The sequence below is a fragment of the Mesorhizobium sp. M0106 genome, from assembly GCF_040322715.1.
Taxonomy (GTDB): Bacteria; Pseudomonadota; Alphaproteobacteria; order Rhizobiales; family Rhizobiaceae; genus Mesorhizobium.
The window spans coordinates 1-53,645 of the sequence record NZ_JAMYUA010000041.1; the positions used below are offsets into that span (position 1 = coordinate 1).

Here is a 53,645-nt window from a genome sequence, read left to right on the forward strand (position 1 = left end):
GGCCGCCGATGCTGCCAAAGTTCCCATCAGCCATCGCATCAAGAAATGCGCCTGGAACGACGACTATCTCATCAATGCCATCACTGATATGCGATAGCCCTGCCCTCGAGGGGGAGATGTCGCCGAAGGCGACAGAGGGGGTCGGTTCGTCCTGACGCGGCCTCCTATCGCCTCCATCGCGGGGGAAGAACGCCGGCGCTCCACGCGAGACGACCCCCTCTGGCCTACCCTCTTTGCCACAGCTCGGCATCTCCCCCTCGAGGGGGGAGATCACCCGCTCCGTCTTCCATCGCTTTCCCAACCAAGGAACCCACCCGTGACCCCAACCCATGCCGAGCAACTCGGCAGGGCGCGGACGGCTGCCGATTTCGCTGCCATCCGCGCCTTGCTCCACACCGACCTCAACGATGCGATCGCCCGCAAGGGCGAGCTGGAAACGGAAAAGTTTCACGCGATCTTCGGCGCCGGAAATTTGACGGCGGCGCGTGCCGCATTGGACGACTGCAACGCTGCAATCGCGCTGATCGAGAAAACCATCGAGGACGCGGACGAGCGCCGCATTGGCGCCCCCCTGGACGAACCCCCCGCCGAAGCCGTCGCCGCCACGCCGGCGCCGGGCGACGAGGTCAGGACAAAGGCCGAGGCGCTCGGCGAGAACTGGCGCACGGTCCACTGGCTGATCGAGCAGCTGCGCCAGGAGCTGTTCGCGGCCGATGCCTTGAGCCGCGCCATCATCGCTGCCAACGGCCTGTTCAATGCCGACGGCGCCGTCGGCCTGAAGGTCAACCTGACCACCATCCGGCGCACCGCCATGGCCGGCCCGCGGGCCGCCGCGCCATCGCGTCTCAGCCGCCCGGCGATCCAGGCCGACCGACTGCTTTTGTCCTTCCTCAGCCCCGGCGGCGTGCTCGACCGGCGGCCTTCGATCGGCGCGCCGGTCGACGGCATCAAAAGCAAATTCATTCCCGCCGGCGAACGAGGCTGACCATGTGCACACTAGCTCTTATCGGTACGGCGCTTTCGGTCGGCGGCGCGCTGGCGGAAGGCCAGCAGTCCAAGCAGATGGCCGACTACCAGGCCAAAGCCTATGAACAGCAGGCGCGGGCCGACGCCCAAAGCTCGGCCTTCGAGCAGGGCCAGGAGCGCCATAAGCAGGATCTGCTGCAGGCCCAGGCGCGTGCCCAGGCCGGCGCTTCGGGCGTCGCCATCGCAGGTTCGCCGACCGAGGTGCTGGCAGCCAATGCCAGGCAGGGCCAGCTCGACCTCAAGGCGATCCAATACGGCTCGCAGCTGCGCCAGAACGGTCTCGCCACGCAGGCGGCGATCGCGCGCTTTTCCGGCAGGCAGGCGGTCGGCGCCTCGATCTTCAAGGCCGGCGGCAACCTCGTGTCGGGCATCTCCGGCCTCTACGACCCGGCCAAGACGGTGACGTTCGGCAGAAGCGCCTTCCCGCCGGCGCCGGGCGGAGGCCTCTACTGATGGCCACCATCCCGCTCCAGCTTGCCCAGCGCCGGCTCGATATCGGCAATGTGGCCTCATATCCCAACGGCTCGCCAGTGGGCGCCGCTATGCAAGGCTTTGGCGACGAGCTGTCGGCGATAGCCGAACGCTTCCGGCAGCAGAAGCAGCAGCAGGATGCGTTCGACGCCGACATTATCGGCCGCGAGCTGAACGCACGCATAGCGCACGCCGAGGCCGTGGCGGTGCAGACCGCGCCGGCCGACGGCGGCGGCCTGCACGACTTCATGTATGGCCAGCTCGATCCGCGCAGCGACGGCGTCGTCAGGCCCGGCCTGTTCGACCAGATCTTCGACGACACCGTAGCGAAAGTGCCGGAGGGCGAACGCGCCAATTTCCTCGCCCAAAAGCAGGCATTGCGGCTGGCCGGCTCGGCGCGCATGGCCGCGCAGCAGCACGCGCGGCGCCAGAACTATGAGCAGGCCGAGTGGAGCAAGGTCGAGGACGGCTACACAAGCGCCATCGCGCAGGGCGACCCGGACGACACAGGAACATTCGAGGCGATCCGGCAGAGCGGGCTCGAGCTGATCGGCAAGATGGGCAACCCGGTGGCCCGGCAGGCCGCCGAGGCCGCCTGGCGCAGCAACACGGCAAAGGCGCTCGCCCAGGCGATGATCGCCAAGGACCCGAAGCGCGCTGCGGAGGTGCTGGGGACTGGGCCGGTCTCAACGGACGGCAGGACTAAGGACGATACCATCGAAGCTGTGGGCGGACCTCGGGCGAGTGGGTCCAGCGTGCTGGCGACGCGCGAAGCGCCCGTAGGTGGCCTTCCGTCCGACGAAACACCTATCCGCACGGGTTCCGTGGGGCCCGTCGGAAATACGGCTTGGGCTGCCGCAGGACCCTGGATTGCCGACTTGTCGCCGGACACGGTTCAGGATCTCGGCCAGAAGGCGCAGGTAGCGACTGTGGCAAGCCTGGTCGATGCGCGCACGAACATCGACATCGCCTTGCAGAACGCGCCGGCTGCCATTGCCAATACCGGCAGCTATTCTGGCAAGACACCGGGTGCCGAAGACTTCACTGCCGTGTACGGCGCCGAAGATGGCGGCAAGCGTCTCCAAGCCTTCGACATAACGGCTGATATCGGCCGCGCGGTTTTCGACATGCGACCCGTCCCGAACCAGGCGATACACGCCCAGATTCGGGATTTTGAACCCGGCCCCTACGGCTCGCCGGAAGAGCGGGAGCAATATGAGATAAGGGCCGGCGCCGCGCAATTGGTGCTGGGTGCCAGGCGCGCCGATCCCGCCGGTTACGTCGGCCAACTGTTCCCGAACCATGCTCCGGACTGGGATAAGATCACAGCTCCTGAGGATTATAAGGCTGCCGTCACCTGGGCCGTCGCTGCTCAGCAGGAGTTGGGCTTCGACCGAATACTGCCAATGCCCTGGGCCGTAGCTGGCCAGCAGGCGGCGAAATACATCGACCAAGGTGTGCCGTTCGAAAAGCGCCTTGCCAAATTGAGTTCGATCGTCCTGGCGGTTCGCGATCCTGATGCCCGCAAGGCGACAACCCAACAGATTTCTGTGGCGGCGGAAGCCCAGTGGCGAGCCGAGGCCGCCCAAGATCCGAACGTCGCGCCAGAGTCGTTGGAAGCCCAGGTTGCGGTGCTCAAGAACGGGCTGGCGTGGATCGGGGAACATCCGGCCCAAGCCCAGTACAGCACCATGCCGTGGCTACAGCAATTCGGCTTGGCGTTCTCGGATGTCGGCCGCCTCACGGCTAAGGGCGCGGCCGCCGGCGGTGCGGATGCGATCTCCGCCGGGCTGGACTCCGCTTGGTCGGGAGGAAACTACCAGCACCTCCTCGAAGATGAACAGGCCAAGACCGAGGACGCCGAGGACCGGGCCGGTTCGGCCGGTTGGGCGGCGGAAGCCCTCGGCACCGGCTTAAGCGGATATGGCCTGGCGGAGAGTTTGTTCGGTTTGCTGGGCCGGGCAAGCGTTGGCGCGGCGGCAGAGAACGGCTTGATCGGTCTTGCTGCCCGAACTGGCGTCGGGGGTGTGGCGGGTGGCACTTATGGCGGGGCATACGCCTTCAACACAGGACAGAGCGTCCCCTGGGGAATTGCCAACGGCGCGCTTTGGGGGGCGGGCGGCAATGTCCTTGCCGAAGGGCTCAGTGCCGTTGGCAGCCAGGTGTTGGCAAGGCTTGCCGGGCGTTCTGCGAATGCTAAACCTGATATCGTACTGGATAGTGGGGCTCCCCCGGTTTCTGTCAATGCAGAAGAGATTCCGATCTCGACCGGCAAGGCCCGAGAAATAAGGAGGCCCTATACGCATTTGGAAGATCCTCCCAACGTTGCGTCCGGCAAGGATCCAACAAAGAAGCAGAGGATAGCTATTTTCGAGGAAAATAAAAGGGTGAATGATGGAATTTTGAGATCGGATGAGAGTGGTATAGAAATAATTCCAGCAAAGAAAAGCAAAAGAGGCGTAACTCCTCCAAAAAATGAAGCTCATATCGATCACATAGATCCGGTTAATCCCGTTGACAAGACAAAATCGTCAGGATCAAATAGCTATAAAAATCTTTCGTCTTACGGCTGGGTTTGAGAATATAGAAAAATCGAACAAATAGGTGACATATGACCGAATGGAAGTTCGAAAACCCAAAAAACACAGCCGTTATTTCGACTCGGAAGATATTTAGGGGGGGCGGCTGGATTGCGTATGTGTCACATGATGATGACGGCGACGATAATGAGTCGTGGCAATTCTACGGAAATGAAGCTGAAGTTGATCAAGATGACCTAATTTTAGTGGCCTTGGTCGAGGTGGTCGAGCTTGATGGAACTGTTGCACAGTTGGCGGATTTGCCGTTAGGCTGGCGTGCGTGGCGCGATACAAAGTCTTCGCCATGGAAGCGCGAGAAAATCACCTAAACACATTCTGAATGGTAGCGGAGTTTACTCTGCTTTGACCGGGTGAAAGTAAAAAAAGGCGTTACTCCTCCGCCAACGAATCACAGTTTGATCACATCGATCCGCTTATTCCAGTTGATCCGACAAAGACTCCCGGATCGAATAGTTACACCAATGCAAGGATGGTTGCAAGAATTCGAAACAGAGAAAGTGGAACAAATAGGCGCTGTGATGACTAAATGGAAGTTTGAAGACCCCCAGAACGTAGCTGTTTTTGTAAACAGGAAAGCTATACGCAATGGTGGGTGGGTTGCTCGCGTCGTGCATGATGATGATGACGGATCATGGCAGTTTCACGCGGATGAATCCGAAGATTTCGATGAAAGCGATATTATGATCATAAGCCTGAAAAATATGGTTGAAAAAGACAAGACTATTATGCAGTTGGCTGATTTACCTTACGGCTGGTATGCTTGGCGCGAGACAAAAACCTCGCCATGGAGGCGAGGCAAAACCCTCGACGAACACCCAGAATCGGAGCGGAGTTAGTTTCGACTTCCAATTGTAACGGTTGACATGGGTGATTGCGACGCTGAGTGGCGGAGCCGACAGCGGTGCAAGAAACCGGGGCGTCACTTCGCACGGAGCGTTCTGGCAAGGACCAATCAGCCCACGGGCCGGAATATGGATGTGTCTCACGAGAAAGCGCTGGCCGACGAGGGGCAGATCACCTCTCAAACATCACGCATCGTGCGAGAGCAGATCATATTAAACACCATGGCGATGCAAGAGACTATGCTCGCTGGGCAAGAAGAAGATGGCTCAAGCAAGAAATGAAAGGGAACACAAGTGGTCGAGAGAAATTATAGCGACGTCAAACCCGACTTGACTAGCGTCACCCGCTTGCCGTCGGCTGACAAAAGCACAGGCGATGAAGAGCTTGATGCTGCACGTCTGGAAGCCCGAAAATATCTTGATTTCTATGATTGGGTTTCAGACATCACGGGGGAGTACCTTGGATACGGTGCCGATGGCATAATCTATATTTTCCTCTTCGAGATTGTTCCGGGCAGGCCAGAAGTTGACCCATGGATATGGGTAATCGTCGGCGATGTGCCCCCGACATATCTGCCGGCTGTGGACGCCAAGACTCCATACGAGGCGCTGGATGGATATATCGGCGCCATGGAAGAGTGGGTCGAAGCTGCGCGACGGGGGGACTCGGTGGCAGATCTAATCCCGGTCAATGTGCCGGCTAGCCCAGCCAACGCCGAAATGTTGGATAGCCGTCTCAAATTTCTCGACGAAAGGGTATTGCCGGAACTTCGAGAGTGATCGGCTGCCGCTTGTCGGCAAGTGCCGTCAGTTCCTTGACGAGAACGTGCTTCCGTTGCTCCCAAAGTGATGTACAGCCACGTTCCGTCGCTCGTCGCTGATGCAGGCCCGGCAGCCGGCTCGACCGGATCAGCGCTGGCGCGATCACCGGTGAGTACGCCACTCCGGCGATGGCAACCACTCCGGGGTTTGGTGCCGCCATCGGGACAGCAGTCTGATTGTGGTCACGATGCTGGCTTATGGCCTGCTAACCGCCGGGCGGTCAGTTGGCGGTGCCTTCTGGATCGCCTCCCGTTTAAGATGAAGGATTGACCTGTTGCGCACAGACACTTTTCCGACCATGGCAAGGATCGTTTTTCTGCTCACCTTGGCCGGCGTTCTCCTGCTCGCGCTTTCGCCGGTGCGCTTCCTGCAGGAGTTGGACATGGGCTTCACCTTCCAGCACGACAAGCTCAACCACGCCGCGGCGTTCGCTGTGCTGGCGGCGCTCGGAAGCCTCGGCTGGCCGGAACACAAGACGAGGCTGGTCGTGCTCCTCGCCATCACCGGCGCGGCGATCGAGCTGCTTCAGGGCGCGCAGCTGATCGCGCGCGATATGGATATCCTCGACTGGGTCGCCGACTGCGCCGGCATGGCCTGCGGGCTGGCGGCAATGGGCGGCACAAGAAGGCTGATTGGCGGATTGCTGTAGCCCTGGAGCGCGCTGCTCACTATCCGCAAAATCGTCCGTGAATACACCGGCTGCGCCGAATAGCGCGGTGTCCGGCCGCGTAGCTTAGCTTTCCCACACCAGCACCGAACCCCTTCCAGCCTCGCTTAGCGGGGCTTTTTTTATGGTGCAAGCCCTCATGTCCCGACCTGCAACTGCCGCCGTTCGTCTCCTGACCGGCGAACGCGAACCCGTGCGCCTCGCAACTACGGGCGGCATCCTCCTGCACGGCCTGCAGGCCATCGACGGCGTGCCGGCCGAAATCGGCGACCGCGTGCTGGTCAAGGACCAGGCCGACCCGACGCAGAACGGCATCTACACGGCGAGCGAAGGCGACTGGTTTCGCGCCGCCGACGCCCGTTCTACGCGCACCCTGCAGAAGGGCACGACCGTTCACACCCAGATCGGGTCGGTCAACGCCGGCCGCGTGTTCGAGTTCACGGCCGACGAGCCGGCCGTCGGCGCCGATGCCATAACCATCGCCGCATCCGTTTCGCCCGACATCGCCGATGTGGTCGAAGAGGTCGAAGCGCTGCGCGATGAAACCCAGGCGCTGAAGGATGCTGCCGAAGCCAGCGCCGGCCAGGCAACCGCCAGTGCCGCCGCTTCCGCCGCGAATGCCGGACAAACCACAGCCGACCGGGCTGCCACCAATTCCGATGCCGTCGCGGCCGCGGCCGCCGTCATCAGCGCTCAGGCTGCACGCGACGCTTCGCTCTACGGCAAGGGCATTTTCCCGACGACTGCGGCGGCAATCGGCTTCGGCGTCGCCGGCAACGGTGCGATCACGCCAGGCTCCGGCGGCGCCAACGGCACGTTCGACCTGGCGTTTACCGGCGGGACCGGTTCGGGCGCTGCCGGCCGCTTCGTCGTGGCGGGCGGCGCGCTGACGCAGATACTGATCACGGCGCCGGGCTCCTACACAGTGGCGCCGACGTTCAGTTTTGCGGCGTCGGCAGGGCTCGCCGGCGCCGCCGCCGCGGCGGTGCTGGGCAGGAATGTCGATGTCGGCGAGTATTTCTGGACCGAAGTTTCGACTGGTGTGCTCGGGCTGTACAATGTCACGGCCGGGCCTGTGGCGGCCGATACGGGCGTTCGCGCGGCAACGGCGGAAATTGCCCTGATCAGCTCAAGGATCGTCGGACCCGTTCCGATCACGGGTTCCGTCGGCGGCACGGTGATTACGAACGACAGCGTCTATTTTTGGCCTGGATCGCTGTCGACGGTCGATGAATATCTGTCGACCTTGGAGCTTGGATTTGGCATCGTGCCGGGGACAGCCCACATCGTTATTGCCCACGTCGAGGGCGACGGGACGCTTAGCCTGGTTTCCGACCAGACAATGTCCGTTCCAGCCGGCCCGTCGTCTGTTGTTTCAGGGCTTTCGATCCTGAAGCCTGCCGGCAGCGTCATGGGCCTCCAGCGCACTGGCGCTGGTAGCTGGTACTACACTGCCGGGGCAATTCCGAACGGCGAAGTCGAGTGGTTCACGGCGGCGGTTCCGGCCTCGCACACTGCCAAGACTATAGGCGCTGTAAATGGTCCGCAGTGGAAGGCGACCTTCACCGGCGAAGTCGCCGTCAAGGCGCGTGCTGCCTATACCACAGCAAACGGTCTCGTTTCCGCTGTCGGCGTTAGCCAGGAAATCGGCTGGCCGACGCTGGTCAACACGGGGTCGGACGTTCCGGGCAGCTACAGCGTCATCATGCAGACGCCAGCGCCGGCCGACGGCCATATTACAGCGGTCGACGTTGGCGCTGGCGCTGCGCTCATTCATGTAGTGGACTATCTCGGCGGGTTGGTGGTCAATGTCCTAAGCACATATGCGGTGACGCTGGTCAACGGGGTCGCTCATATCCCGCTGGGTATCCCAATCCCAGCCGGCAAATATCCGGCGATCAGCGGTGGCGCCTACAAATTTCAAAACAACGTCAACCCGCAAGGCATCCCGGCATGGATCAAATCAGGCGCGCTGTCGAATGGCGCGACCGTAGCATCGTCCGCCCAGCATCGGTACGAGGTCCGCTTTACGATCAAGACCGGTCTGCTCGCCGATGCCGACCGGGCCTTGACCGGCGGCGCCAGCAATACCGGCATGAACCTGCTGGCTGACGCCGATCCGAACGGCGTCGTCGATGCGACCGCGCTGTTTGCGTCCGCGGCGAGCGCTCATCCCAATCCCTATGTGCCGCCTGGAAATTTCACCTTGACGGCCATTCCCGCATCTGGCGACGGTTTTTGGGGACCTGGCAAGCCGGCCGTCAACAGTAAGCGCTTCTTCATTCCGCGCCGGCCGTCGCTGCAAAATCTCTATGACGGCTTTCGCGCGACGATGGCCGAACACATCGCCAACAACGATGTGCTCTGCCTGATCGCCGATAGCATCGGCCATTGGGCGCTTGCCAGCGACGGGCCGAAACACTGGTTCAACCTGGTTACGCGTTTTGCCAATATCGGCATTGCCGACGATGAACCGGGCATGACTGCTTTGCGGCCAAGCTCTACCTATCTTCCGACTTTCTATGGCGTCACCGTCGCCGGGAGCGTGTTGACAGGGTCGCGCGGGCCGATCGGCGAGAGCATCATCCTCGCCGCCGGCGCGTCCTTGGCGTTTACCGGCACCTATGAACAGGTCGACGTCCACTACACTCAGGACGCCGCTCAGGGATCGCTTGCCTTTGTCTTCAACGGCGGCGCGGCGTACAAAACCGTCAACTGCGCCGGCGCCCTGGCGCTTGATCAGTATTCGGGGCCTTCGCTCACCGGGCAAGCGGCAAGCGGCAATTACACTCTTACGGCTGTCGGCGGTCCTGTCGAGATTACCGGGCTCATCAGGCTTGGCGTCAAGGCGGCCGGCTCGCGTCCGCGCCTGCGCACCTTGCGCGCGGCACACGGCAGCTATTCCTTCTCGTCATTCAACACCGCGCGCCTTACATCGGCCGCCGCTCAATGCGGCTACGCCGGCGGCAAGATCGTGCCCATCCTGGCGCTCGGCATCAATGACAGCTTTGGCACGCCGCCGGCCACGATATCGGCAAACATCGCAACAATCATCAACACGTTGGAAGCGGCCGCTGCACCGCGTATCCTTGTGATGCCGCCGACGCGGCCGTCAGCCGCATGGGATGCAAGCTACACGGGCGGTCGGACCTATGATGCCGCCCTTGGCGCAATCCGTCAGACCTATCGATCGCGCAATGTGCTGACCATCCCGATCGACGGCTTCGACTACATCAATTCGGGAAACTATCAAGAGGGCTTGCATTTCAACGATGCCGGCCATGACGGCAATGCGCTGCGCTTCATCGAACAAGTCGCGGAAAGGGGATAAGCAATGGCATTCGCTATCCAGCATAAGGGCGAAATCATCACCGAGCTCGAGGAGGGCGAGGAATGGCTGGTGGTGGGCGCAATGATCATGGTCGCAAAGCCGAAGGATCCGGCACACAGCCGCGAAATCCCGGTTCCTGACGGCGACATTGAGGGTCTCATTGAGGTCTGGGTAGGCGGCGCCGTAGTCGACGCTGGACGCCATTCGCAGGCAATGGCAGGATGAGGTCGGCGGGGGCTATCCTTGGAGGATTGTCCCATGGCGCATGCCGGCAGCATCATCGACATCTATGACGACTATTACGCCGATGGAAAAGTAGCCGCAAAACGGGACATAGCTTCAAACCAGTCGGTCGGGCACATCGAAGCGGTCATTCAAGGCCAATTCTTCGACAGGATTCTTGACATCGGGGCGGGCGAAGGTGCGGTGCTGGATAAGCTGAACAGGAAGGGGCTCGGTAAGAAGCTTGGCGCCGTCGAGATTTCGAAGAGCGGCGTCGAGGCCATCAAGGCAAGAAAAATCGCCAAACTGGACAGCATCGACGTATTCGACGGCTATCACATCCCTCATCCCGACAAGTCGTTCGATCTTGGGCTTGCCATTCACGTCGTCGAACACGTCGAGCACGAACGGATGTTTCTGAGGGAGGCGGCTCGGGTCTGCGAGAAGCTCTATATTGAAGTGCCTTTGGAGCATACGCGAGATCTCAGCAAGGCCATTCGGATGTCAGGGCCGTATGGGCATATCAACTTCTACACGACCCAAACGTTTGAAAACCTTCTCAAAACGTCTGGGCTAAAGGTCGAACGGCTAAAGGTTTTTGCGCACGACCTCGCTTATGAACAGCACCTGGCTGGCGAAAAAAAAGGATGGGTAAAACACAGACTGCGGACCGAATTTCTAAGGTTTGCACCCAAGACGGCGATGCGCAGCATGGCCTACATGGCCGGAGCTCTGTGCTCAAGTCGCTGATCTAGCAGCAGCGCCGCCGATTTGCTTTGCAGGATTACCGCCGACCATACTAAAGGGCGGCACGTCTTTCGTGACGACAGAGCCCGCACCAACGACCGATCCCTTGCCGATCGTTACGCCCTTGAGAATAATGACGTTGAAGCCGATAAAAACACTGTCTTCAATCTTCACTGGCGCAATGGTGATCTTTGACCAGTCCTTTTTTCCCTGATGCCAGTCGGCGACATCTTCCTTGCGGTCTTGCCAACCCGTCGCGTGTGAGTTGTGATCGACGACTGTGGTACCCCAACTAATGATCACGTCATCCCCGATTTCGATCTTCTCAGCCGCCACGAGGTGGCTCTTGCCGATATAGGATCTTTTTCCAACGGTGATCTTTGCATCGGCGCGATCGAAGGAAAAGACGCTGTTGATGATGCATTCTTCGCCGATCGCATGCTTGCCTCGCCGCAAACTTCGGACGCTCCGCAAACTTAGCTTCGTTGCGGGGCCGGAGTTGATGCCGGCTAGGCGGTAGAGGAATGGTGGAACGAAAGGCATATCAGTTGCGGCCGAAGCGCGACTTTCGCACCCTCTCAGCGAAAAGCTGCGATCGCTCGAAGAAATGCTTGCAATGTTGGTGTTCAGATACCCCTTCGAAGAATGCCCGCGCCGCGTCTTCGAGGTCCGAATCAATAATTGCACGTGGGATCGGTGGCTCGTCGGCTAACTGAGCCGACAACCGAAATCGGCTGTTCGCAATAGACAGGTCAGCCTCCATCATCCATGCGTCTCTTTACGGCCTAGCTATTGCGACAAGCGGCGGCGGTTTGCAAGCTTGCGAGACGACCGCGTCCGCCAATATAGACGCCGTGAAAATCGCCGAAAGACGTCAGAAGAATCGGGAGCCGCGCGAGGTCACACCAACATGGCGCTGCAACTCGACCAGAAATCCTGGGGGGAGAGGTTTCGGCAAGAGTTTATCGCTGACGCCGACGCAGACCCACCGCGGCGGAGCCGCTACCGTCTGCTGTCCTGCGGCTTCTGGTGCGGGTCCTGGCTTTTCGACCACCAGACAAAATACAGCGAGCCCATCTTCATCACAGGCACGCGGCGGTCGCGTTCCCTGGCCCGCAACTCACGATAGGTCTTCATCTTCAGAGTGCCGCCAGGCAACCTGATACGCACTGCCATCGGTCCAACTCCCGTTGTGCAACGCAGCAATTTTCGTGCAATGCGGTAAGTAGAGACCTTCCGTTACGGAAGAGTCAACAGCAGGATCATCAACTTATTTTGCGAGCTGGCCCGCGGAGGCTTCGCGGCGGGCAGACGCATGTCCGGCCGAAGGAGCTTCATCCTGGCGACTGATCATCAATCAGGCGCTGGCGGTTCGACCACCAGGTGAAATAGATCCGGCCGATCTTGACGACGGGTATGCGGCGGTCGCGTTCACGGTCGCGCAATTCGCGGTACACCTTCACCTTCAGTGTGCCGCCAGGCATCCTGATACGCACCGCCATCGATTCCGCCACCCCATTGTGCAATGCAGCATCAGAGACCTTCCGCAGCGGAAGAGTCAATGCCTGCCCGCTGACTATTTCTGGGACTAGTCGAGCGGTCTCGGAGGTTTGGCGCACACAGCGGTTCCTGATCACCGAGGCGGCATGCCCAGTCGGGATCGTCGGGTGCGCGGGCTATTTCCTGGGCGAGGATTTTCTGGGCGAGGACGGGCGATCGGACACGCCGCTCGGCCACCAGATGACGAAGTAATTTCCGAGCTGCCAAACCGGCACCTCGCGATTCTGCTCGCGGCGCCGCAGCTCGTCCCTTTTCTTGATCTTCAAAGTGCCGCCCGGAAGCCTGATTCTTATCGTCACGTGTCCTCCCGTACCCGCTACAGGTACGAACGATAGACGGGAACAGTTTCATCCCGGCTAAGCAATTTCATCCAGGCCGAGCAATTTCGGCGCGGGTAGACGCAGCGCGCCGGACCGCAGCGAGATCGCCGGAACCGGCTTCATTTGAAGAAATCCGCAATGCCGTTGATGGCCAGCACCGCATAGACGATCGGTCCGGCGATAAACGCACAATAGAGGCAGAGGATCGCCGCCAGCACCAGCAGCAGCGGCTTGTCGCGAGCGACGGCGCGGAGCTCGGACTTCACCGACCAGCGCGCCGCAGCGGTTTGTTCATCATCAGACATGTGCACCATCCCGCGGCCATTCACACGGCAGGTCGAAAACATCAACCTTCCTTGCCACGGCAACATCGGCACGGGCTGCCGCCCAATTCTGCTTTGCCGCCACGCATCTGCTTTTTCAACCTCAAAACCTTGCCCGCGAGGGCGGAAAGGACTGCCCATGGACATGACGTTCAGGGGCGCCGCCAGGCGCCTCGATGATATAGACTTGCCGAAACTCGGTGCCCGGATCGGCGTCGGCGAGGACGAGATGCACGCGTTCCTCGATGTTGAAACCAGCGGGCACGGCTTCGACGCCGTTGGCCGGCCGGTCATCCTATTTGAACCGCACGTCTTTTACCGCAACCTGTCGGGTGCCAAGCGGGCACAAGCGGTAGCCGCCGGCCTCGCTTATCCGAAGTGGGGCGAGAAGCCCTATCCCATGGATAGCTACCCACGGCTCAGGGCAGCTTGTGCGATCGACGAAACCGCGGCGCTCAAATCCGCGTCATGGGGGCTGGGTCAGGTCCTCGGCGAGAATTTCAAGGCCGCGGGCTTCCTTACCGTGCAGGCGATGGCCGAGGCAATGATGGCGGACGAGGCGCTGCAGCTCGGCGCGGCAATCGACTTCATCGTCGAGAACCGGCTCGACGGCAATCTGCGCAATCATGACTGGTCGGGATTCGCCAAGGGCTACAACGGCGCCGGCTATCGCAAAAACTCCTACGATACCAGGCTTGCCGAGGCCTATCGCAAATGGTCGCGCATCAAGGACACGCCCTGGCCGTCTGCCGGTCCGGCGTCATCCGCGGTCGTCCCTGCAGCCCCGCCAGAGCCCGCTAAGCCAATTGCCGTTCCACAAGCGACCGCTACGCCCTCTGTGCCTCCTGTGCCTGCCGCCAGGCCCGGCTTCTGGGCAGCGCCGATCGCCGCCATCCTCAAACTATCAGCCATCCTCAAACTGTTTGGAAGGAAATGACATGTGGACCCGGATCAAGAGCTTTTTCCGCGACAGCGAGACAATATTCTGGGCGCGGCTTCAGGCGGCCATCGGCGTCATCGCGGCCATCGTTACCTATGTCGACCCGCAGGTTCTTTCGCCGATCATCCCGGGGGAATGGTTCCCCTGGTTCCTCGTCATCAACGGCGTTTTGACCGAGTTCCTTCGCCGTCGCCGCGCGGAGGATCTGTGATGGCAGCGCTTCTCAGCATTCTCAGCGCCATCCTCGGCAACAAGGTCGTCATGACGGTATTCGCCGCTGTGGCCGGCGGCATCGGCCTTTATGTTGCGGGCGGCATCAACCGGGCGAAGAAGGAGGCGGTCAAACAGGCCGAGGCAAAAGTCGCGGCCGCCGAAGACCGCCTGGAAATGAGGCGCGAGGCCGCCGCCGAAGAGCGCAAGGCCGCCGGCATGGCCGATGCGGCAGCAAGAGCGGAGGCTGCGAAATGGGCAAAGCGCTGATCCTCTGCGTGGTGCTCGCCGGCTGCACGACAACCGCACCGGCCGGCAATCCGCGCCAGGTCTGGTGCGACCACAACCAGCCGCGCCGGCCATCGGCGGCCGTGGTCGCCGCCATGACCCGGCCAGAGCTCGACGAGATGAACGCCTTCAACGGGCAGGGCGCCAGATGGTGCGGTTGGACGCCATGATGCACGAATTGCTCGATGTTCTGGGCATCAAGGCACCGGTGTTGGTCGCCGGCTTGTCCGGCGGCATTTTGCGGGCCTTGTCGCGCCATCGCTACAAAGTCCGCGAAATGGTGGCCTCGCCGATCTGCGGCGCGCTGGCGGCGGCCTATCTGACGCTGCCGGTCGTGCATTATTTCCGCGCCGCCGGCCTGCCCATCCCTTCTCCGGACGACGACACCACGACGCTGGCCGCGGCTTTTCTGATTGGCGTCTCGGCGATGTGGATTTCGGACATCGTCTTCGAGGTTATCGTGCGCCGGTTCGGGCCGGTGAAGGAGGAATAAGCCGCCCAAGCCCGACGAAATAGTGACGTTCGGTTGGAGCCCGCCGCGCCGCAAGGTGCGGCGGGCTTTTTGCATTTTCCCTCGCATTCTGTACGATCTGCCTCTGCGCGACGGCGGCTCGATCCGGCGCTTGCCAAACCAAGATGCGCGTTAGGCTTCACGGGAGGTGGTGTCATGCCGGCCAGAGTCCTGACACAAGCGGCAGTCCTGACAGCCGGGGCGCTTCTGTTTGCCGCGACGGCCCACGCCCGGCCGGACAGCCGCGCGATGACGTGCGAACAGACACAGCTTCTGATCCAGAGGCATCGCTCGGTGGTGCTGACCACCGGCCAGAACACCTACGACCGATACGTCCGCCAATTCGGCAATGAATGCGACTGGCCGCAGGTGCCGCGCGCCGCTTATATCAAGACGCGTGACGGTCAATGTCCGGTCTATCGCTGCCAGGATCCGGTCTTCGACCTCCCGGACTGAAAGCAAGGGTTTTTCATCCGGCCGCCGATGCAGAATGCGGAAGGCGGTGGCTCATTCCTCGTCGAAAGCACCACGTTCCCGTTCGAGATCGCGCGAAATGACGCGTTCATCGGTGTCGTCCGGCAAGGCCTCGTCGCTTTCCTGGTAAGCGTTATCGTCGTCCTCCTCCGGCAGTTCGCCGCTTTTCTCGACGTCATAGCGAATATCGCCGTTTTGCGGCACGCCGTTAGGGAGGATTCTCCCGCTCCGGATGGCATCCCAGTCCTGCTGCTGGATCGTCGGGCTCTCCGTCTCGTCGTCGGTTCGTTCTTTCCTGCGCGGTTCCATCGCCGGTTCTCCATAATGTCAGCGGCCCTGAATTGGCTCAGTGGTTGAACTCATAAGTCTGGCGGCCGGTTCCGTGCCGCTGCGGTCCGGGCGCATTGCCGCACGACGGAACCAATCGCGCCTGCCCGCCTTCACATTCAGAAGATACTGGCGCGAAAGGAGCTCGATATGAGACCGCTCATTTTCTTGCCGTATATGCTAGGTGCGCTGCTGCTGGCGGTGCCGGCGGCCGCGCAGCCGGGCGAACAGGCGCAATCCGACCGCTGCAAAGTCGAGCTGCCGGACCAGAACAGCGAGCAGCAGACGCCGGCCGGCAACAATTTGTCCGATACGCTCGAGCCATGCGGTGGGGTCCTGAAGCCCCCGCCAACGGGCGATCAGGGCATGGCGGCGCCACCGCCGGACAGGGCAGGACCCCGGTGATCAAGCCCGGCGAGGTGCCGCCACAGCCGCCAAAGCAGTAGCAGCGACGAGCGGCAACTTCGCGCCGCTTGCGCCGGCAGGTTTGTTGCGCTCGCTTAGGAACATTAGCTTGTCCTAAATGTTATTTCAGACGCAGTAGATATCACCCCCCTCCGGTATCGCTGCTGATCGGGAAACCGATCGGCCCGCGTCTTGCGACGCGGGCCACCGCAGTTCATTCGCAGTCCATTCGCCGCACCGCACGGGCACTTCACCGCTGTTCGATTAGCCGCGACTTACGGAACAACAAGGTGGCGTGGGCGTTTGCCTAGAGGGTTCGCCGCTTCGACCGGAATGTCGCGTCGCAATTGTAAGGGCGAGGCCCGTAACAACAGGAGTAGACGATGAAAATCCACCTTGTTCCTGCTGCGGCGGGATTGGCGTTGCTTGCCGGCGTCGGCGTGGCCACCGCGGACCAGGTGATTGTCACGCCCGAACAGCAGACGGTCATCCGCGAATACGTCCACAAGCACCCGCTTGCGTCGATCAGTCTTCTGGGGGTGGAGCTCAATATCGGTTCCACGTTGCCCGATACGGTCGAGCTGCAACCGATCGATGTTCCAGACGTGCGGTACAGATACGTCGTCGTCGGCAATCGCACCGTGCTCGTCGACCCAGGCACCCGCAAGATCGTGCAGGTCATCGAGTGATTGGCGTTGCCAAACCGCGAACCGGGTTTGGAAAGGTCACGGTCTAATAACCAAATCAGAGCTCCATCCCGCGCGATCGGGATGGAGCCGCTGTCGTCTCGAAACAAGGAAAGGAGCCATTCCCATGCTGCCGCATGTCGAGCCGGTCAACGTGGCCGCCGCCGTCGACAAACTGCTTGCTGAACGAGGCGATGGCCTGCTGTCGATGAAGGCGGCGATAGCACTGTTGCGCGAACGCACCGGAACCGAGCGCTCGGACGCGGACCTTGAAGGGCTGATCATCAAGAAGGCAGCGCTCCTCGGCGTCGCCGTCCTGTGTGACAGAGAGGTTCAATGACGGTGTTGCCTGCCGCTCAAGACGCCGGTCGAAATTTCAGCTAGAACAAGGTTGCTTTACGCATGAACCGAGCCGACGGAGGCAACAATGACGGACAGGCAGGAACGGATTCGCCAGCGGGCACACGCGATCTGGGAACAGGCAGGCAGGCCCGATGGGGCGCATCAGCAGCATTGGGATCAGGCTACCGCCGAAATCGACGCAGAAACCGCCGCGCCGGGGACCGCCAGCCGACCGAAGCCGAAAGCACGCCAGCCTAAGCCGGCCGCCGCCAAGGAGGAAACCAAATCCAAGGCGCGACCACGCAAAGCGTGAACTCGAGCGGATTTGATTCCATCGCTGGACCTCGCGGTTCGGTTGGACGGACCAGTCCTAACCGGTCCCGCAGCCGTAAGCCCACCCACGATTGTAAACCCGATTGTCGCGGCTAACTACTTACCGCAATTGTTGTCGTTGACAGTCGGTGAAACCGTCCCGGCAGGCTTGTTGGACGCATCGGGTTGAGCTCCCTGCGGGGTTGCAGGGCAGTTTTCATCCGCATTGGAGTTCGTGGCACCCGTCGTACCCATCGTGCTGCTGGTCGTGCCAGGGTCAATACCGTTCGGCTTGGGCTGGACGACGATGCTCTTCTCGCTGCCAGGCGCATTGTTGTCCGAGCCGGCGTTCTGGGCCATCGCCGCCGTCGCCAGACCGGCCGCAAGTATGGAAGCTGTCACGATTTTCGTAAGCATGCTGATCTCCATCGTTCGGTTATCATCATGTGGTGACTACAGAGAAAGCAACCCGGGTGATGGAAGGTTCCGGCAAAAATGACGCAGCACGGTGAAGCAAACCCGCGCAGCGCGGACCTTCTCGGTCCATTGTTCTATTGCCGTAGGTAGGTTTGATGTTGTGGGTTGCAGATTAGGAATTCGCCTTCTTTTGGCCGCCGACCGTCGCGACGTCCGTCTGTTGCGGCGCCATCAGCTGAGTCTCGCATCGCTTCAATCGGTAGAGGCCGTCCCAAAGTAAAACTTTCGGAAAATTTCACTACAAATTTCACGCGGCTGTTATTTGAAAATATACCATGGGGCCAGCGAGTTGACCGGCAAAGAAACCGATTATCTTCTTGCAAATTAGTAGGTATGCAAGCGGCGGCGTCGCGGGCTGTTCAGCGCAACTACAGCAAGGAGAGTGTTATGATCACAATAATCAAAACAATCACCGATGCGGTGGCAGGCAGCGCAGTTATTTTCATGCTCTCGATGCCCGTGAATGCCGCGGACGGAATTGCCGTTGGTGTTGGAACATCCATCGGCGGCATCAAAGCCGGCCTCGGCGCGACGGTTGGCGGTCGCGGCGGCATCAACACCGGTGCCGGCGCGACGGTTGGCGGCAGCGGCGGCATCAAGGCAGGCCTCGGTGCCTCGGTGGGCGGCAGCGGCGGCGTTAACGCCGGTGCCGGCGCAACGGTTGGCGGTTCCAGCGGCATCGCCGCGGGCGTCGGCGCGTCGGTCGGGGGCAGAAGCGGCATCAACGGCGGTGCCGGCGCGACGATCGGCGGTCCCAGTGGCATCGCGGCGGGCGCCGGGGTAGGTATCGGCAGCGGCGTTAATGCAGGTGCCGGGGTCAGGGTGGGCAGTGGCATCAATGTCGGCGCAGGTGTCGGGATCGGTGGTGGAAGCAATCCGTCCAACCCGGGCAGCCCGTCCAATCCCAGCAATCCCAACAATCCCAGCTTGCCCCAGGTCGTTGCCGACATGTCGGGCGACAAGTTGGCCAGGATGAAGAAGCGCTGCGTTGACGTGCTCAGCAGCGCAGGCACTTACGACAGCGATCTGCGCCAATTGTGCCTGCTGATCGCCCGCCGCTAAGGCGAATACATCGGAAGAAATGTCGGACCGGGCCGAGAGGCCTTCGTCCACCAAACCTCCTGCAGTCCAAAGCCCGCCATTGCGGCGGGCTTTTTTGCCGAGCACGTGGCGGCAGCATGGCGGGGGCTCACACGAGCACGCGCCTCAGTGTGTTTGACGGCCAGGATCCGGCGAAGCGGACGCTCCGTCTTCCAAGGCGTCCCAGCCCACGGCGGGGCTGCTTTGCATCAGCTGAGGGCACGCAAACTCCGCCAGATCGGTTTCCGCGAAGCCGTCGAACTCGATAGCCGCCCCGTAGAGCTGGGCTGCTTGCATGACGAGCCATTCGATGTCTTCGCGCGCAACATTCTCGGCGAGGTTCTGCAGTCGCGCGGCTTCGGCGACAGCAGTCAGATTGATGGCAATCCCGGACCGCAATGTAGCCCGAACTCGGGAACTGACGTCTTCGTGCAGGCGAACCGAAAATCCGTAGCGCATGGAAAAACCTTCCCTTCAGGAGCGGCTTGTCCCTCGTGTTCCACGATGCGCCCAGGATTCGCGACTGGCAAGCGAAATTCCTTAAAACTCGTTTTATGTCAAATAGTTAGCGTATTTTGTTGATTGTCCATTTGATGCTTGTTCCGCTTCATCGGACTTCTGCATGACTCGCTGATCTGAAGGCCTTGACGCATTCTGCTCACGTACCTAACTATACAGAAAATTAGGAACATACTAACTCAACTGCATTTAGGCTGGTATGACTGGAGGCCGAGATGTCCGAACTGGAACGCCCGGAACGATTGCAGATCATGCTGACCGCCGATGAACTGGCGGCGTTGGAGAACTGGCGCTTCGACAAGCGCATGCCGAGCCGGTCGGCCGCGGTACGGGAACTTTTGAGGCGAGGCCTCACAGCCGATGGTTTCCTGACGGCGGCGCATGGGACCAAGTCGCGCGACTTCGGCATCCTGCCGCATTCTGCAGATGGTGACGGGGCAGTCGAGGGGTCTTCCAGCAGCGAACAGTGACATCTCCAGCGACCCCGTTTGCCCGCCGCACCTCGTATGGCCTTCATGGCCTCTGGGTACCATCAAGCAGCTTGGTCTATCTGTGTGGCCCTCCGCGGTCGGTTGACAGAGCTGGCGTTGCAGATACATTGCACAGGACTATACAGGTGCAATGAACAGGTATGCCTATGGTCCGCCGCGTGGTCCCATCGTCTCCCGGTACGGGCAAGCCCGAACAGATCGCCACGGTTCTTGAACATGAAATCCGCTCCGGTGTTCTGGGCTTCGGCGACCGGTTGCAAAGCGAGAACGAGCTCGTCCAGCGTTTCTCCGTCAGCCGCAACACCGTTCGCAAGGGCCTCGAGGAACTGTCCAGCCGCGGGCTGATCACCACCAAGGTCGGCATCGGCTCTTTCGTCACCTTCGATGGCAAGCCCGTTGATGACTCAATCGGTTGGTCGCGGGCGCTCGCCAACGCCGGCGCAAATGCCGAGACGCGGACGCTGCGGCTCGAGGTGATCGAGGACCCCGATCTTGCCGCACTGCTTGGTATAGAAAACCCGTTTTTCATCGCTGTCGATCGGGTGCGCACCAATGCCAGCGACGGCCACGCTATCTCCATTGAGCGCAGCCGCCTGCCATTGTCACCCGAACTGGAGGACGTGCCGTTGCGCGGCCTGCGCGAAGGCTCACTCCACCAGACGCTGCGCGGCGCCGGCCTCATTCCCGACCATGGCGAGGAATGGGTCGGCATTGAAATGCTCAACGCCGACGATGCCGCAATCCTCGGCTGCCCGCAAGGCACGCCGTTCCTGCGTGGTCGCCGGTTAACCCGCGCCGCCGATGACCGGCCGATCGAATATGTGACCAGCCTGCTCAACCCGGCGCATTTTGCGCTGCATATGAGGTTCTGAGAGATGCCGGACGACACCGGGAGCATAACCGATCGGGCCATGGGAGCGCTTGTGGGCGGGGCACTGGGAGATGCGCTGGGAATGCCGACGCAGCTTTTGTCGCCGGCGCGGATTGCCGAACTCTACGGTCATGTCGAGGACTTCATTGCTCCTTTCCCCGACCATCCGGTGTCGAAGGGACTCCCGGCCGGGACGATCACCGACGACACAGAACAGGCGCTTCTGCTTGGCCGTATCCTGGTCGAATCCGGTAACCGGTTCGACCATGCGAGGTGGGTCAGCGCGCTGCTCGACTGGGAACGCGATGTCAAGGCGCGCGGCAGCTACGATCTGCTGGGACCATCAACCAAACGCGCCATCGACGCGATCAATAACGGTATGCCAACCGAGGAAGCGGGACGCAGCGGCGACACAAATGGTGCAGCCATGCGCATCGCGCCGGTCGGCATCATGATGCCGCCAGAGCCGCTTGACGCATTGGTCGGCAAAGTGGCCGAAACTTGCAGGGCGACGCACAACACGTCAATCGCAATCGCTTCGGCCGCAGCGGTCGCTGCCGCCATCAGTCGCGGCATCGCTGGCGGTGACTGGCGCGCCGCTTCCGACAGAGCCATCGCCGGGGCGAGGCACGGGGCAACGCTCGGCTATTGGGTGACCGGCGGTGACATCGCCGCGCGCATTGGGTGGGCGCAGAAGCTCGTACGCGGCAAGGAGACGAGTGACGCGATCCGGCTGATCACCGATCTGGTCGGCACCGGCGTCGCCAGTCAGGAGTCCGTTCCGGCTGCATTCGCGGTGCTGGAAGTCGCCGGCGGCGATCCCTGGCAAGCGGCAGTCATCAGCGCCAATCTCGGTGGCGACACCGACACGATCGGCGCCATCGCGGCCGGCATGGCCGGTGCCTGCACCGGCTTTTCCCGATTGCCACAGAAACACATCGCCCGGATCAAAGGCCTAGACATTGGGCGGGTGCGCGCGCTCGCCGCCGACTTGGTCGCCCTGCGGGCGGCGAAGAGCAGGTCCGGCAAGGATGCGGCAGCATGAGCGGGCGTCTCGTCCATATCGGCAGCGCGGTGGTCGACTATGTCTACCGCATCGATTCCTTGCCGGCACCGGGCACGGAGAAGACCGCGTCAAGCTATGCACAAGTCGCCGGCGGCGGCTTCAACATGATGGTCGCGGCCAGCCGCACCGGCATGAAGGTGGTGTTCGGCGGCCAGCTCGGCAGCGGACCCAATGGCGACTTCCTGCGCGCGGCCTTAGCCAGTGAGGGAATCGAGACACTCACGCCGCCATCGGCGGTTATGGACAGTGGCAATTGCGTCGCCATGATCTCGAGCGATGCCGAGCGCACCTTCGTCTCATGGCCTGGTGCGGAGAGTGTGCTCAGCCTTGACATGATGGCGCTCATCTCGGTCGCACCGGGCGACTGGGTGTTCACCTCCGGCTATACGCTTAGCTATCCGGGAAGCCGAGAGGCGCTTGTCGACTGGATCGAGGTGCTGCCGGCGGAAATTCCTTTAGTCTTCGATCCGACGCCGATCATCTCAGACATTCCGCGCACCATTCTCGACCGGGTGCTGGCGCGCACGAGCTGGCTGAGCTGCAACGCCGCCGAAGCGGCTGAGATCGCCGGCACCGGCGATGTAGAGGCTATTGCTGCCCGGCTGCTGGCCAGCCACTGCCCCAACGCGGCAGGCGTTGTCGTCCGCGCTGGCGCAAAAGGCTGCTTCGTGCGGCTGGCCGACGGCACCGCCCAGGATGTGCCCGGGTTCAAGGTCGCGGCGGTAGACACTAACGGCGCCGGCGACACTCATATCGGCGCCTTAGTCAGCGCGCTGTCGCACGGCGTGTCGCCGTTCGAAGCGGCGCGTTACGCCAATGCGGCGGCGGCGCTCTCGGTCACCCGCCATGGCGGGTCGTCGGCGCCGAACGACCAGGAGATCCAGCGATTCCTCAGCCATGACGATCGACCGACGACCGTGCATGGCCGGAAGCAAGAGGCCCATTTGTGACAGCCTAATGGGATAACAAGCCCGCCAACCGGGCAATAATGAGAGGAACGAACATGCGCATGCCCAAACTGACTGCTTTTCTGACGGCAACCGCTGTCTTCGCTTCGGCGCTTACGCTGGCCGCCAGGGCCGACGAGGTGCACGTACTCAACTGGAAGGGCTATGGCGCCGACGAGCCGTGGGCCATAGCCGCCTTCGAAAAGGCAACCGGCAACAAGGTCGTCAACGACTTCTTCAATTCCGAACAGGAAATGCTGACCAAGCTCAGGACCAATCCCGGCCTTTACGATGTCGTCATGATCAATGCCGCCTTCAACGATCAGGCGATGGCGGAAAAGCTCATTCAGCCGATCGACACGTCCAAGCTGCCGAACTATGCCGACATCAGCAAGGACAAGGCCGGATCATCGATGCTTGTCCATGACGGCAAGGTCTATGGGGTGCCGTGGGTTTGGGGGCTGACGGCGCTCGCCATCAACGACAAGTCATTCGACAAGCCGCCGACCAGCATCGCCGAAATGTGGGATCCCGCCCACAAGGGCCGCGTTACCATCCGTGACGATGCCGTCGAGGCCGTGCAGTTCGGCGCCATCGCTACCGGCCAGAACATCAACGACATCAAGGACATGGAGGCGGTCAAGGCGAAGCTGACCTCGCTGATGCCGCAGATCAAGACGTTCTGGAGCTCGGAGAACGACTGGAACCAGATGGTTGCCTCCAACCAGATCGACATCGGCACCTATTGGAGCGGCTCGGCCGACCGCGCCAAGACGCATTTCAAGCTGCCGGTCTCGCTGGTCATTCCCCAGGAGGGTGCCGTCGCCTGGCTTGACGCCTTTTCCATTCCGGTTGGTTCCAAGAACGTCGCCGGGGCGCAAGCCTTCATCAACTACATGATCGACCCGAAGTTCTATGTCGAATGGGTCACCAAGGTCGGAGCCCCGGTATCCGCCAACACCAAGGCTGTAGAAGCACTTCCCGGGGATGCGTTCAACCGCAAGGTGATGGGTGACCCGGCAGTCGCCAAGCGCATTCAGTTCCAGGCGCCGATCACAGACGCCCAGCGCGAAACCTATCTGTCGCTCTGGCAGCAGCTCAAGGTCGACGTGAAGTAACAGCAGAAGCCGGGATCAGCCGACCAAACATGTCGGCTGATGCTTTCCCATCCTGGGAGGAGGATGTCATGGCAGCACAGGTTGCGGCCGCGTCGCGCAGCGGATTGAGATCGGCCTTGCCGCTGCTGGCGCCTGCCTATCTCTGGCTGACGGTTGCGATCTTCCTGCCGCTCTCAGCCATGGTCTTCTTCTCCTTCATGACCGACCTGCCGCTGTCGGGAAAGCCGTGGGCATTCACGCTTGAAAACTATGCCGCCTTCTTTTCACAAAGCCTTTATCTGACATTGCTTTTGGCCTCGCTGCGCCTCGGCCTCGAGGTGACGCTGTGGTGCATCGTCATCGGTTATCCCGCCGCTTATGTGCTGGCCAAGGTGCTGAAAGGCCGCAGCCGAGAGGCGATTTTCCTGCTCGTCATCCTGCCGTTCTGGTCGAACGGGCTGGTGCGCATCTTCTCCTGGGCGATGGTGCTGCGTGAAGGAGGCATTCTCGACACCGCGCTCAACGCCGTGCTGCCGTTCAAGATCAACATCGACCTGATGTATTCTTATCCGGCTGTCATCATCGGGCTGGTGCACTCCTACGTGCCTTACATGGTGCTGACCTGCTACTTGACCCTGCAGGCCATCGATGACTCGCTGATCGAGGCCGGGCGCTCGCTCGGCGCCTCGCGGCTGCAGGTGCTGAAGCGGGTCATCATTCCGCTGTCGATGCCGGGGCTAGTGGCGGGCGCAGCCCTCATCTTCGTCCCGGTCGTTGGCTCGTTCATGGAGCCGCGCATCCTTGGCGGCCGTATCGGCACCTTTTATGGCACTGTCATCGAGGACCAGTTCGTCGCCGTGTTCAACTGGCCGCTGGGTGCTGCGCTCTCCTTCATCCTGCTGGCCGTCGTGCTGGTCATCCTGGCGGTTGCCTCGCCGGTGCTGAGGAGGGCTACGTGATGGCGACGACACGGGTCCTCGAATGGCTCGGCCGCCTCTACATCTGGCTATTGCTTGCCTTCCTCTATGTGCCCATCATCATCATGGCTCTAATGTCTTTCAACGTTTCGCCCTTCTACCAGCTGCCGTTCGAATGGACGACGGAATGGTATGCTTCGCTGTGGCAGAACGACCAGCTCATCTCAGCAACCTGGAACAGCCTCGAGATCGCTGTCATCACCACCATCATTTGCGTGGTGCTTGGCTCGGCGGCGTCACTGGCGCTCTACCGTTATGAGTTTCGCGGCAAGAAATTCCTGCAGGCGCTGCTGTTTCCGCCAATCGCCATTCCGTGGCTGATTACCGGCACGGCGATGCTGATCTTCTTCTTCGGCGTCGGCATTGGGCGCGGCCTGTTCGCCATCCTGCTTGGGCACGTCGCGCTTGCGCTGCCCTACGTCATTGTCGTCGTGTCGGCCCGACTGCAGACCTTCGCGCCCGAGTTGGAAGAGGCGGCGCGCTCGCTCGGCGCCAATCAGTGGCAGGTGACGAACCGCGTCACGCTGCCCTGGATCATGCCGGGCGTCATTGCCGGCGGGCTGTTCGCCTTCGCCGTGTCCTTCGACCAGTTCGTCGTATCCTACTTCCTGTCGACGCCCGGCCAGACGACGCTGCCGGTCGAAATCTACGCCGCGATCCGCAAGGGATTCACACCCGAGATCAATGCGGTCTCGACGATCATCATTGTCGTGTCGATGGCACTGATGCTGCTGACGGCGCGCTTCTTCAAATTCGGCGGAGAGAAGTAATGGCTGGCGTCCAAGTAGCGAACGTGTCGCGCGCTTTCGGTGCCCATAAGGCGCTGGACGATGTCTCCATCGATTTCGCCGATGGCGGCTTCTATGCCCTGCTCGGGCCGTCAGGCAGCGGCAAGACCACGCTGCTGCGACAAATCGCGGGCTTCGACTTTCCCGATTCCGGCCGCATCACCATAGGTGGTGAGAGCGTCGAGCGGGTGCCGGTCGAAAAACGGCGCATCGGCATGGTGTTCCAGAACTACGCCCTGTTTCCCAATATGAGCGTTGCCGGCAATGTCGCCTTCGGCCTGTCGGTGCGCGGCGAGCCCAAGGCGGTGATTGCCAGCGAGGTACAGCGCGCACTCGATCTCGTGCAACTCGGCAGGCTCGGCGGCCGCCGGCCGCACCAGCTGTCCGGCGGCCAGCGCCAACGGGTTGCGCTCGCTCGCGCGATCGTCATCCGGCCGCGCGTGCTGTTGCTTGACGAGCCACTCGGCGCGCTGGACAAGGCGCTGCGCGTCGACATGCAGATCGAGCTCAAGCGCATCCAGCGCGAGATCGGCATCACCACCATCTTCGTCACCCACGACCAGGAAGAAGCGCTGACGATGAGCGACCGCATCGGCATTCTGCGCGATGGCAAGCTGGTGCAGGAAGGCTCGCCCGAGGAGATCTACGATCGGCCGAAGAGCGAGTTTGCCGCCACTTTCCTGGGCGACGCCAACATCCTTCGCGGCGACAGCACGGGCAACGGCATCCGACTGCCTGACGGAACGGGGATTGCCGCAGGCGCGGGGGCTACGCTTGTCGCCGGCATGAAGGCGAGCTGCGCCGTGCGGCCCGAACGAATCCGCATCGCCACCAATGCCGGCGTTCCGGACCGAGCCCATGCCAACATGCTCACGGGGCGGGTCTCCAAGCGTATCTTCGCCGGCAACAACAGCACGTATTTTGTCGATCGCGATGGCCAGACAATCAAGGTCATCGTGCAGAACACCGGCATCGAAAAGCTGGCGGAAGGACAAGAGGTGGTGCTGCGCTGGTCGCTGGAGAGTACGGTGCTGATCGCCGCGAGCTAGCAGATTCAATCCTTCAGTCTTGCCAGACGCCCCGCAGTCGGGGAAAGCATGGTTGGGCAAACTCCGAAGCGGAATACTCGATGCCCCTTGAATTGAATGCCGGCGACCAGTCGATGCTGCATGGCGAGCAAGGCTCGGCAGCCGCTGCCGCCATGAAGATCCTGATTGCCTTTTCGAAGGCGGTCGGGGCGCGCAAGTTGCTGGACATTGCCGGTGCCCATATCGACGGCTGCCTCTATCACGGCCAGGCCAGCCTCGATTTCGTCGAAAGGCTGATCGAGGGCGGCGGCCGCGTTCGGGTGCCGACGACGCTGAATGTCGGTTCGTTCGACCTCATCCATCCCGGGTTGGTGAAGATGCCGGTGTCGCAAGAAACGCCGGCGCGACGCCTGATGAAGGCGCATCTGGAACTCGGCTGCCAGCCGACCTTCACCTGCGCACCCTATCAGACCCGGTTCCGGCCAAGGTTTGGCGAGCAGATCGCCTGGGGTGAATCCAACGCCATCGTATTTGCCAATTCGGTGATCGGCGCGCGGACCAACCGCTATGGCGATTTTATCGATTTGTGCTGCGCAATGACCGGGCTCGCGCCGGCATGGGGGCTGCATCTGATCGAAAACCGGCGTGGCCAGATTCTGTTCGAGCTGACCGACGCTGCCTTAGAGCCTACCGACGCTCTGTTTGTCGGCGTCGGGCTGATCGTCGGGCAAAGGAGTGGCGACCGCATTCCGGTGATATCGGGCCTGCCGCAGCCGCGCGACGAGGACCAATTGAAGGCGCTGGGGGCGGCGGCGGCAACGACGGGTGCCGTGGCGCTGTTTCATGCCGTCGGCATCACGCCGGAGGCGAAGACGCCGGATGAGGCGTTGCACGGCCTGGCGCCGGAGGAAAAAATCCGGATCTCTCGCGCTGACATCCACCGTGCGCTGGCCAGGCTGTCGAGCGTCCCCGACGGCGTGCAGCTTGCAGCCGTGTCGTTAGGCACGCCGCATTTCTCCTATGACGAGTGGATGCGCCTGTTGCCGCTGCTGCGCGAAGTCGGTCCAGGCAAGGGTGTCCCAATCTATGTCAACACAGGGCGCGCGACGCTGACGCGGCTGCAGGAGGAAGGCGCACTGGCCGGCATGGAAGCCTTCGGCCTCGTTCCGGTCACCGACACCTGCACCTATGTCACGTCGATCCTCGAGCGTCTCGATGGCGTGGTGATGACCAATTCGGGCAAATGGGCGCATTACGCACCTGGCAATATCGGTGTCTCGGTGGCCTTCGGTGACATGGAAGACTGCATCCGCTCGGCTGCGGCCGGCCGCGTCGTGCGAGGCGCGCCATGAAGGCGCCGGCCAGAACCGGTACATTCCACCTTTCCGGCTCGGCACAAGGCCCAGCGCTGGTGCTTTCGCAGGCGCTCAGCTTCTGGGGCGGGATCGACGTCGAAACGGGCGACATCATCGACCATTCGCATCCGGACCTGGGCGGCAATATCGCCGGCAAGATCCTGGTGATGCCGAGCGGGCGAGGGTCGTCGTCCTCGTCTTCGGTTCTGGCCGAAGCGATCCGCAGAGGCACGGCGCCGGCCGGCATTATCCTGGAGCGGCCGGACCCGATCCTTGCCGTCGGCGCCATCGTTGCCGAATTCCTCTACGAAATCAGCATGCCGCTGGTTGTCTGCGACATGTCAGGCATTGTCTCCGGCGACCGGATCGCAATCGGTCTGGGCGAAGATGCGCAAGCGACGGTGAGCACGATCTAAGCCGGCCATCAGTCCTGCCGCGCCCCGCCGCCAATAGACTGCGGCCAGTGTTTCGTTGCGGCCGAGCGCCATCGTGCCGCGCCAGTGTTCGCGCACCGTCCTGGCGGCAGTCGCTTCCGCCGCGAACCGGCCGAATGCCGAACCGGCCGGCCATGCGACCAACCTTACCCACAGGAGCGAAATGGCATGGTCGGCCGTGATAGCGGGCAGATGCGCTGGTTTCGATCGGGCAGCATGGCGGTTATGCTGCCGCTGGCGCTGTCTGTCCTTGCGCCGTCTTGCGGGTTCAAGGCGCTGGCCGGCGAGACGGTCGTCGCCGGCGGCGGAGACGAAGGCGCTGTTGGTATTGGGCGGCGCATCTATGATCGGCTTCGGCCCTCCGTTCAGATCTCCGGAATGCTTTCCCTGAAGATCACCTGCAGCCTTGGCTGGTGCAATTCGTAAGGCAAGCCCCTGACCGCATGGGTCAAGGTGTTGAGCGCTTCACGGGCTTCGACGCGCGGGTTCTGGTCGATGACCGCGTCGAGCGTGCCGTCGAGCAGAAGCTCCTTGGTGCCTTCCGTCACCTCATGGCCGAGAAAGACCGTCGACAGCGCGCGCCCGCGCTCCTTGAGTGCGCGGGCGATGCCGGTGTTGCCGGCGCCGACATTGTAGATGGCGGCCAGGTCCGGGTGCCGATCCAGCAGGGCGGAAGCCTCCGAATAGGCCTTTTCCCGATCGTCGAGCATTTCGCGCATCTCGACGATCTGCAGATTGGGCGATTCTTCCGCCAGTATGTGGCGGAAGCCCATCTCGCGCTCCTCGTGGCCGCGATAGGAGAGCGAACCGGCGAACAGCGCGACCTTGCCCGGACGCCCGGCACCCATGAAGCGGTTGAGAAGGTAGCCGGCGAGCCGGCCGGCGGCGCGGTTGTCGATGCCGATATAGGCAACCCTCGGCACATGCAGGATGTCGGAAGCGATGGTGACGACCTTGACGCCGCTGGCCGAAAGCGAGCGGATCGCCTCGCGGACCGTCGGATGGTCGAGCGCGATCACGCCGACGCCTTGCGTCTGCCCGTGCAGTTCCTGCAGCAGACGCGCAAGCCGGTCCGGATTGAAGCCTTCGATGGTAGCGACGCGGACGTCGAGGTCCGGCCGCGCCTGCGCCTGCGCCTCGATCTGGCGGTGCAGCATCTTGATGAAGGAATTGGTGCCGGCGGGCAGGGCGAAATCCAGCCGTATGACCTCGCCAGTAACCGCGTTGCGCTGGTTCGGATTGTTCGAATTTTCAGCGATATAGCCAAGCCGCTGTGCCGTTTCGAGCACGACCTCGCGGGTGCGCGCCCGAACCCCGGCGCGGTTGTTGAGCACACGGTCGACCGTGGCGGCCGAAACGCCGGCCTCCCGGGCTATGTCTGTCAGGGTGGACCGCACTGTCGATCACCTCATTCCAAAATGCGCCAAGGGCGCATCGAGATCACGCATTTCATGGGTCCGCCGTCGGAGAGCGGCTTCATCGCCGTCCGCGATTCTGATGGGAAATGATGTAACCGGCCTTGGCCGATGCGCAAGCCGCTGCGCTACACCAAAATGCCCAAACAGACCAAAGCGGGGAGGTGGGCAGCCGGGCTCCCTCAAATTCAAGCACCGGCTTCAGTGTGAGAGCCTTGATAAACGCCATCCTTCCCCTCCCATGAGATGTTATGAGGTGTATTGATTATTTATGATGTTGACAGGCTTCGTATAGTGACGTCAATATCCATCATAAGGGCCGTGGAGGAACAAGGCCCTGAGGGAGGAGTTCCAATGTCGAATTTGATCCGCGTGTCGCGGCGCCGTTTGCTGGCGTCCGGTGGAAAGGCGGCAGTCCTTGTTGCTGCCGCGGGTATCGCACCGAAATTCATTCGCCCGAGCCGTGCCTATGCGGCCGATGCCCTTGCGCCCGGCATGATCGGTGGCCCGACGGGCTTCGACGGCTCGGAACGCTATCAATATGGCGCCGACACGCCGGAGGGCCGCGCCATCGAGGCGGCCAAGGCGATGAAGGGCGCCGGCAAGGCGCCGGCCAAGATCGTGCTTGGCCTGTCCGACGGCTCGATCGGCCAGCTAACCCAGCCGTTTCCGGCCGGCGCGCCGTCGATCAAGGATCTCTGGGAGAAGGAAACCGGCATTCCGTTGGAAATCGTCGGTGTGCCAAACGGCCAGGAATTCACCAAGACGATGCAAGACATCTCCACCAAGGGTGGGGCGTATGACATCTACGCGGTCGAATGGAACCGCCTTGGCGACCTCGCCGAAACCGGCGGCATCCTCAAGCTCGACGACTTCGTCGCGCAATACAAGCCGGAATGGGACGATCCCGAGCGCGGCTATGTCGACGGCGCCAAGGGCGTCTCGCTGCTCAACCAGTATCGCGGCTCGACCTATGGCGTGTCGCTGGATGGCGACTTCCAGACATGGGTCTACCGCACCGATCTGTTCGGCGACGCAAACGAGAAGAAGGCCTTCTCCGACAAATACGGTTATGAACTGGCGGCGCCGAAGACATGGAAGCAGCATGACGAGATCGCGGCTTTCTTCCAGCGCCCGGACAAGGGCCTGTTCGGCTCGACCGATCTGCGCAACCAGGGCTGGGGCTACACCAACTGGTATCAGCGTTATGTCTCAATGGCTTCGCCCAATCAGTTCTTGTTCGACGATGCCGGCAAGCCGCTGATCAATTCGGAGCAAGGTATCGCGGCGACCAGCGAGTACATTGCTTCGCTTTCGCACCATTCGCCGGATGCGATCTCCTGGGGCTGGCCGGAGCAGTACGGCAATTTCGCCAAGGGCGGCGCGGCCATGACCTGCGCCTTCTCCAATCTGCCGAAATTCCTCGACAATGCCGGCAACAAGGATTCAGCTGTCACCGGCAAGATCGGCTCGATGCTGCCGCCCGGCCGCGAAATCGACGGCAAGCTGGTCAGCCGGTCGGTGCTATGGCTCAATCTATCGGCGTCGGTGTCCTCGCAAGCCAAGAATCCGGAGGCCTGCTACCTGTTCCTGCAGTGGCTGGGCTCAAGCCGCATCTACGCCTGGATGACTGCCAATCCGGGCGGCTACTTCGATCCGTTCCGGCTATCGGATTTCTCGGATCCGCTGGTTCGCCAAACCTATCACGCCTACCACATGGACGTGGTGCGCGAGACGGTCGCGCGCACCGTGCCCACCATCAACTACCCCGGCGCCACCGCCTTCCACAACGCGCTGGACGAGAACCTCGTCGCCGCGCTGACCAAGGCCAAGACAGCCGAGCAGGCGATGGCCGACACCGAGGCCGAGTGGAAGAAGATTGCCCGCCGCACCGGCGAGGAGAAGCTTCTCGAAGCCATCAAGACCAACAAGGAGGCCTGGCCGACCGTCCTCGATCCGATCGCCTGATCCTTCCAGGATCCTACCAAGAAGGGGAGGAGCGGTCGCTCTTCCCCTCGGCAACGAAGGACCCAGCAAAGCCGCAAGATGAAGCGTTCAGTTCCTTTCGAGATATTCCGCTATGCCGCGATCCTTGCGGCGATGGCGGTGACGCTGGTGCCGATCCTGTGGATGGTGTCGATGGCGTTCAAGCCGATCGCCGAATGGTCGGCGACCGGCGCCGACCTGACATGGTGGCCGAAGAACCCGACACTCAGCAATTTCCGCTTCGTCTTCGGTGAGTCGACCAACAATCTGATCGTCGCCCTCGACCGCACAGCTTTGAAGCCGATCCTGTCGTCGCTGCTGTCGGCCACATTCGGTACGGCAATCGCCATGTCGGCGGGCACCGCGGCGGCCTACGGTCTGTCGCGCTTCGGCTCGGGCCAGAACCTGCCGCTGGCGCTGATCCAGCTTCGCCTGTTTCCGCCGATGGCGGTCATGACCCCGGTGATGATCATGTGGGCCTTCCTCAACTTCACCGACAGCTGGTGGGGGCTGTCGTTGATCTACGGCATCGTCACGCTGCCTTTCGCCTTCTGGCTGATGAAGACCTTCTTCGACGACATGCCGCGCGAGATCGAGGAGGCGGCACTGGTCGAGGGCTGTTCGCGGTGGCGCGTCTTCACGCGCATCACGCTGCCGATGATGCGCGCGCCGCTGGCCAGTGCCGCGCTGTTCGTCTTCATCCTCAACTGGTCGGACTATCTGATTGCGCTGCTTCTGACGACGCGCGAATGGGTGACGGTCCCTGTCTACATGGCCTCGCTGTCCTCCTCGATGACCGGCCAACTCTACGGCGCCAAGGCGGCGCTCGGCCTGATAGCCGCAGTGCCGCCTGTCATCATGGGCATCGCCATCCAGCGCCATCTGGTGCGCGGGCTGACCTTCGGGGCGCTCAAGCAATGAGCACGGTGACTGCGACGATTTCGGAGGGCGACATGCAAGCCTCCAAAGCGGCGTCGGTGCTGCCGGACGAGGGCGCAAAGCTCGGATTCCGGCTGACGCTGCCGGCGCAGATCCTGGTGCTGTTCATCGCCGTCTTCCCGCTCCTGATGCAGCTCTACATCAGCCTGACCGACTGGTCGCCGCTGTCGGGCACCGGCTGGTGGAACGCCTGGTCGATGTGGAACAGTTTCGCCAACTACACCGACCTTGCCGCCGATGCGCGCTTCTGGAGTGCGCTGAAGCGCACGGCCATCGTCATGATCGTCTGCGTGCCGGCGGAGTTCCTGCTCGGGCTGGCGCTCGCGACGCTGTTTGCCGACGAGTTCCCCGGCAAACGGATCTTCTACTCGATCCTCTTGATGCCGATGATGGTGGTGCCGGCGGTGGCCGGCTACATGTTCTTCATGCTGTTTCAGTCAGGCGGCCCGGTCAACGACATCCTGTCGGCGATCTCAGGCGTTCCCGTCACCATTGCCTGGCTGTCGGACCCGACGCTGGCACTCATCGCCGTCATGGTCGCCGACATCTGGCAGTGGACGCCGCTGATGTTCCTGATCCTCCTTGCCGGCCTGGTCGGCGTGCCTGAGGACCAGATCAAGGCGGCGACGCTGCTCGGTGCCAACCCTTGGCAGCGATTCATCACCATCGTGCTGCCGAAGATGAAGACGATCATCATCATCGCGCTGGCGATCAGGGTGATCGAGAACTTCAAGATCTTCGACACGCTCTACATCATGACCGGCGGCGGTCCTGGCGTCGCTACCGAAACCATCTCCGTTTACATCTACAAGCTCACCACCCAGGACCTGATCTGGGGCTATGTGGCGGCAATCGCGCTGGCCATATTGATCGTGCTGTCCATCGCCGCGGTGTTTGCCATGAAACGCATGGCTCGGGTACGCGAGGTGGCGGCCTGATGAGCACCATCCATCTGCAGAACCTGGTCAAGAAATTTGGCGATTTCACCGCGCTGAAGACGATGGATCTGGCCATTGCCGATGGCGAGTTCATGGCGCTGCTGGGGCCGTCCGGCTGCGGCAAGTCGACGACGATGAACATGATCGCCGGCATGGAAGAGCCGACCAGCGGCAAGATCCTGTTCGGCGAGCGCGACATGGCCGGCGTGCCGATGGGGCGGCGCGGCGTCGGCTTCGTCTTCCAGAACTATGCGATCTTCACTCATATGAGCGTGCGGCAGAACCTCGCCTACGGGCCGAAAATGCGCGGCGCACCAAAGGCCGAGATCGACCGCCGTGTCGGCGCCATTGCCGAGATGCTGCAACTGACGCCGCTGCTCGACCGCAAGGCGGACAGGCTGTCGGTAAACATACTGCAGCGGGTGGCGATCGGCCGTTCGGCGATCATGGAGCCGGCGATCTTCCTGCTCGACGAGCCGCTTTCCAATGTCGATGCCGCCTTCCGGGCGGTGATGCGGACCGAACTGAAGCAGCTGCAGCGGCAGTTCCGGCAGACCATGGTCTATGTCACCCACGACCAGCTCGAAGCGATGACGATGGCCGACCGCATCGCGGTGATGGACCATGGCGTGCTGCAGCAGGTCGGGACGCCACTGGAAGTCTACAACGATCCGGCCAATGTCTTCGTCGCCCGCTTCATCGGCGCGCCGGGCATGAACCTGCTTAAGGGCTGGCCGGCGGAAAGCGACCGTGGCCTGGTCGTCGATCTCGGCCCGCTGGGGGCGACGCCGCCTCTGCCGGTCGAGATCGCCGATGCCGTACGCAGGATGCGCGGCGAGGTGTTTTATGGCTTTCGACCGGAGCAGGTGACGCTGGCTGAAGACGGCCGTGGCTTGTCGATGCCGGTGAGTTTCGTCGAGCGGATCGGCGCGCGCACCATCATCCACCTTGGCGACGGCGAGACTGCGGTGAAGGCGGTGTTCGACAATGATGTCGGGCTGGCAATCGGGCAGACAACCGTCGTCGCACCTGCGGTGGAGGCGGTGCGCGTCTTCGACGCCGCCACCGGCCTTGCCTTGAGAGCGGGCTGAGACCATGGCCGATATCGTTTTCCGTAATGTGACCAAACGCTACGGCAACACGCTCGCCGTCGACGACGCCTCGTTCACTGTCAACGACAATGAGTTCTTCTGCTTCTTCGGCCCGCCGCTGTCGGGCAAGTCGACGATACTCCGTCTGGTGCTCGGGCTGGAAACGCCCGATGTGGGCGAGATCCTGATCGGCGGAAAGCCGGTGAACACAGTGTCGCCGGCCGACCGCAACGTCGCCATGGTGTTCCAGAATTTGGCGCTGTTTCCGCATATGAGCGCGCGCGCCAACATCCGCTTTCCGCTGGTCGAACGCCGGGTCGCCGAAGCCGAGATCGAAAAGCGCGTCGCCGACGTCGCGGCCAAACTGCATATCGGCCATATCCTGCACAAGCCGCCGGCACAGCTTTCAGGCGGCGAGCGGCAGCGCGTGGCGATCGCCCGTGCGCTGGTACGGGATCCCGCCGCCTATCTGATGGACGACCCGATTTCGGCGCTCGACGCCCGGCTGCGCGAGGAAACGCGGGTCGAGCTGAAGCGCATCCAGCGCGAGCTCGGCAAGACGCTGATCTATGTCACGCACGACCAGGAAGAAGCGATGTCGGTCGCCGACCGAATGGCCATTCTGGAGAACGGCAAGATCAGGCAGATCGGCGCGCCGGCCGAGATCTATGACCGGCCGGCCAGCACCTATGTGGCGCGGCTGCTCGGGTCGCCGATGATGAACATATTGAAGTCGGTGCACGGCGCGGAAGGCGTAGAGGCGGCGGAAGGCACAGTCCGCATCGCGGATGCCGGCGCCCCGGCCGATGCCGTGGAAATTGGACTCAGGCCGGAAGACATCAAGGTCAAGGCCTGGTCGGAGGGGGGCGCGGGCCGCCCGGCGCGAGTGTTCGAGGTCGAGCCGCTCGGCGGCTACACCGTTGTGACGCTCGCCGCCGGGCAGGCGCGTCTGCGGGCGCTGTTGCGCGGCCAGCCAGACATCAGGCCGGACGCGATGGTGGCGATATCCTGCGAGCCGGGCAGGGTGCATTATTTCGGACAGAGCGGGGGAGCGCTGGCACGATGACGGCGGCTGCAAGGAACGAGCTTCGGGAGGAACATATGGCAAGCCAAGAAATGGTGGGCAACGGCTTCGAGCCGGACGTTGAAGTCCGTACCAGGGAATACAGGATCGGCTGCGTCGGCGCCGGCATGATCATGGCCGAATGTCACCTTGCCGCCTATAAGGAAGCCGGTTTCCCCGTGGTGGCGATTGCCTCGCGGACCAAGGCCAGCGCCGAGAAGGTCGCCAAACGCTGGGATATCCCAACCGTCCACGACACGCCGGAACAGCTCATCGAGGACAAGAACGTCGAGATCATCGACCTTGCCTTTCCGCCCGACCAGCAGCCGGCGCTGATCCGCCATGCGCTGAAGCAAGCACATATCAAGGCGATCCTGGCGCAGAAGCCATTGGCGCTGTCCCTTGAAGAGGCCGTCAAACTCCGCGACGAGGCGGCCAAGGCCGACAAGATCCTCTCGGTCAACCAGAACATGCGTTACGACCAGTCGATGCGCGTCTTGAAGCAGATCATCGACAGCGGCGCGCTCGGCGACATCGTTTTCGCCCAGATCGACATGCATGCGATCCCGCACTGGCAGAGCTTCCTCGAGGACTATGACCGGCTGACGCTCGCCAATATGAGCGTCCACCATCTCGACGTATTGCGCTTCCTGTTCGGCGATCCCCTGGAGATCACCACCCTGACCCGCAAGGACCCGCGCACCCGCTTCGACCATTCGGACGGCATCACCGTGTCGACGATCAAGTTCCCGTCCGGCGTGCTCGCCGTATCGCTGGAGGATGTCTGGTCCGGGCCGCGCCAGGAGGGCTACAAGGACGACCAGCACATCAATTGGCGCGTCGACGGCACCAAGGGCGTCGCCAAGGGTACCATCGGCTGGCCGACTGGCGCTGCCTCGACGCTGACCTATGCCTCGACCGAGACCACCGGTGGTGAATGGGTGACACCCAGCTGGGACACGATGTGGTTCCCGCATGCTTTTATCGGCGTCATGGAGCAGCTCCAGCACGCGGTCAAGACGGGCGAGCCGCCGGCGCTGTCGGTCGCCGACAACGTCAAGACTATGGCGCTAGTCGAAGCCGGCTATCGTTCGATCGACAAGGGCCGGACAGTCAAACTTTCCGAAATATCAACTGACTGAATCACTTACAGGGAGGACTTCACACCATGATGCAGGCAGGTATTTTCACGGGTTATTTCCCGTATGGCCTCAAGGAGACCGCGCAGAAGATCCGGGCGCTCGATTTCAACACCGTGCAGCTCGACCTGCATTTCAGGGATATCGACCTTTCCGCCGGACAGATCACTAGGGACAAGGCCAAGACTGTCCGCGATACGTTCCGCGACCACAATCTGCCGATCTGCTGTGTATCGGGCTATACCAACATCATCCATCCGGACCTGGGCGAGCGCGAGCGGCGCGTCGGCTATTTGAAGGAGATCATCCGCAACGCACGCCATTTCGGCACCCCTTACGTGATCTCGGAAACCGGTACCTACAACACCGACTCCGACTGGGTGCATCACCCGAAGAACAAGACCGAGGAAGGTTTTGCGGAATGCCGCAAGGTCATCGCCGACCTTGCCCAGACCGCCTATGACCACGGCGCGGTCTTCCTGCTCGAAACCTATGTCAACAATGTCGTCGGCTCGGTCGAAGAGACGGTGAGGATGTTCGCGCAGGTCGACCACCCAGGCCTCGGCCTGCTGATGGACCCGACCAACTATTTCGAAACGCACAACATCGACAGGATGGACCAGATCCTGAACCAGGTGTTCGACACGCTGACCGACAAGATCAAGATAGCCCACGCCAAGGACGTCAAACGCTCCGGCGGCGACAAGTCGGAGAAGCACGCCGACATCGGCGACGAGGACGCGCTGGAGAGCCACACTTTCCGCGGCGTCGGCGAGATCGAGCTGCCGGCGCCCGGTCTCGGTTCGCTGAACTACGACCTCTATCTCAAGCGGCTGGCCGAAAAGCACCCGAACATCCCGGTCATCATCGAGCATCTTTCGGAAGACGACGTGCCGCGCGCCAAGAAATTCCTCGACGGGAAATTCCGCGCCAACGGACTGTGATGACGCGGTTCGGCTACGAAACAAGGGAGGAAGAGAAATGTTGAAATTCGCGTTGAAAATCGCGGCCGCGGCGACCGTTCTCGCCGGCGTGACCATGGCCTCGGCGCTGGCACAGGACGCCCAGAAGACGTTCTACCTGCTGTCGCATGGCGGCCCATCGGATGCCTTCTGGATCGACTGGAATGCCGGCGCCACCAAGGCCTGCGACCAGCTCAAGGTGACCTGCAAGATCTCGTTCAGCGGTGGCGACATGGCGGCGCAGAAGGAGGCTTTCAACTCCGCACTTGCCGCCAAGCCGGACGGCATCGCCACGACCTCGGCGCAGCCCGGCCTGTGGACCGAGGAGGTCAAGGCAGCCAAGGCGGCCGGTATCCCGATCGTGTTCTTCAACACCGACGATCCGGCAACCGGCCGGCAGGCCTATGTCGGCGCCGACCTCAAGGAGGCCGGTGTCATCTGGGCGAAATATCTGGTCGACCACAAGATGGTGAAGCAGGGCGACAAAGTGTTCCTGCCGGTCGAAGTGCCGGGCGCCAGCTACCAGCAGCTCGAGACCGAAGGCATCGCCAGCGTCTTCGATCCGCTCGGCATCAAATATGATGTGGTCGATTGCGGCACCGATCCGGCCGGCATCATCGCCAAGATGACCGACTACATGGTCGCCAACAACCCGCCGGCGATCATCGCGCTCGGCGATTCCGTCGCGGCCAGCGTCAAGCGGGTGTTCGACGGCGCCGGCGTGCCGGCCGGCAAAATCCCGGTCGTCGGCTGGGGCAATTCGAAGGAAACGGCCGAGTCAGTGAAGTCCGGCTTCATCAACGCGGCTGCCTGGCAGTTCCCGTCAGCGCAGGGCTTCATGCCGGTGGCGCTGCTCGGGTTGGCCGCCGCTGGCGAACCGATCGGCTACGACATCCACACGTTCAGCCTCTACGACGCGTCGAGCGTCGAACCGATCCTGAAACTCTACAACAAGTGATTGGAACTGACGCTCGCCGCGCAGGCGGCGGGCGTCACCCTGAGATATGGTCGAAACAGTCATGACAATTGCCGCAGAAGAGGAAATGCCGCGTGCCAAACGCAGGTCGAGCCTGATGCGCTCGCCACAGTTCTCTTCGCTCGTCATCCTGATTGTCCTGCTGGCGGTGTTCGCGATCGCCGACGCCAATTTCCTGTCGCCGCTCAACATCTCCAACATGATGGCGTTCCTGCCCGAGCTCGGCATCATCGCCCTCGGCATGACGCTGCTTCTGACGGCGGGCGAGTTCGACCTTTCGGTCGGTGCCGTGTTCGGGCTGGCGCCGGTCGTCGTCATGCTGCTGGTGCAGAACGGCGGCTTTGATATTGGCGTCGCGCTGCTGGCCGGCCTGCTGCTCTGCATAGCGATCGGTGCGATCAACGGGCTGATCGTCACCAAGATCGGCATCTCGTCCTTCCTGGTGACGCTGTCGATGCTACTGGTGGTGCGCGGGGCAGCGCTTTACATCACGCAAGGATTTCCGCTGAAATCCTGGGACCAGCCGGGCTTCTTCGTAACGCTGCTGGCCGGCAGCTTCAATATCGGAACGTTCCGTTTCTATACCTCGCTGTGGTGGTTCATCGGCCTGTCGCTACTGGCGATCTATGTGCTGCGCTACGCCAAGCTCGGCAACTGGATCAGTGCTATCGGCTCGAACCGTAACGCTGCCGTGGCGCGTGGCGTGCCGGCCGATGCGGTCAAGATCTGGCTGTTCATCCTGACCTCGGTGCTTGCCGGTCTCGCCGGCATGATCAGCGCCTTTCGCATCTCTGCCGCCTCGCCGGTGGCCGGCACCGGGTACGAGCTCGAAGTGATCGCCATGGTGGTGGTTGGCGGCACCGCGCTGACCGGTGGACGCGGCACCATTTTAGGCACCATCGTCGGCGCGCTGATGCTGCGCAGCATCCGCAACGGCATCGTGCTGATCGGCGTGCCTGGGCTCGCCTACAACATCTTCGTCGGCGTCATCATCCTTGCCATGCTCATCCTGCACGCTTTGCTGCAGAAGAACGCCGCCAGGAGCTGATCATGGAAGTGCTTCGGCTGCAGAATTTGCAAAAGTCCTTCGGCAGCGTCCGCGCCCTGAAGAGCGCCTCCTTCACGCTCAACGAGGGCGAAGTGGTGGCCTTGCTCGGCGAGAACGGCGCCGGGAAATCGACGCTGATCAAGGCGATCTCGGGCGTGTTTCCGGTCGATCGCGGCGAGATCTATGTGCGCGGCCAGAAGGTCTCCATCCGCTCGACGCGCGACGCGATGGATCTCGGCATCGAGACCATCCACCAGGACACCTCGCTGGCTCCCGATCTCAGCATCGCGCGCAATCTTTTCCTCGGCCGCGAACCGGTCAATCTCAAATGGCTGGGCGTGTTCGCGCCGCTCGATCTCGCCAAATTGCGCGATGCCGCCTCGGCGCTTTTGAAGCGCGTCGGCATCTCGAAGAAACTCGACGCCGATGCACTGGTCAGCACGCTGTCGGGCGGCGAGCGCCAATCGATCGCCATTTCGCGTGCCATGCAATTTGCCGCCAAGGTCATCATCCTCGACGAGCCGACCAACAATCTCGGCGTCGAGGAAACGCACGGCGTGCTGCGCTTCGTCAAGGAAGTGCGCGACGCCGGTCACTCGGTGCTTTTGATCACCCACAACATCCATCACGTCTTCCAGGTCGCCGATCGCATCATCGTCATGCGCCGCGGCGAGATCGTCGCCGAGCAGACGGTCGCCGATACCGATCTGCTGACCGTGGAAAGCATCATCACCGGTGCCGACATGTCGGCCCTGCTCAAGGAGACGAGAGCGAAGTGAAGGACGGGAGCAAAGTGAAAGAACTGGCCGTCACATGGTAGAGCTTTACGGCAAGACGCTGTCGCGCCGGCAGGTCTCGGAACGCTCCGGCATGCTGTCGCAGTTCGCCGGCGTGCGGCTGATGACGCTTGGCGACGGCGTCGAGCGCGGCATCCGCATGCTCGAATTCCGCACCGGCTCCGGCCTGCGCTTCACCGCGCTGGTCGACCGGGCGCTCGATATCGCCGATTGCGACTTCAGGGGCCAGGCGATCGGCTGGCACTCGCCGAGCGGTTTTCGCCATCCCGGCCTGCACGAATATGAAGGCGAGGAGGGATTGGCGTGGGCGCGGTCGTTTTCCGGCCTTCTGCTGACCTGCGGCCTCGACCATATATTGTTCATGAACGAAGTACCGGCCGATACCTACAACTACCCGCCGAAGAAGACGGTGCGCCATTCGCTGCACGGCCGTGTCAGCACCATTCCGGCGCGGCTGACCGGCTATGGCGAGACCTGGGACGGCGACCGCTGCGTGTTGTGGGCCGAAGGCATCGTCCAGCAATCGACTGTATTCGGCGAGGATCTGCACCTGCTGCGGCGGATCGAGGCCGATGTCGGCGGCAACGAGATCCGGCTTTCGGACCGTGTCGTCAATCACGGTTTCAACCGTACGCCGCATATGTATTTCTACCACATCAATGTCAGCCATCCGGTACTCGACGAGGGCGCGCGCTACCTGGCGCCGATCCGCGACGTCGTCTGGGCAGGCCATGCCGGCGAGCGCTATGAAGCGCAGAAGGTCGGCTACCGCACGGTGCCGGCGCCGCAACCGGGGTTCAAGGAACAGGTCTGGCAGCATGAACTCGGCGCCGACAGCACTGGCGAAGTCCCGGTGGCGGTGGTCAACGACAGGCTCGGCCTCGGCTTCGAGGTCGTCACGCGCAAGGACCAGTTGCCCTGCGCCTATCAATGGCAGAATTTCCAGGCCGGGCAGTACGCGCTTGGGATCGAGCCCTCGACGCATCATGTGCTGGGAAATCTGGCGGCGCGCGAACGCGGCGAGATGATCTGGCTGGAGCATGGCGAGAGCCGCTCCTACGATGCGGCGTTCCGGGTCCTCGACGGCGCCGGCGAGATCGCCGCCGCCGAAAGCCGGATCGCTGCAATCGCCAGGCAGCCGCAGCAGGATTATCCCCAGCCGTCGGGCCGTTTTCCTGTTCTTGGAGGCAGGTCGTGATAATGGCGAAGACGATACGGGACACCAGTTGGGAGGCTGGTTCCGGCCGGAGCGGGGAGGGTTCGCGGCCGATCGGGAATTGGAGGTCACAATGGCTGGCACGGTAAAGCGCGATTACAGCCTGGTCGGCGAAAGCACGCGCAGGGCGATCGAGACGGGACTGGCCTCGGCGGAGTGGTACCACACGGATGTCCCCCGCAAGGCGATCAAGGAGTTGATGCAGCGCTCAGACGGTCCGGCGATCCGCGACACGATCATCTGGATCGTCGCCATCCTCGGCTCCGCCGCCGGCGCCATCTATTTCTGGGGTACCTGGTGGTGCGTGCCGTTCTTCTTCGTCTACGGCGTGCTCTACGGCTCGTCCAGCGACTCGCGCTGGCACGAATGCGGCCATGGCACTGCCTTCCGCACGCGCTGGATGAACGATGTCGTCTACCAGATCGCCAGCTTCATGCTGATGCGCAACCCGGTGACCTGGCGCTGGAGCCATGCCCGTCACCACACCGATACCATCATCGTCGGCCGCGACGCCGAGATCGCCGTGATGCGCCCGCCGGACCTTTTGCGTGCGGCGCTGGCTTTCACCGGCATCCTCGATTTTCGCTATTCGCTTCCGGCACTGGTACGCCAGGCGTTCGGCAAGCTGACGCCCGACGAGAAAAGCTACGTTCCCGAGATGGAACAGCACAAGGCCGTCATCGCGGCGCGCTGGCATATTGCCATCTACATCGCCACAATAGCACTCGCCCTTTTCATGCAGTCGTGGGTGCCGGTGGTGCTCATCGGCGTGCCGCGCCTTTACGGCACCTGGCACATGGTGATGACCGGCCTGCTGCAGCACATCGGTCTGGCCGACAACGTCGTCGATCACCGGCTCAACACCCGTACCGTGTACATGAACCCGATCAGCCGGTTCATCTACTGGAACATGAACTACCACGTCGAGCACCACATGTTTCCGATGGTGCCCTATCACGCGCTGCCCAGGCTGCATGAATTGATCAAGCACGATCTGCCGGAGCCGAACCCGTCGATATGGCATGCCTATCGCGAGGTCTGGCCTGTCCTGCTCAGGCAGCTCAAATACGAGGATTATTTCCTCAAGCGCGAACTGCCGCCAACCGCACGGCCCTATCGTGGCGAATTCCACGAAGTGAACATGTCGGCAGCGGCTGAGTAGGTACTGCGCACCAGCGCAACGCAGAAATTTCAGGAGAGATAGAGATGGCCGATTGGGTCGAAGCGTGCGCCGTGGACGATGTCGAAGAGGAAGATGTCATCCGCTTCGACCATGGCGGCCGCACCTTCGCGATCTACCGTTCGCCGGACGATGAATTCTTCGCCACCGATGGGTTTTGTACGCATGAGAAGGCGCATCTGGCCGATGGGCTTGTGATGGACGACATCATCGAATGCCCCAAGCACAATGGCCGCTTCAATTATAAGACCGGGCAGGCGAAGGGCGCTCCCGTTTGCGTCAATCTCGCGACCTATCCAGTCAAGGTCGAAGCTGGCAAGGTGATGATCCAGATCGCCTGACCGGCCTTCTGTCACGTAGCAAAGGGGACCAAAATCCATGAGCCGGAAAAGACCGACCGTCGCAGATCTGCGTGCCATGAAGGGCAAGCGGCAGCTGACGATGCTGCGCGTGCTGACGATGGACGAGGCCGAGGCCGCCGAACGCGCCGGCGTCGATATCGTCTCGGTGCCGCCGGAGCTGGTACTCAATCCGCAATACCGCGATGCGGCACCCAGCCTGTTCACCATGCCGGGCGAGAATTTCTTCGAAATCGGCACCGCCGATGATTTCGTCCGCTGGGCGTTCCGGCTCTACAAGGCCAGCGCCGATGCGGTCTATTGCAGCGCCGGGTACGCCACCATCAAGCGGATGGCCGACGATGCCATTCCGGTGATCGGCCATGTCGGCCTCATCCCGTCACGCGCCACCTGGACGGGCGGCTTCAAGGCTGTCGGCAAGACCGCCGATACCGCCATGCAGGTGTTCGAGGCGGTGAAGCAACTGGAGGCCGCCGGCGCGATCGGCGCCGAGATCGAGGTGGTGCCGGTCGAGGTGGCCAAGGCGATTTCGGAACGCACGTCGCTGATCATGCTGTCGATGGGAGCGGGCACCGGCTGTGACGCGCAGTATCTGTTCGCCGACGACATCCTCGGCCAGAACCGTGGCCACATGCCGCGCCATTCCAAGGTCTATCGCAATTTCGCCGCCGAATACGATCGCCTGCAGGCCGAACGAATCGCTGCCTTCTCCGAATATGTCGCCGATGTGAACAGCCTGGCCTATCCCGAAGACAGGCACGTCGTGCACATGGACCCGGACCAGCTCAGCCTGTTCCTGGAGAAGATCGAAGCCGCATAAGACGCCCCGGCAGCGGCACAAAGCATCATCGCGGATCGTGAAAGGCCGGTTCGGCGCCAGGGCCGGGTCATCGCATGGCCGGCTGCGATGCCACACGAAAGTTTGTTGGACCAGGTCTGGACGGCACCGGCCAGATGCTGTTGAAGCCGGTGCGTAATCGGTTTGCCGGACAATTGTGCGGTTGCCGATGGAGCGGGTGAAAATTCCCCTTCGGACAGTTCTGTGCATGACCGCCATTCCCGAAAACAAAGCCTTGCCCGAAACCGCGCCGGCGGCGCGGCAAGCCCGGCGGGTGGCGCTGATCGTCGCCGTCGCCTTCTTCATGCAGCTTCTGGATTCGACCATCATCTCGACGTCGCTGCCGCAGATGGGAGAATCCTTCGGCGTGCCGGCGGTGGCGATGAGCATCGGCATCACCGTCTATATGCTGACCATGGCGGTGTTCGTGCCGCTGTCCGGCTGGGTTGCCGACCGTTTTGGCGCGCGCAACATCTTCCTCGTGGCGATCGCCCTGTTCACATTGGCCTCGCTCGTTTGCGGCATCTCACAGAACCTGGCCGAGTTCGTCGCCGCACGCGCGGTTCAGGGCCTGGGCAGCGCGCTGATGACGCCGGTCGGCCGCATCCTGGTATTGCGCAACGCGCCGAAATCCGAGCTTCTCAACGCCACGGCGCTGATCACCTGGCCGGCGCTGTTTGCGCCGGTGGTCGGGCCGGTGCTTGGCGGCTTCATCACCACCTATCTCTCCTGGCACTGGAATTTCTTCATCAACATCCCGCTTGGCGTTGCCGGTTTGGCACTGGTCGCCCGCTTCATTCCCGGCGACCGCGAAGCTGGGGCCAAGCCACTCGACTGGCCGGGCTTCCTGCTGACCTCGGTGGGGCTCGCCGCGATGCTCTATGGCCTCGAGCGCATCGCGCATCCGGAAGAGGGTGTGTTGCCGACCGTGGCACTGCTCGGCACGGGCATTTTGGTCGGCTGGCTGGCGGTGCGGCATCTGCAACGCGCCAACCATCCGCTGCTCGACCTCACAGCTTTCAAGGTGCAGACCTTTGCCATCTCGACGCTGTCGGCCGGCACGATCTTCCGCATCGCCATCAACGCCACGCCGTTCCTGCTGCCGCTTTTGTTCCAGGTCGGCTTCGGCCTGAGCCCGGTCGATGCCGGCATGATGATCCTGGCCTATTTCCTCGGCAATCTCGGCATGAAGGCGGTGACGACGCCGACACTGAGGCGCTTCGGCTTCCGTTCGGTGCTGATCGTCAACGGGGTGATCGCCTCTTTATCGATCATGGCCTGCGCGGCGCTTTCGCCGCAGACGCCGCAAGCGTTGGTGGTGGTGCTGATGCTGATCGCCGGCCTTTCGCGCTCGATGCAGTTCACCGCGCTCAACACACTGGCCTTCGCCGATGTGGCCTCACCGCAGCGCAGCTCGGCGGCGACGTTGTCCAGCATGCTGCAGCAGATGGCGATGCTGTTCGGCGTAGCGGTCGCCGCGGCACTGCTCAACCTGTCGCAGATCGCCAGGGGCGCTGCGGCGCTCGATCTCGTCGACTTCCGACTTGCCTTCGTGGCGATCGGCGTAATCGGGCTCGTCGCCTCGTGTCGCTTCCTGGCGTTGCCGAAGGCTGCCGGCGCCGAGGTCTCGGGCCATGTTTTGCGGATTTGACGCAGGAATCCAGCGGCAATCGCGGACATAAATTATGCCTGCTTCGCTCGTTCCGGAGCAAACCTTTGCCGGCGGTCCGATCGGCGCGATCAATTGCAAAACAGCTTGAGTTCCCGGCATTGCGCCAGCCTCGCCAATCGGTTTGTCCAACTGCGGAATTTCCTCGCAAGCCGGCCTGCAATGCGCGGATTCATTTGACGAATTGGTCTTGAGCCGATTAGCTTTCGTTCCGATGGCCGCAGAGGGAGCAGGGCGTAGCCATCGCGGGTGAAAGCGGGCAATGAACGCGACCGGCTGGCTAAACTGGAGAAGCCTTAACCAGGAGGGCATTGTCTTTGCCATCGCGGTTGTGCTGTTCATTGCCGCCGCCATCGGACTGCCCGGGTTTATCAATTCGAACAATCTCGTTGCCATCGTGCGCTCGGTCTCGGTGCTGGGCATATTGGCGCTCGGCATGGCGGTCGTCATCATCGGCAGGGGCATCGACCTGTCGGCGGTGGCGATCATGGCGATGTCGGTCGCGTGGTATCTGCAACTGCTGAATTCGGGGATGCCCGACGGGCTGGCCTTCGCCTATGTGCTCGCTGGCGTTCTCGCCATCGGGCTGTTGAACGGAATCCTGGTCGCCTACGCCGAGGTCCCGGCGATCTTCGTGACGCTGGCGACCGCGTCCTTCGTCTTCGGCTATGTGCGTTCACAATTGATCACGCAGGACGCCGTGCCGGTGCCGCCCGGCCATTGGGTCGAGCTTCTGGGCGGGCTGCGTTTCCTCGACATCCCGGTCGAGGTGTTTGTCTTCGCCGGGCTGGCTTTCGCCTTCTTCCTGTTCCTGCGCTACACCAAATGGGGCCGCTACGTCTATTTCGCCGGCGACAACCCGGTCGCGGCGCGCAATATCGGCATTCCAGTGCGCCCGATGCTGGTGCTGCGCTACGTGCTGTCGGCCCTGGTCTCGCTGGTGGCTGGCCTGCTCACCGCCGCCAGCCTGCATTCAATCAACACCCGCATCGTCAATTCCACGCTGCTCTACGACATCGTGCTGGTGGCGGTGATCGGCGGCATCGGTCTGTCTGGCGGGCGGGGCGGGGTGCGCAACGTGCTGGTGGGTGCCGCGCTGATCGGCATCCTGCTCAACGCCATGACCATCATCGACATTCCGCTGCTCTATCAGAACCTGATCAAGGCCGCGATCCTGCTGGCGGCGATCATCGTCGATGGGTTCATCAATCCGCGCGACGAGCAGACCGCGCAGCAAGGCGACATTTAGACTGACGCGAACGGTTGGGGCCGGCCGCGAACGACATACCAAACCAGAGGATGTGACATGAAAATCATCAGGACATTTATGGCTGCCGCGGCAGCGCTTGCCATCTCCGCCTTCGTGGCGCCGGGCTTCGCTGCAGAAGATCCGGGTCCGGCCGCCTATTCGCAAGCGCTCAAGGGCAAGCGTGTGATGCTGGTGCCGATGGCGATGGGCTTCGACCTGGCACAGGGCTGGGCGCATTACCTGAAGACGGAGGTCGAGGCCTGGGGCGGCGTGTTCGAGACGCGTGATCCGAACTGGGTGGTCGATGCCGGCGCGCAGGCGATAACCGACGCAATCTCGTCGGACGCCAGGCCGGACGTGCTGATCATCCATTCGCCGGACCTCAATTCCTATGCCAAGCTGATGAAGAAGGCGCAGGCGGCCGGCACCTATGTGCTTTTGGTCGACAATCCGGCGAACTTCCCGGCCGATGCCTTTGTCGGCAGCGACTGGGATCGGCTCGGCCAGCTGGAAGCCGAAGCGGCGATCAAGGGTTGTGGGCCGAACTCCTCCAAGAAGATCGGGCTGGTGCAGGGCGACCAGGCCAACTCATCGAGCCTCTACCAGTATGCCGGCATCATGAAGGTGCTGGACAAGAACCCCGACTTCAAGGTCGTGGCCAAGCCGGACTCCAACTGGGATGCGACGACCTCGCGCAACGTGACGACGACAATGCTGCAGCAGAACCCCGACATCTGCGCCATCATCGATTTCTGGGATGGTGACGCGACCGGCGCATCGGCTGCGATCCGCGATGCCAAGCTCGAGGGCAAGGTGTTCCTGGTCACCACCGGTGGCGGCGAGAAAACCGCCGACTGCGACAAGCTGCAGGACGGCACCTATGGCGCGGTGGTGATGACCGACCTTGCCCGCCAGTCGGGTGACATGAACGCCGTCATAAAATTCCTGTTGCAGAGCGGCCAGCCGGCCGGCACCTCGCACACCTACATCTACACGCTGGAGAAGGCGACGACCAAGGCCGACCTCAAGCCGGACAGCTGCTGGGATTTGAAAGCACTGCAAGCCGAAGCTGCGGCCAAGTAGGCCGGCTTTCCTGAGCTTCGCGCTGCCCCTCATCCGCCTGCCGGCACCTTCTCCCCGTATAGTGACGGAGAGAAGGGATACGCTCCAACGCTGGCGACCCCCTCTCCCCGTCTCTATACGGGGAGAGGGTAAGGGTGAGGGGCAGCGCAAACCTGAGGCGATTGTTCTGCGGATAGCCCGGCCCCTTTTTCCCTTTTCTCTCGAATAGCAGCAACCGATGTCCTTTCGCGAACGCCTCCAGTCCTGGCGCTACAATCTCGTGCCCGACCATCTCGTCGGCGAGATATTGAGCAAACGCTGGACCGACAACGCAATTCCGTTCCTGGCGCTGGTGGCGACGCTCGGCGTGTTCGGTTCGATCATTCCCGGCTTCTTCAAGCCGATGTCGCTACAGGAATCGACCCGCCAGCTCGGCGAGTTCTCGCTGGTCGTCACCGGCACGACGGTGGTCATGCTTGGCGGCGGCATCGACCTTTCGGTCGGCTCGATCTTCGCGCTGTCCTGTTTTTCCGCCGTGTTCGTCTTCTTCATCCTCGAACAGTCGGTGTGGCTGGCGCTGGCCGCCTCGATCGTCACCGGCCTGCTGTTCGGCGCGATCAATGGCTATCTGATCGGCTATTTCCGCCTGCGCGCTTTCCTGACGACACTGGTCACCTTCATTTTCGGGCGGGCGCTGTTCGACATACTGGTCACCACCTATGCCGCCGACGTCCAGCTTTCCGATGCCACATCGGATGTGCTGGACTTCATCGGCGACGATACCTTCTGGGGCCTGTCGGTTGCGGTGTGGGCGGCGATTATCCTGGCCATCATTACCCACGTCGCGCTGACGCGCTCGCGGCCCGGCTGGCACGTGCAGGCGGTAGGCGGGTCGCGGCGCTCGGCCCACAATGCCGGCATCCGCGTGCGCCGCACCGTGTTCATGACTTATGTGTTCTCCGGCTTCTGCGCCTCGCTCGGCGGCTTTCTCATCGCCTGCCGGCTGAGCGGGGCAGGGCCGGGAACCGGCCTCAACCTTGAGGTCATGGCGTTGACGGCGGCGGTCGTCGGCGGCGTCAGCCTGGGCGGCGGCCGCGGTTCGGTGATCAAGGGGCTGATGGGCGCGATCATCGTGCTGACGATGACCAACGGGCTGATCCGGCTGGGCTATGGCACCGGCACCAACCAGATGGTGCTGGGCATCATGCTGGCCGTCGCCGTCACCATCGACATTCGCTGGCTGAAGAACCGCCACAAGGTTCTGGACGAGGTCTATGTCGCACCGGTCTACCTGAAGATGGGGGCAACGCAGTCGGCGGCACCGGGCTCGGGCACCCCTTACGAACTCGACAACCGATTGTCGGAGGCCGACCATATCGGGCTCGGCGAGCTGGAAGGGCCGGAAGACGTCATCCTCGACCGCGACGACCATCTCTATTGCGGCACCAGGCATGGCGAGATCGTCCGTTTCTTCGCGCCGGACTATAAACGCTCGGAGGTCTTTGCCCATATTGGCGGCTTCCCGCTCGGCCTGGCCTTCGACAAGACAGGCAATCTGATCAGCTGCGTCGGCGCCATGGGCCTTTATTCGGTCTCGCCGCAGCGCGAGGTGAAGCGGCTTTCGGCGGAAACGTCGCGCTCCTGGACCTCGATCGTCGACGATGCGCGGCTGCGCGACCCCAATGATTGCGACATCGCGCCGGACGGCCGCATCTACTTCACCGATTCCACCAAGCGCTATGACGCGCACGACTGGGCGCTGGATTCGATCGAGAACCGCGCCACCGGGCGGCTGCTCGTCTATGACCCGAGGGACGGCTCGACGAAAACGCTGCTCGACGGCTACCGCTATACCAACGGCGTGTGCATGGCGCATGACGGCAAGTCGCTGTTCTTCGCCGAAAGCTGGGCCTGCCGCGTGCATCGCTATTGGCTGGTAGGGCCGAAAGCAGGCAGCGCCGAATGCGTCATCCGCGACATGCCGGGTTACCCCGACAACATCAACCGAGCGTCAGACGGCAATTACTGGATGGCCTGGCTCGGCATGCGCACGCCGAGCTTCGACCTGTCGCTGCGCCACCCCGACATGCGCAAGCGCATGACGCGCCGGTTGCCGCAGGACGAATGGCTTTTTCCCAACATCAACACCGGCGGTGTGGTGAAATTCAACGAGAAGGGCGGCATCGTCGAAGCGATGGGCGATCTGTCGGGCGCCGCGCATCCGATGGTCACCTCGATGCGCGAGCACAAGGGTTTTCTGTTCGTCGGCGGTATTCTCAACAACCGCATCGGCCGCTACAGTATTGCCGGGGCCGACCCGAACTGGACCAGCCCTGCTTCCTATTGGGGAGCAAAGGCATGATGCTGGACCCGATCCTCGACATCTTCCGCGGCAAGGCGGTGACCATCCCGCCGCTCGACGGCGCCTTCAGGCCGAACACGCTGCTGGACGATGTTGCGGCCTTCGCCGAACTGCCCGAGCCCGATAATCTGCTGGTCGCCGACGGCCGGCTGCTGGCGTCCAGCGGCAATGCCCTCTACGCGCTCGCCGCCGGTGGCGCGCCTGTTCTGGTCGAGACATTTCCGGCCGCGGTCACCGCGCTCGCGCGCTCGCCCGCCGGCGAACTGACGGTCGGGCTCGAAAGCGGCAGGCTGCTGATTGCAGGCAACGAGGCCGCCCTGCCGGCCGAGATCCGCTGCATAACAGCACTCGCCTACGCGGAAGATGGCACGCTTTGGCTGGCCAATGGCTCGGCCGAACACGTGCCGTCGGAATGGGCCGCCGATCTGATGAAGAAGGGTGCGTCGGGTTCGCTGTGGAAGCGCGATCCGGCAGGCAGCGAATTCCGCAAGCTCGCCGGTGACATCGCCTTTCCCTATGGGCTGCATCCAACCGGCAAGGACGTGTTGGTCGGCGAGAGCTGGCGGCACCAACTCGTCCGCTTCGACGGCGCGACAGGCAGCCGCTCGACGGTGCTGGCGCATCTGCCCGGCTATCCCGCGCGGCTATCGCCCGCCGCCGATGGCGGTGCCTGGCTGGCGCTGTTTGCGCCCCGCAACCGTTTGATCGAATTCGTGCTGCAGGAAAAGCACTATCGAAACGACATGCTGGCGCAAGTGTCGCCGCAACACTGGATCGCGCCGGCACTCGCCTCCAACCGCAGCTTCCTCGAGCCGCTGCAATGCGGCGGCATCCGCACCATGGGCATCCACAAGCCATGGTCGCCGAGCCGCTCCTACGGGCTGGTGGTCAGGCTCGATCGGGACATGCGGCCGCAGTACAGCCTGCACAGCCGCGCCAACGGCACGCGCCACGGCATCTGCAGCGTGGCGGAGACAGACGGTCGCCTGTTCATTGCCTCGAAAGGCGGCGATTGCCTGCTGGCCATCGATCTGGCTTCAGGAGGGCATCGCTGATGGAACCGATCGTCCGCCTGGAAAACGTGACCAAGACCTATCGCGGTGTGCCTGCGGTGAAGAATGTCAGCTTCGAGCTGCGCAAGGGTGAGATCCACGCGCTGCTCGGCGAGAACGGTGCAGGAAAATCGACGCTGACCAAGATCATCGCCGGCGTTGTCGACGCGACATCGGGAAAGATGTTCCACAAGGGTCAGGAGATCGCCTACGCCTCGCCGCATGCGGCACTTGAAGCCGGCATCGCCATGGTGTTCCAGGAAACCAGCCTGGTGCCGTCGATGACGGTGGCGCAGAACCTCTACCTCGGCACGGAGCGCTTTCTCAACCGGCTGCGCGGCACCTATATCTCGGCGCAGCAGTTCCTGCAGTCGCTGAATTTTCCCGTCGACCCCAATGCCATGGTGGCGACGCTGGGCGCGGCCAAGCGGCAGATGGTCGAGATCGCGCGCGCCGTCCACCACAATGCCGAGATCATCATCTTCGACGAGCCGACGGCGACGCTGACGCCAGAGGAAAAGCGGCACTTCTTCGCGCTGATCCGCCGGCTCAAGGCAAGGGGCGTGTCGATCGTCTTCATCAGCCATGCGCTTGAAGAAGCGCTTGATATCGCCGACCGCATCACCATCCTGCGCGACGGCGAGCTGGTGATCACCGACGACACCGCAGCCTTCGATCGCGACAGGATCGTCGCGGCGATGGTCGGACGGACGCTGTCGGGACAGCTCTACAGCCAGCGCGACGAGGCCAGGCTGCGCAGGGCCGGCAGGAAGGTGCTGTCGGTACAGGACATCTCGATGAGCAATGTCGTGCGCAACAATTCCTTCTCGATCTTCGAGGGCCAGATCACCGGCGTGTTCGGGCTGATCGGCTCGGGCCGCACCGAGACGTTCAAGATCGTCTCCGGCATCTACAAGCGCGACTTCCTGCGCGGCGGCAGCATTGAACTGCACGACCGGCCGGTGCGCTATCTCGTCCCCAGCGAGGCGGTGGCGGACGGCATCGTCTATGTCACCGAAGACCGCAAGAGCGAGGGGATTTTCGAGACGATGGACGTCGCCGAGAACCTGTTCGGCGGCTTCCTGGCGGCAGGGCGGGAAAAGGGCTGGGTGATCAATGCGCAGGAGATGCGGGCGCTGTCTGCCGAATGGACCAGGACGCTGAACGTCAAGGCGATCAACGATAATGCGCGCGTGGTCGAGCTTTCCGGAGGCAACCAGCAGAAGGTGGTGATCGGCAAGGGGCTGGTGCAGAAGCCGCGCATCGTCATCTTCGACGAGCCGACGCGCGGCGTCGATGTCGGCGCCATCGCCGAGATCCACCAGATCATCAACCGGCTGGCCGATGAAGGCCTCGCAGTCGTCGTCATCTCGTCCTACCTGCCGGAGATTATGAACCTGTCCGACCGCATCCTGGTCTGCCGGCAGGGCCGCATCGTCGAGGAGTTCTCGCCGGCGGAGGCGACGGAGGAGAAGATCATGTACGCGGCCGTGCATTAGGTTCCCGGGCGATGCGTACTTCGACAATTGGCCGAGTCGCCAGTCCATTCGTCATCCTGGGGCGAAGCAAGGAGCGCAGCGACGCGGCGCAGACCCCAGGATCCATGCCGCGACTTTCGAGTGCTGCAGCGGTGCAGAATTCTGTTTCGCTGCGTTCTTCGGCTAAGGTCACGGCATGATGGGGTGGACGGCGCCCGACGGCATCGGATGTGCCAGAATGAGTTCGTTGAGATCTCAAACAAGGGAGCC

61 protein-coding genes are annotated in these 53,645 nt (G+C 62.4%); 52 read left to right on the forward strand and 9 right to left on the reverse strand.

What is annotated here, in order from left to right; all coding sequences use genetic code 11:
- Positions 1-316 precede the first annotated feature (316 nt).
- From NKJ55_RS27995 to NKJ55_RS28045, 11 genes are all read left to right on the forward strand, one after another.
- The gene (locus NKJ55_RS27995) at positions 317-985 is read left to right on the forward strand and encodes a hypothetical protein (RefSeq protein ID WP_352452690.1); all 669 of its coding nucleotides are present in this window, start codon (positions 317-319) and stop codon (positions 983-985) included.
- A 2-nt stretch (positions 986-987) separates the two neighbouring features.
- On the forward strand, positions 988-1,479 hold the full coding sequence (locus NKJ55_RS28000; protein WP_352452691.1) for a hypothetical protein: 492 nt from the start codon (positions 988-990) through the stop codon (positions 1,477-1,479).
- The gene (locus NKJ55_RS28005) at positions 1,479-4,076 is read left to right on the forward strand and encodes a hypothetical protein (RefSeq protein ID WP_352452692.1); all 2,598 of its coding nucleotides are present in this window, start codon (positions 1,479-1,481) and stop codon (positions 4,074-4,076) included. The genes NKJ55_RS28000 and NKJ55_RS28005 overlap by 1 nt, the downstream gene beginning before the upstream one ends.
- A gap of 32 nt (positions 4,077-4,108) precedes the next feature.
- Positions 4,109-4,405 carry a hypothetical protein gene (locus NKJ55_RS28010; RefSeq protein WP_352452693.1) on the forward strand — a complete coding sequence of 99 codons (297 nt, stop codon included), beginning with the start codon at positions 4,109-4,111 and terminating at the stop codon, positions 4,403-4,405.
- Positions 4,406-4,570: 165 nt separating this feature from the next.
- Positions 4,571-4,933 carry a hypothetical protein gene (locus NKJ55_RS28015; protein ID WP_352452694.1) on the forward strand — a complete coding sequence of 121 codons (363 nt, stop codon included), beginning with the start codon at positions 4,571-4,573 and terminating at the stop codon, positions 4,931-4,933.
- Positions 4,934-5,068: 135 nt separating this feature from the next.
- The gene (locus tag NKJ55_RS28020) at positions 5,069-5,221 is read left to right on the forward strand and encodes a hypothetical protein (RefSeq protein WP_352452695.1); all 153 of its coding nucleotides are present in this window, start codon (positions 5,069-5,071) and stop codon (positions 5,219-5,221) included.
- 12 nt (positions 5,222-5,233) lie between these two features.
- Positions 5,234-5,719: a hypothetical protein gene (locus NKJ55_RS28025; RefSeq protein WP_352452696.1), complete on the forward strand. Its 486-nt coding sequence runs from the start codon at positions 5,234-5,236 to the stop codon at positions 5,717-5,719.
- A gap of 316 nt (positions 5,720-6,035) precedes the next feature.
- Positions 6,036-6,410 (forward strand): hypothetical protein, encoded by a 375-nt coding sequence (locus NKJ55_RS28030; protein WP_352452697.1) that lies wholly within the window; start codon positions 6,036-6,038, stop codon positions 6,408-6,410.
- Positions 6,411-6,567: 157 nt separating this feature from the next.
- Complete coding sequence (locus tag NKJ55_RS28035; RefSeq protein ID WP_352452698.1) at positions 6,568-9,759, forward strand: SGNH/GDSL hydrolase family protein; 3,192 nt, start codon at positions 6,568-6,570, stop codon at positions 9,757-9,759.
- Between the two features lie 3 nt (positions 9,760-9,762).
- On the forward strand, positions 9,763-9,984 hold the full coding sequence (locus NKJ55_RS28040; RefSeq protein WP_352452699.1) for a hypothetical protein: 222 nt from the start codon (positions 9,763-9,765) through the stop codon (positions 9,982-9,984).
- Positions 9,985-10,017: 33 nt separating this feature from the next.
- Positions 10,018-10,731 carry a class I SAM-dependent methyltransferase gene (locus NKJ55_RS28045; protein ID WP_352452700.1) on the forward strand — a complete coding sequence of 238 codons (714 nt, stop codon included), beginning with the start codon at positions 10,018-10,020 and terminating at the stop codon, positions 10,729-10,731.
- Here the strand turns inward: NKJ55_RS28045 and NKJ55_RS28050 are convergent.
- The 5 genes from NKJ55_RS28050 to NKJ55_RS28070 all read right to left on the reverse strand — a co-directional run bounded on the left by NKJ55_RS28050 (position 10,720) and on the right by NKJ55_RS28070 (position 12,913).
- Positions 10,720-11,184 carry an acyltransferase gene (locus tag NKJ55_RS28050; RefSeq protein WP_352452701.1) on the reverse strand — a complete coding sequence of 155 codons (465 nt, stop codon included), beginning with the start codon at positions 11,182-11,184 and terminating at the stop codon, positions 10,720-10,722. The two genes, NKJ55_RS28045 and NKJ55_RS28050, sit on opposite strands and share 12 nt — an antisense overlap.
- Positions 11,185-11,272: 88 nt before the next feature.
- Positions 11,273-11,494 carry a hypothetical protein gene (locus NKJ55_RS28055; protein ID WP_352452703.1) on the reverse strand — a complete coding sequence of 74 codons (222 nt, stop codon included), beginning with the start codon at positions 11,492-11,494 and terminating at the stop codon, positions 11,273-11,275.
- Between the two features lie 236 nt (positions 11,495-11,730).
- Positions 11,731-11,904, reverse strand: a complete 174-nt coding sequence (locus NKJ55_RS28060) for a hypothetical protein (RefSeq protein WP_352452704.1) — start codon at positions 11,902-11,904, stop codon at positions 11,731-11,733.
- A gap of 158 nt (positions 11,905-12,062) precedes the next feature.
- Positions 12,063-12,230, reverse strand: a complete 168-nt coding sequence (locus NKJ55_RS28065; protein ID WP_352452705.1) for a hypothetical protein — start codon at positions 12,228-12,230, stop codon at positions 12,063-12,065.
- Between the two features lie 497 nt (positions 12,231-12,727).
- Positions 12,728-12,913 (reverse strand): hypothetical protein, encoded by a 186-nt coding sequence (locus NKJ55_RS28070; protein WP_352452706.1) that lies wholly within the window; start codon positions 12,911-12,913, stop codon positions 12,728-12,730.
- 157 nt (positions 12,914-13,070) lie between these two features.
- Here NKJ55_RS28070 and NKJ55_RS28075 point away from each other — a divergent pair, with 157 nt between their 5' ends.
- From NKJ55_RS28075 to NKJ55_RS28100, 6 genes are all read left to right on the forward strand, one after another.
- Entirely contained in the window at positions 13,071-13,868 is a 798-nt protein-coding gene (locus NKJ55_RS28075; RefSeq protein WP_352452707.1) for an N-acetylmuramidase family protein, read from the forward strand.
- Between the two features lies 1 nt (position 13,869).
- Positions 13,870-14,082 carry a hypothetical protein gene (locus NKJ55_RS28080; RefSeq protein WP_352452708.1) on the forward strand — a complete coding sequence of 71 codons (213 nt, stop codon included), beginning with the start codon at positions 13,870-13,872 and terminating at the stop codon, positions 14,080-14,082.
- Positions 14,082-14,351, forward strand: coding sequence for a hypothetical protein (locus NKJ55_RS28085; protein WP_352452709.1), 270 nt, complete (start codon positions 14,082-14,084; stop codon positions 14,349-14,351). Before NKJ55_RS28080 ends, NKJ55_RS28085 begins: the two co-directional genes overlap by 1 nt.
- A complete protein-coding gene (locus NKJ55_RS28090; RefSeq protein WP_352452710.1) occupies positions 14,336-14,539 on the forward strand; it encodes a hypothetical protein in 204 nt (67 codons plus the stop codon). Before NKJ55_RS28085 ends, NKJ55_RS28090 begins: the two co-directional genes overlap by 16 nt.
- Entirely contained in the window at positions 14,539-14,862 is a 324-nt protein-coding gene (locus NKJ55_RS28095) for a hypothetical protein (protein WP_036245970.1), read from the forward strand. Before NKJ55_RS28090 ends, NKJ55_RS28095 begins: the two co-directional genes overlap by 1 nt.
- 174 nt (positions 14,863-15,036) lie before the next feature.
- On the forward strand, positions 15,037-15,336 hold the full coding sequence (locus tag NKJ55_RS28100; protein ID WP_352452711.1) for a hypothetical protein: 300 nt from the start codon (positions 15,037-15,039) through the stop codon (positions 15,334-15,336).
- A 51-nt stretch (positions 15,337-15,387) separates the two neighbouring features.
- On the opposite strand, the gene NKJ55_RS28105 is transcribed toward NKJ55_RS28100, so the two are convergent.
- Entirely contained in the window at positions 15,388-15,663 is a 276-nt protein-coding gene (locus NKJ55_RS28105; protein ID WP_352452712.1) for a hypothetical protein, read from the reverse strand.
- A gap of 168 nt (positions 15,664-15,831) precedes the next feature.
- On the opposite strand from NKJ55_RS28105, the gene NKJ55_RS28110 reads away from it, so the two are divergent.
- From NKJ55_RS28110 to NKJ55_RS28125, 4 genes are all read left to right on the forward strand, one after another.
- A complete protein-coding gene (locus NKJ55_RS28110) occupies positions 15,832-16,086 on the forward strand; it encodes a hypothetical protein (protein ID WP_352452713.1) in 255 nt (84 codons plus the stop codon).
- A gap of 383 nt (positions 16,087-16,469) precedes the next feature.
- Positions 16,470-16,775: a DUF1236 domain-containing protein gene (locus NKJ55_RS28115; RefSeq protein ID WP_023675766.1), complete on the forward strand. Its 306-nt coding sequence runs from the start codon at positions 16,470-16,472 to the stop codon at positions 16,773-16,775.
- Positions 16,776-16,899: 124 nt separating this feature from the next.
- Positions 16,900-17,112, forward strand: coding sequence for a hypothetical protein (locus tag NKJ55_RS28120; RefSeq protein ID WP_352452715.1), 213 nt, complete (start codon positions 16,900-16,902; stop codon positions 17,110-17,112).
- Between the two features lie 87 nt (positions 17,113-17,199).
- Positions 17,200-17,427: a DUF2934 domain-containing protein gene (locus NKJ55_RS28125; RefSeq protein WP_352452716.1), complete on the forward strand. Its 228-nt coding sequence runs from the start codon at positions 17,200-17,202 to the stop codon at positions 17,425-17,427.
- Between the two features lie 116 nt (positions 17,428-17,543).
- On the opposite strand, the gene NKJ55_RS28130 is transcribed toward NKJ55_RS28125, so the two are convergent.
- Entirely contained in the window at positions 17,544-17,843 is a 300-nt protein-coding gene (locus tag NKJ55_RS28130; RefSeq protein ID WP_352452717.1) for a hypothetical protein, read from the reverse strand.
- Positions 17,844-18,290: 447 nt separating this feature from the next.
- Between NKJ55_RS28130 and NKJ55_RS28135 the strand changes: the two genes are divergently transcribed.
- Positions 18,291-18,965 carry a hypothetical protein gene (locus NKJ55_RS28135; RefSeq protein WP_352452744.1) on the forward strand — a complete coding sequence of 225 codons (675 nt, stop codon included), beginning with the start codon at positions 18,291-18,293 and terminating at the stop codon, positions 18,963-18,965.
- 144 nt (positions 18,966-19,109) lie between these two features.
- On the opposite strand, the gene NKJ55_RS28140 is transcribed toward NKJ55_RS28135, so the two are convergent.
- Positions 19,110-19,442 carry a hypothetical protein gene (locus tag NKJ55_RS28140; RefSeq protein ID WP_352452718.1) on the reverse strand — a complete coding sequence of 111 codons (333 nt, stop codon included), beginning with the start codon at positions 19,440-19,442 and terminating at the stop codon, positions 19,110-19,112.
- Positions 19,443-19,717: 275 nt separating this feature from the next.
- On the opposite strand from NKJ55_RS28140, the gene NKJ55_RS28145 reads away from it, so the two are divergent.
- The 10 genes from NKJ55_RS28145 (at position 19,718) to NKJ55_RS28190 (ending at position 28,538) form a co-directional block, all read left to right on the forward strand.
- On the forward strand, positions 19,718-19,972 hold the full coding sequence (locus NKJ55_RS28145; RefSeq protein ID WP_352452719.1) for a hypothetical protein: 255 nt from the start codon (positions 19,718-19,720) through the stop codon (positions 19,970-19,972).
- 167 nt (positions 19,973-20,139) lie between these two features.
- A complete protein-coding gene (locus tag NKJ55_RS28150; RefSeq protein ID WP_352452745.1) occupies positions 20,140-20,865 on the forward strand; it encodes a GntR family transcriptional regulator in 726 nt (241 codons plus the stop codon).
- 3 nt (positions 20,866-20,868) lie between these two features.
- Positions 20,869-21,909: an ADP-ribosylglycohydrolase family protein gene (locus NKJ55_RS28155; RefSeq protein ID WP_352452720.1), complete on the forward strand. Its 1,041-nt coding sequence runs from the start codon at positions 20,869-20,871 to the stop codon at positions 21,907-21,909.
- Positions 21,906-22,880, forward strand: a complete 975-nt coding sequence (locus tag NKJ55_RS28160; RefSeq protein WP_352452721.1) for a PfkB family carbohydrate kinase — start codon at positions 21,906-21,908, stop codon at positions 22,878-22,880. Before NKJ55_RS28155 ends, NKJ55_RS28160 begins: the two co-directional genes overlap by 4 nt.
- A gap of 53 nt (positions 22,881-22,933) precedes the next feature.
- Positions 22,934-23,995 carry an ABC transporter substrate-binding protein gene (locus NKJ55_RS28165; protein WP_352452722.1) on the forward strand — a complete coding sequence of 354 codons (1,062 nt, stop codon included), beginning with the start codon at positions 22,934-22,936 and terminating at the stop codon, positions 23,993-23,995.
- A gap of 68 nt (positions 23,996-24,063) precedes the next feature.
- Entirely contained in the window at positions 24,064-24,933 is an 870-nt protein-coding gene (locus NKJ55_RS28170; protein WP_352452723.1) for an ABC transporter permease, read from the forward strand.
- Positions 24,933-25,721, forward strand: a complete 789-nt coding sequence (locus tag NKJ55_RS28175) for an ABC transporter permease (RefSeq protein ID WP_352452724.1) — start codon at positions 24,933-24,935, stop codon at positions 25,719-25,721. Before NKJ55_RS28170 ends, NKJ55_RS28175 begins: the two co-directional genes overlap by 1 nt.
- Positions 25,721-26,788 carry an ABC transporter ATP-binding protein gene (locus tag NKJ55_RS28180; RefSeq protein ID WP_352452725.1) on the forward strand — a complete coding sequence of 356 codons (1,068 nt, stop codon included), beginning with the start codon at positions 25,721-25,723 and terminating at the stop codon, positions 26,786-26,788. Before NKJ55_RS28175 ends, NKJ55_RS28180 begins: the two co-directional genes overlap by 1 nt.
- 80 nt (positions 26,789-26,868) lie before the next feature.
- Positions 26,869-28,119 carry an aconitase X gene (locus NKJ55_RS28185; protein ID WP_352452726.1) on the forward strand — a complete coding sequence of 417 codons (1,251 nt, stop codon included), beginning with the start codon at positions 26,869-26,871 and terminating at the stop codon, positions 28,117-28,119.
- The gene (locus NKJ55_RS28190) at positions 28,116-28,538 is read left to right on the forward strand and encodes an aconitase X swivel domain-containing protein (protein WP_352452727.1); all 423 of its coding nucleotides are present in this window, start codon (positions 28,116-28,118) and stop codon (positions 28,536-28,538) included. The genes NKJ55_RS28185 and NKJ55_RS28190 overlap by 4 nt, the downstream gene beginning before the upstream one ends.
- A gap of 383 nt (positions 28,539-28,921) precedes the next feature.
- Here the strand turns inward: NKJ55_RS28190 and NKJ55_RS28195 are convergent, their stop codons facing one another.
- Positions 28,922-29,953, reverse strand: a complete 1,032-nt coding sequence (locus NKJ55_RS28195; RefSeq protein ID WP_352452728.1) for a LacI family DNA-binding transcriptional regulator — start codon at positions 29,951-29,953, stop codon at positions 28,922-28,924.
- A 372-nt stretch (positions 29,954-30,325) separates the two neighbouring features.
- Between NKJ55_RS28195 and NKJ55_RS28200 the strand changes: the two genes are divergently transcribed.
- The 20 genes from NKJ55_RS28200 to NKJ55_RS28295 all read left to right on the forward strand — a co-directional run bounded on the left by NKJ55_RS28200 (position 30,326) and on the right by NKJ55_RS28295 (position 53,396).
- Entirely contained in the window at positions 30,326-31,939 is a 1,614-nt protein-coding gene (locus NKJ55_RS28200; protein WP_352452729.1) for an extracellular solute-binding protein, read from the forward strand.
- Positions 31,940-32,017: 78 nt separating this feature from the next.
- Positions 32,018-32,878 (forward strand): carbohydrate ABC transporter permease, encoded by an 861-nt coding sequence (locus NKJ55_RS28205; protein ID WP_254820511.1) that lies wholly within the window; start codon positions 32,018-32,020, stop codon positions 32,876-32,878.
- The gene (locus NKJ55_RS28210; RefSeq protein ID WP_352452730.1) at positions 32,875-33,834 is read left to right on the forward strand and encodes a carbohydrate ABC transporter permease; all 960 of its coding nucleotides are present in this window, start codon (positions 32,875-32,877) and stop codon (positions 33,832-33,834) included. The genes NKJ55_RS28205 and NKJ55_RS28210 overlap by 4 nt, the downstream gene beginning before the upstream one ends.
- On the forward strand, positions 33,834-34,925 hold the full coding sequence (locus NKJ55_RS28215; RefSeq protein ID WP_352452731.1) for an ABC transporter ATP-binding protein: 1,092 nt from the start codon (positions 33,834-33,836) through the stop codon (positions 34,923-34,925). Before NKJ55_RS28210 ends, NKJ55_RS28215 begins: the two co-directional genes overlap by 1 nt.
- Before the next feature lie 4 nt (positions 34,926-34,929).
- The gene (locus NKJ55_RS28220; protein ID WP_352452732.1) at positions 34,930-35,991 is read left to right on the forward strand and encodes an ABC transporter ATP-binding protein; all 1,062 of its coding nucleotides are present in this window, start codon (positions 34,930-34,932) and stop codon (positions 35,989-35,991) included.
- A gap of 50 nt (positions 35,992-36,041) precedes the next feature.
- Complete coding sequence (locus NKJ55_RS28225; protein ID WP_352452746.1) at positions 36,042-37,130, forward strand: Gfo/Idh/MocA family protein; 1,089 nt, start codon at positions 36,042-36,044, stop codon at positions 37,128-37,130.
- Between the two features lie 26 nt (positions 37,131-37,156).
- The gene (locus tag NKJ55_RS28230; RefSeq protein WP_352452733.1) at positions 37,157-38,071 is read left to right on the forward strand and encodes a sugar phosphate isomerase/epimerase family protein; all 915 of its coding nucleotides are present in this window, start codon (positions 37,157-37,159) and stop codon (positions 38,069-38,071) included.
- A gap of 37 nt (positions 38,072-38,108) precedes the next feature.
- Positions 38,109-39,047 (forward strand): sugar ABC transporter substrate-binding protein, encoded by a 939-nt coding sequence (locus NKJ55_RS28235; RefSeq protein WP_352452734.1) that lies wholly within the window; start codon positions 38,109-38,111, stop codon positions 39,045-39,047.
- A 61-nt stretch (positions 39,048-39,108) separates the two neighbouring features.
- Positions 39,109-40,113 (forward strand): ABC transporter permease, encoded by a 1,005-nt coding sequence (locus NKJ55_RS28240; RefSeq protein ID WP_352452735.1) that lies wholly within the window; start codon positions 39,109-39,111, stop codon positions 40,111-40,113.
- The gene (locus NKJ55_RS28245; RefSeq protein ID WP_352452747.1) at positions 40,110-40,892 is read left to right on the forward strand and encodes an ATP-binding cassette domain-containing protein; all 783 of its coding nucleotides are present in this window, start codon (positions 40,110-40,112) and stop codon (positions 40,890-40,892) included. Before NKJ55_RS28240 ends, NKJ55_RS28245 begins: the two co-directional genes overlap by 4 nt.
- Before the next feature lie 34 nt (positions 40,893-40,926).
- A complete protein-coding gene (locus NKJ55_RS28250; RefSeq protein WP_352452736.1) occupies positions 40,927-42,108 on the forward strand; it encodes an aldose 1-epimerase family protein in 1,182 nt (393 codons plus the stop codon).
- Between the two features lie 91 nt (positions 42,109-42,199).
- Positions 42,200-43,288, forward strand: coding sequence for a fatty acid desaturase family protein (locus NKJ55_RS28255; protein ID WP_352452737.1), 1,089 nt, complete (start codon positions 42,200-42,202; stop codon positions 43,286-43,288).
- 44 nt (positions 43,289-43,332) lie between these two features.
- The gene (locus NKJ55_RS28260; protein WP_023675786.1) at positions 43,333-43,647 is read left to right on the forward strand and encodes a MocE family 2Fe-2S type ferredoxin; all 315 of its coding nucleotides are present in this window, start codon (positions 43,333-43,335) and stop codon (positions 43,645-43,647) included.
- 37 nt (positions 43,648-43,684) lie between these two features.
- Positions 43,685-44,485 carry a 3-methyl-2-oxobutanoate hydroxymethyltransferase gene (locus NKJ55_RS28265; RefSeq protein WP_023675787.1) on the forward strand — a complete coding sequence of 267 codons (801 nt, stop codon included), beginning with the start codon at positions 43,685-43,687 and terminating at the stop codon, positions 44,483-44,485.
- Positions 44,486-44,711: 226 nt separating this feature from the next.
- Positions 44,712-46,154 (forward strand): DHA2 family efflux MFS transporter permease subunit, encoded by a 1,443-nt coding sequence (locus tag NKJ55_RS28270; RefSeq protein WP_352452738.1) that lies wholly within the window; start codon positions 44,712-44,714, stop codon positions 46,152-46,154.
- A 280-nt stretch (positions 46,155-46,434) separates the two neighbouring features.
- Positions 46,435-47,421 (forward strand): ABC transporter permease, encoded by a 987-nt coding sequence (locus NKJ55_RS28275; RefSeq protein WP_352452739.1) that lies wholly within the window; start codon positions 46,435-46,437, stop codon positions 47,419-47,421.
- A gap of 57 nt (positions 47,422-47,478) precedes the next feature.
- Entirely contained in the window at positions 47,479-48,504 is a 1,026-nt protein-coding gene (locus NKJ55_RS28280; protein ID WP_352452740.1) for a sugar ABC transporter substrate-binding protein, read from the forward strand.
- A gap of 217 nt (positions 48,505-48,721) precedes the next feature.
- A complete protein-coding gene (locus NKJ55_RS28285; RefSeq protein WP_352452741.1) occupies positions 48,722-50,845 on the forward strand; it encodes an ABC transporter permease in 2,124 nt (707 codons plus the stop codon).
- A complete protein-coding gene (locus NKJ55_RS28290) occupies positions 50,842-51,900 on the forward strand; it encodes a hypothetical protein (RefSeq protein WP_352452742.1) in 1,059 nt (352 codons plus the stop codon). The genes NKJ55_RS28285 and NKJ55_RS28290 overlap by 4 nt, the downstream gene beginning before the upstream one ends.
- A complete protein-coding gene (locus tag NKJ55_RS28295) occupies positions 51,900-53,396 on the forward strand; it encodes a sugar ABC transporter ATP-binding protein (RefSeq protein ID WP_352452743.1) in 1,497 nt (498 codons plus the stop codon). Before NKJ55_RS28290 ends, NKJ55_RS28295 begins: the two co-directional genes overlap by 1 nt.
- The last annotated feature ends 249 nt before the right edge of the window (positions 53,397-53,645 follow it).

What these genes read in the sequence shown, in the direction of transcription:
- NKJ55_RS28000 (WP_352452691.1), top strand. Translation starts at nt 988, where the DNA reads ATGTGCACACTAGCTCTTATCGGTACGGCGCTTTCGGTCGGCGGCGCG.
- NKJ55_RS28005 (WP_352452692.1), top strand. Translation starts at nt 1,479, where the DNA reads ATGGCCACCATCCCGCTCCAGCTTGCCCAGCGCCGGCTCGATATCGGC.
- NKJ55_RS28010 (WP_352452693.1), top strand. Translation starts at nt 4,109, where the DNA reads ATGACCGAATGGAAGTTCGAAAACCCAAAAAACACAGCCGTTATTTCG.
- NKJ55_RS28020 (WP_352452695.1), top strand. Translation starts at nt 5,069, where the DNA reads ATGGATGTGTCTCACGAGAAAGCGCTGGCCGACGAGGGGCAGATCACC.
- NKJ55_RS28035 (WP_352452698.1), top strand. Translation starts at nt 6,568, where the DNA reads ATGTCCCGACCTGCAACTGCCGCCGTTCGTCTCCTGACCGGCGAACGC.
- NKJ55_RS28040 (WP_352452699.1), top strand. Translation starts at nt 9,763, where the DNA reads ATGGCATTCGCTATCCAGCATAAGGGCGAAATCATCACCGAGCTCGAG.
- NKJ55_RS28045 (WP_352452700.1), top strand. Translation starts at nt 10,018, where the DNA reads ATGGCGCATGCCGGCAGCATCATCGACATCTATGACGACTATTACGCC.
- NKJ55_RS28055 (WP_352452703.1), bottom strand. Translation starts at nt 11,494, where the DNA reads ATGATGGAGGCTGACCTGTCTATTGCGAACAGCCGATTTCGGTTGTCG.
- NKJ55_RS28060 (WP_352452704.1), bottom strand. Translation starts at nt 11,904, where the DNA reads ATGGCAGTGCGTATCAGGTTGCCTGGCGGCACTCTGAAGATGAAGACC.
- NKJ55_RS28065 (WP_352452705.1), bottom strand. Translation starts at nt 12,230, where the DNA reads ATGGCGGTGCGTATCAGGATGCCTGGCGGCACACTGAAGGTGAAGGTG.
- NKJ55_RS28070 (WP_352452706.1), bottom strand. Translation starts at nt 12,913, where the DNA reads ATGTCTGATGATGAACAAACCGCTGCGGCGCGCTGGTCGGTGAAGTCC.
- NKJ55_RS28075 (WP_352452707.1), top strand. Translation starts at nt 13,071, where the DNA reads ATGGACATGACGTTCAGGGGCGCCGCCAGGCGCCTCGATGATATAGAC.
- NKJ55_RS28080 (WP_352452708.1), top strand. Translation starts at nt 13,870, where the DNA reads ATGTGGACCCGGATCAAGAGCTTTTTCCGCGACAGCGAGACAATATTC.
- NKJ55_RS28085 (WP_352452709.1), top strand. Translation starts at nt 14,082, where the DNA reads ATGGCAGCGCTTCTCAGCATTCTCAGCGCCATCCTCGGCAACAAGGTC.
- NKJ55_RS28090 (WP_352452710.1), top strand. Translation starts at nt 14,336, where the DNA reads ATGGGCAAAGCGCTGATCCTCTGCGTGGTGCTCGCCGGCTGCACGACA.
- NKJ55_RS28095 (WP_036245970.1), top strand. Translation starts at nt 14,539, where the DNA reads ATGCACGAATTGCTCGATGTTCTGGGCATCAAGGCACCGGTGTTGGTC.
- NKJ55_RS28100 (WP_352452711.1), top strand. Translation starts at nt 15,037, where the DNA reads ATGCCGGCCAGAGTCCTGACACAAGCGGCAGTCCTGACAGCCGGGGCG.
- NKJ55_RS28105 (WP_352452712.1), bottom strand. Translation starts at nt 15,663, where the DNA reads ATGGAACCGCGCAGGAAAGAACGAACCGACGACGAGACGGAGAGCCCG.
- NKJ55_RS28110 (WP_352452713.1), top strand. Translation starts at nt 15,832, where the DNA reads ATGAGACCGCTCATTTTCTTGCCGTATATGCTAGGTGCGCTGCTGCTG.
- NKJ55_RS28115 (WP_023675766.1), top strand. Translation starts at nt 16,470, where the DNA reads ATGAAAATCCACCTTGTTCCTGCTGCGGCGGGATTGGCGTTGCTTGCC.
- NKJ55_RS28120 (WP_352452715.1), top strand. Translation starts at nt 16,900, where the DNA reads ATGCTGCCGCATGTCGAGCCGGTCAACGTGGCCGCCGCCGTCGACAAA.
- NKJ55_RS28125 (WP_352452716.1), top strand. Translation starts at nt 17,200, where the DNA reads ATGACGGACAGGCAGGAACGGATTCGCCAGCGGGCACACGCGATCTGG.
- NKJ55_RS28130 (WP_352452717.1), bottom strand. Translation starts at nt 17,843, where the DNA reads ATGCTTACGAAAATCGTGACAGCTTCCATACTTGCGGCCGGTCTGGCG.
- NKJ55_RS28135 (WP_352452744.1), top strand. Translation starts at nt 18,291, where the DNA reads ATGATCACAATAATCAAAACAATCACCGATGCGGTGGCAGGCAGCGCA.
- NKJ55_RS28140 (WP_352452718.1), bottom strand. Translation starts at nt 19,442, where the DNA reads ATGCGCTACGGATTTTCGGTTCGCCTGCACGAAGACGTCAGTTCCCGA.
- NKJ55_RS28145 (WP_352452719.1), top strand. Translation starts at nt 19,718, where the DNA reads ATGTCCGAACTGGAACGCCCGGAACGATTGCAGATCATGCTGACCGCC.
- NKJ55_RS28150 (WP_352452745.1), top strand. Translation starts at nt 20,140, where the DNA reads ATGGTCCGCCGCGTGGTCCCATCGTCTCCCGGTACGGGCAAGCCCGAA.
- NKJ55_RS28155 (WP_352452720.1), top strand. Translation starts at nt 20,869, where the DNA reads ATGCCGGACGACACCGGGAGCATAACCGATCGGGCCATGGGAGCGCTT.
- NKJ55_RS28160 (WP_352452721.1), top strand. Translation starts at nt 21,906, where the DNA reads ATGAGCGGGCGTCTCGTCCATATCGGCAGCGCGGTGGTCGACTATGTC.
- NKJ55_RS28165 (WP_352452722.1), top strand. Translation starts at nt 22,934, where the DNA reads ATGCGCATGCCCAAACTGACTGCTTTTCTGACGGCAACCGCTGTCTTC.
- NKJ55_RS28170 (WP_352452723.1), top strand. Translation starts at nt 24,064, where the DNA reads ATGGCAGCACAGGTTGCGGCCGCGTCGCGCAGCGGATTGAGATCGGCC.
- NKJ55_RS28175 (WP_352452724.1), top strand. Translation starts at nt 24,933, where the DNA reads ATGGCGACGACACGGGTCCTCGAATGGCTCGGCCGCCTCTACATCTGG.
- NKJ55_RS28180 (WP_352452725.1), top strand. Translation starts at nt 25,721, where the DNA reads ATGGCTGGCGTCCAAGTAGCGAACGTGTCGCGCGCTTTCGGTGCCCAT.
- NKJ55_RS28185 (WP_352452726.1), top strand. Translation starts at nt 26,869, where the DNA reads ATGCCCCTTGAATTGAATGCCGGCGACCAGTCGATGCTGCATGGCGAG.
- NKJ55_RS28190 (WP_352452727.1), top strand. Translation starts at nt 28,116, where the DNA reads ATGAAGGCGCCGGCCAGAACCGGTACATTCCACCTTTCCGGCTCGGCA.
- NKJ55_RS28200 (WP_352452729.1), top strand. Translation starts at nt 30,326, where the DNA reads ATGTCGAATTTGATCCGCGTGTCGCGGCGCCGTTTGCTGGCGTCCGGT.
- NKJ55_RS28205 (WP_254820511.1), top strand. Translation starts at nt 32,018, where the DNA reads ATGAAGCGTTCAGTTCCTTTCGAGATATTCCGCTATGCCGCGATCCTT.
- NKJ55_RS28210 (WP_352452730.1), top strand. Translation starts at nt 32,875, where the DNA reads ATGAGCACGGTGACTGCGACGATTTCGGAGGGCGACATGCAAGCCTCC.
- NKJ55_RS28215 (WP_352452731.1), top strand. Translation starts at nt 33,834, where the DNA reads ATGAGCACCATCCATCTGCAGAACCTGGTCAAGAAATTTGGCGATTTC.
- NKJ55_RS28220 (WP_352452732.1), top strand. Translation starts at nt 34,930, where the DNA reads ATGGCCGATATCGTTTTCCGTAATGTGACCAAACGCTACGGCAACACG.
- NKJ55_RS28225 (WP_352452746.1), top strand. Translation starts at nt 36,042, where the DNA reads ATGGTGGGCAACGGCTTCGAGCCGGACGTTGAAGTCCGTACCAGGGAA.
- NKJ55_RS28230 (WP_352452733.1), top strand. Translation starts at nt 37,157, where the DNA reads ATGATGCAGGCAGGTATTTTCACGGGTTATTTCCCGTATGGCCTCAAG.
- NKJ55_RS28235 (WP_352452734.1), top strand. Translation starts at nt 38,109, where the DNA reads ATGTTGAAATTCGCGTTGAAAATCGCGGCCGCGGCGACCGTTCTCGCC.
- NKJ55_RS28240 (WP_352452735.1), top strand. Translation starts at nt 39,109, where the DNA reads ATGACAATTGCCGCAGAAGAGGAAATGCCGCGTGCCAAACGCAGGTCG.
- NKJ55_RS28250 (WP_352452736.1), top strand. Translation starts at nt 40,927, where the DNA reads ATGGTAGAGCTTTACGGCAAGACGCTGTCGCGCCGGCAGGTCTCGGAA.
- NKJ55_RS28255 (WP_352452737.1), top strand. Translation starts at nt 42,200, where the DNA reads ATGGCTGGCACGGTAAAGCGCGATTACAGCCTGGTCGGCGAAAGCACG.
- NKJ55_RS28260 (WP_023675786.1), top strand. Translation starts at nt 43,333, where the DNA reads ATGGCCGATTGGGTCGAAGCGTGCGCCGTGGACGATGTCGAAGAGGAA.
- NKJ55_RS28265 (WP_023675787.1), top strand. Translation starts at nt 43,685, where the DNA reads ATGAGCCGGAAAAGACCGACCGTCGCAGATCTGCGTGCCATGAAGGGC.
- NKJ55_RS28270 (WP_352452738.1), top strand. Translation starts at nt 44,712, where the DNA reads ATGACCGCCATTCCCGAAAACAAAGCCTTGCCCGAAACCGCGCCGGCG.
- NKJ55_RS28275 (WP_352452739.1), top strand. Translation starts at nt 46,435, where the DNA reads ATGAACGCGACCGGCTGGCTAAACTGGAGAAGCCTTAACCAGGAGGGC.
- NKJ55_RS28280 (WP_352452740.1), top strand. Translation starts at nt 47,479, where the DNA reads ATGAAAATCATCAGGACATTTATGGCTGCCGCGGCAGCGCTTGCCATC.
- NKJ55_RS28285 (WP_352452741.1), top strand. Translation starts at nt 48,722, where the DNA reads ATGTCCTTTCGCGAACGCCTCCAGTCCTGGCGCTACAATCTCGTGCCC.
- NKJ55_RS28290 (WP_352452742.1), top strand. Translation starts at nt 50,842, where the DNA reads ATGATGCTGGACCCGATCCTCGACATCTTCCGCGGCAAGGCGGTGACC.
- NKJ55_RS28295 (WP_352452743.1), top strand. Translation starts at nt 51,900, where the DNA reads ATGGAACCGATCGTCCGCCTGGAAAACGTGACCAAGACCTATCGCGGT.